Here is a 44482-nt window from a genome sequence, read left to right on the forward strand (position 1 = left end):
GAGCTCGATATCTACTTCTGCGATCCGCACTCGCCATGGCAACGCGGCAGTAACGAGAACACCAACGGGCTGCTGCGTCAATACTTTGCTAAAGGCACCGACCTATCAGTGTTCCCGGCCGACTACCTCGACTACGTTGCCGCCCAACTCAACACCCGACCCCGCAAAACCCTCGGCTGGAAGAAACCCGCTGAAGTCCTCGACGAGCTACTCTCAAACCCGCCAAAACCACCCGCTGTTGCATCCACTGCCTGAAATCGCCCGCAGTCACAGTACGAGTTTGCGTCTGCTCGCGGGTCGGACGCTAGAAGCCGCCGAAGTCCCCACCGAAGTCGCCGCCGCCGAAGTCGCCCCAGCCGCCGCCATCGCCACCACCGTCGAACCAGCCGCCGCCGTCGCCGCCACCCATGTCACCGCCGCCGTCATAGCCGGCGTCTTGGGCGGCGAGACCGTCGGAATAGCCTTCGCCGTAACCACTTTCGAAGCCCTGCGCGTCGTAGCCGACGCCGTGCATGCCGGAGAACATCGCGTCAAACAGCAGCACGGAGCCAAGCCCCCAGGCGCCCGCGACGAGCGCGGGCTTCCACCACGGCTCGGAATACCAGCCCGCAGGAACGGGACGACCGGCGACGCGGCCGCCGGGGTAGTAGTTCGGGGTGCGCTCCGACGGCGTCGGCGACGCCTCGATCTGGCGGCCCTCGAACTCGACGCGCCGGTCCTCGGTGACCGCGCCCGCCGACTTCTGCCCGGGCAGCGATTCGACCTCCGGACCGGGGTCCATGTCCATCGCGATGCGCGCGGCGCGCACATAGTAAAGGCCCTCGAGTGCGCTTTCCTTGGCGAGCATCGCCTGCTTCACCGTCGTCGCCTGCTCGATCTGGGAACCGGCGGCATTGAACCGCTCCGACGCGTCCGCGAGCGCCTGCTTGGCCGCCTCGTTGGTGCCGGTCAGGTTGATCACCTGGCCGCCGAGGCGATCGATGACTCTGCGGGCGTCCGCCTGGGCGTCGGCGAGAGAGGCGGCGTTCCGGCTGCTCGAGGCGCGCGAAGCACCCCAAACCACAAAGCCAACGCACGCGACGACGAGGAGGATGAGGACTAGCAGGACGCCTTCCATGGGTCCAGCCTACTCAGCTGTGAACCCGCTGAAAGGGCCGCGAATCAGTCACCGGTTACGCCGAGAGCGGAGTACACCTCGTTGGACAGCGCGACGCTGCGGGGGTCGGCGTTGCATTTGGTGGCGTCAAAGTTGTTCATCACGTAGGCGTAGCCGATGCGGTGTTCGAGGTCGACGAAGCCGAAGCTGCCGCCGGACCCGCCGTGACCGAAGATCTTGGTGTTGGGTCCGTTCTTGCCGCGCTGGTTCAGCATGTAGCCCAGACCCCAGCCGTGGTCGGCGACGCGCGGGCCGAGGACGAGGTCGGTGTCGAATCCGCCTTGCGGGACACGGCATTTGTCCATGTGCTCGAAGCTGAGCAGTTTGCCCTGGGCGAGCGCGTTGTAGAAAGTCGCCAGGCCGGGCGCGGTGACGTGGGCGTTGGTGGCGGGGAATTCGGCTGCGCGCCAAGCGGTGATGTCGTTGGAACCGAGTTCGTCGTCGGGGATGAAGCCCATCGCGACGGACATAGCGGCCATCGGGTGCTCGTCGAGGCTGGCGGGGTAGCCGGGTGCGCCGCCGGCGTTGAGGACGTCGCGGATGTGGGGCTTGTTGATCATCTCGGCGCAGCGGTGGTGTTCGTTTGTAGGCAGGCCGATGTGGACGTCGATGCCGAGCGGTTCGGCGATTTCTTTGCGGAGGTACTCGCCGAGTGTGCGGCCGGTGATGCGCCGGGCGATCTCGCCGAGGATCAAGCCGAAGGTGACCATGTGGTAGCCCTGCGCGGTGCCGGGCGGCCACCAGGGTTCGGCTTCGGCGATGTAGGAGCAAACGGCGTTCCAGTCTCGGGTTCGGCTGGGGTGGAGGCGTTTTCGCGGCCCGATGACTCCGGAGCGGTGGCTGAGAACTTGAGCGATGGTGATGTGTTGTTTTCCCGCTTGGCCAAATTCGGGCCAGTAGGTGGCGACGGGGTCGTCGAGGCTCAGTTCGCCGCGGTCGGCGAGCAGGTGAATGCAGGTGCTCGTCAACGCCTTTGAGCCGGAGAAAATGCTGGCGAGGGTGTCGTGTTGCCAGGACCTGCCGTCGGTGGTGGCGGTGCCGCCCCAGAGGTTGACGACGAGGTCGCCGTCGACCCACACGGCGACGGCGGCGCCGATTTCGTTGCGGTGGGCGAAGTTATCTTCGAAGGCTGTTCGGACGCGTTCGAAGGTGGGGGAGCAAGAGCCATTGACGGCGACTCGCAATTGCGCGTTCACGAGCCTCCTGACGACGACGGCCGGTGGTGGCCTTGAGTTTCGATCGTAGGGGCGAGTTTCATGTGGGCGGCTGAGAAGGGGTTTCGGTTCGGTTGCGAATTGGCTGCGGCGCGGCTGTGTTTGGCGCAAAGCACTGCGCGTGGCCGACCCTTTCGAGTCGACCACGCGCAGTGGACTGCTACTAGTTAGCCTTCGCCGGGATCATCCTTGGGTGCGGTATCGGCGGGCGCCGAAGTATCGCCACCGCTGGTGGTGTTCTTCTTTCCGTCCAACCGGTCCTTGATCCGGTCCAGCGTCTTGTCGATCGCCTTGCTGATCGGGTTGTTCCGGATGACGTTCTGCAGGTTCTGCCCGGGCTTCTTCTTGCTGCCCGTGGTCGTACCTGTCGTGCCAGCGTTGTTGCCACCGCTGCCGGTCGCCACGATCGCCGCGTTGCCCATATCGTCGGTGTTGACCTGCTCTTCGCCGCCAGCAATGCGGGCCTGATCAATCGCCGGTCCCTGCAAGGTCTGTGTAGGCAGACCCAAATCAGGCAGACCCAAGTCAGGCAAGACACCCGCAGGCAACGAGATCGCTGGTCCGTTGAAGCCGTCGAATCCGTCGAACGTCGTTCCGGGTCCGCCGGGCCCGCCTTGGCCGCCGGTCGCGGAGATGACGCCCACGCCACCGCCGCCGAAGCCGCCGGGGCCGCCGAACTGACCGCCCCCACCAGAACCGGCCGGACCGCCGACCGCATTGAGGATCGAGAATGCCCAGCCGCCGGGTCCGCCGACGCCGCCGAAGAGACCGTTGCCGGCGTCGCCTCCCGGACCACCGGTTCCCTGCAGGGCCCCGAACGCCAAACCGCCGGGTCCGCCCCAGCCGCCGACCAGACCGCCGTCCGCACCCTGGCCGCCCGCGCCGCCTGCCGCAAGGGCGAGCGCCTCCGCCCAGCCGCCGAATCCGCCGAATCCGCCGATCAACTGGCCTTCGCCGCCGTTGCCGGCGTCACCGCCGAACGCCAAGCCCAGCGCCAGAGCATTGCCGCCGAAGCCGCCGAGCCCGCCGATCAGGCCACCGTCACCCGCATCTCCGCCTTGACCACCGACGGACAGGAGTGAGTTCGGCAGGAACGGGAAGCTCGAACCAAGCGAGCCCGCGTTGCCGCCACCGCCGCCAAGGCCGCCGATGAGGCTGCCGAAGCCGCCTTTACCGCCTTGGCCTCCGGTCTCGATCGTTAGATTCGCCGGATCGATGATGCTGCCGAGATCGAAGTCGCCGAACAGACCGCTGAGCGGATTGCCTCCCTCTTCTTCCTCGTCGCCCGCGGGTAGCAGACCGAGGAGACCACCGAGGCTGAAGACGCCCTTGCCGCCAGTGCCTCCAGCGCCGCCGATCAGGCCTGAACCGCCGTCGCCGCCTTTTGCGTCGGCGTCGGTGTTGATGAGCGCCCGAAGGCTGCTGAGGTCACTGAGGTCGATATCTCCGATGTCTTCGATATTTAAGAGGTCGAACGGGTTGGAGTAGAACCGGGTGCCGCCGTTTCCACCGCCGCCGCCGAGCACGTTGCCGTCGCCGCCGTCGCCGCCGTTACCCGCAAAGGCGTGGCCGAGCGGGAGAGCAGGCAGCTGGAACCCTGCAATGTTGTAGGCCGCGGATCCATTGCCACCCGTTGCATCGCCGCCATTGCCTCCGCGGCCGCCAAACAGGGTGATGTTATTGCCGGGGCCGTTGCCGCCGCCTTTGCCGCCATCTCCCGCGTTGCCAGTGAGACTTCCGGTCGCAGCGCCGCCGTCGCCGCCACCGCCGCCGAACAGCCCGCTCCCGCCGATACCCCCAACACCGCCGTTTCCGGTCCCGACGGGAACGGCTGTCGCTTTGATGGGTATCGGGATAAGGCCAAACAGGTTGTAGACCGTGTCGACATTTGCAGTGCCGTCTGCCGTTCCCGCTCCGCCAACTCCGCCTTTGCCGCCGAGGAAGGCGCCGGAGCCGCCGTTGCCCCCACCGCCGCCTGTGCCAATGAGGCTGCCGATGCCTGCACCGCCGGCGCCGCCGCCGCCGCCAAACAGTGCGCCGCCGCCTCCAGCGCCGCCTTCGCCGCCGACCCCCCGACCCGCAGCACCTGTACCGGCGACGGATATTGACGTGGGAAAGCCATCGGGCAGGAAGTCAGCGAGGAATGATGGGAGTGCGATATTGACGCTTGTGGGCCCCTCGGCGCGATTCGTCCCTGTACCACCGCCGCCCCCGGTGCCGCCGAAGCCGAACAGTGTGGCGAAGCCACCACCTTAGCAACGGCTGAGAAAGATAACGGGCAAATCTCAGATTTTTTATAGGTGTGTCATTTGCGTTTGCAAGCATTTGCCGAATGCAACGCGTTACTCGCGGCCCACCGTTACGATTCCGCGCATGCCGGATACCTCGGATGCGGACGATTCCCCGCCCGCGTCGCCTCCCCGCCGCATCAAGACTTCTGTGGATCGGAGTTCGCTAATTCTGATCATCATTGGACTCACCGCGATCACCGCTCTCGCGCTCGCGGGCTGGGTCCTGATGAGGGTGAGTTCGAGCGCCGACAGTGACTACAGCGACCAGCAACGAGCGGAAGCCAAGACGAAGGCATGCTCGGCATTCGAGGTTGTCCGTCGCGGCGTCAAACTCAACACGAGCATCCCGGTACCAGAGGGATCGGACCCCGTGATCGGACAGCTGGCGATGGGCGCGAACGCGCGCCTGTCGGCATACGTCGGAGGCCTTTATCTCCTCGACCAACTGGACCCGGCGACGCCAACCGACCTAGCCGACAAGATGAGCGAATTCGCCGATCTCCTAACGGCTATCGGCGCATACGCCACCGCTGGCGCATCGGACTCCGCACCCGAGCAAGCCGCCCGGTTGAAGTCCGCTGACGAGCTCAACAACCAGCTCGGCGAGCTCTGCGCCAAGTAAGCACAACACACCGGCGCCGGCCGCAGATCGCGACCAACGTCGACGCTCCCGCGGTACGGCGAAGTCAATCGATTGAAACGCTCGGCTGGTGCGCTCGCATGGAGTTCTGTCTTCGGCCCGTCTGACGCAGCCTTGAATGCGGTGACCGAACAACTCACGGTCCGCTGACGCGCTGCTGCGCGCCGCATCGGCGGCCCTTCGGATGTGCTTTGCCAGATGTGTCTACATCGCGTGGACTGTCGAACAACCGGCATGAGGCTTGGCGAGCGTCCGCTCGCCAAGCAACGCCAGACGTTACGAAGCCACGGCGGCGTAGCCGGATCAAGGTCAAAACTTAGCTCGCTCGACCTTGGTCTGTGATCTGGCAAATAAAATTGTGCAGACCGAGCGAGAACATTAGGCCCAAATCTCTCGAACGCCCATTCCGCAACAGCCCGCGGTGCCGTGACTGCGATCCGACTCCCGATCAATAGAAGACCGATGTCGGCGTGCTGGTGCCGTTGTCGCACTCGATCAAGCCGGTCCGCGTCTTGAACAACCGGATCGCCGGGACGAACAAGTCGAACGAGCCGTTCGCCGGCAAGCCGAAGCTCGCCTTGTAGCCCTCCGACGAGTAGGTGCACTGGGACGCGACACCGCTGCGGTCCGTGATATGGAACGTGACACCCGCGAGAGCGGGTTCGGCCGACACCAACGGCCCTTGCTTGGCCTTCTCGGCTTCCGGCGAGGTGCAGTTCAGCGGCTCATTAGACGTCCACGGTCCCGGGTTCCAGAGATTGATCGGCACCGATGGACCCGTCGAGTTGCCCTTCGCGATGCCGTCGTCGCCGACCGCGCCCGTGAAGTGTGCCTGCCCCTTGTTGTCCGACCACGTGATGGTGAAGTCGACGAGCCGACCATTGATGCCGCCTTTGACATCTCCATAGACCGCCGTTTGCGGATTGGCGCGAGCGAGTCCCGTCGGCCCGAGCGTGGAGCCATTGGCACTAATAACGAGGTCGTATCCGTTGTCTTGATGCAGATTGAAATACTGCCCTGTGACAGTGCACGTTGTTTCGGCACTCGCCTCCTTTGCTCCCGCCACGGCTACGAATCCGGCTGCGAACGCAGCAGACGCGAAGATGCTCAATACTTTCTGAGTGTTTGTCGGTGACATGTGCGCCCTTTCTCGAACTGAAGGCTGACGCGGTCTCTGTTTGCCGCGTGCTCTATCCGATTCCTGATACGCATGTCAGACGATCCAGCTGGCAGAAACTCCTTTGCTGACGTCTCCGATGCGATCAATGGTAGGACGAAGGTGGGCGAGCACAACCGTTCCCGCGAAGAAGGCGTCAATTGCGCGGCGGCCCGAAGGGCAAAAGTTGTCTGATGCTCACGCAATTCAGCCTCGAATTACATTTATTGCATATGCAATAAGTGCTTCTCTAGTTTCGGCGAATTGCGCTTTCGGAGCTACGGCAAACCCAGATATAGAAGTGAGGCGCCGCCATGACGACTGAATCGACTCCTGTGTCCTTTCGTGCGCCGAACCCCGGGGCCAGCGGCCGCGCGATGACTACGAGTGACCTACTCGTCGGCAGCAGAGTTGCATCAGAGTTGCATCAGACTCGGATGGCTCTCACGAAGAAAGAAGGTCAGAGGGTGAATGCCCTCTGACCTGCGGAGCGGGCGACGGGAATCGAACCCGCGTCGCTAGTTTGGAAGACTAGGGCTCTACCATTGAGCTACGCCCGCTTGTGCAGCACAACACTGTACCGGCGGCCCATCTTAACCAAATCCGATTAAGGGTTCGGCTTGCCCGGGCCGTAGTATCTGCGGTGGTCCGCGGGGTGTAGCGCAGCTTGGTAGCGCATCCGCTTTGGGAGCGGAAGGCCGCAGGTTCAAATCCTGTCACCCCGACCAGCAGTACGCCCGAGACGTCAACCAGAGCTATAAGGAGCGCGACCGTGAAGAGCACCGTGGAACAGCTGAGCCCGACCCGGGTTCGCATCAATGTGGAGGTGCCCTTCACTGAGCTGGAGCCCGACATCGACCGGGCGTTCAAGCAGCTCGCCCAGCAGGTCCGGCTGCCCGGCTTCCGCCCGGGCAAGGCTCCCCGCAAGCTGCTGGAGGCCCGCATCGGCCGCGGCGCCGTCCTGCAGCAGGTCGTCAACGACGCCCTGCCCAGCCGCTACAGCGAGGCGGTCACCAGCTCCGAGGTCAAGCCGCTCGGCCAGCCCGACATCGAGATCACCAAGCTCGAAGACAACGAAGAACTCGTCTTCACCGCCGAAGTCGACGTCCGCCCCGACATCACCCTGCCCGATCTGGAGAACCTCAAGATCGAGGTCGACCCCATCGAGGTGACCGATGAGGACGTCGAGGCCGAACTGCAGAACCTGCGCGCCCGCTTCGGCACCCTCAAGGGCGTCGAGCGTCCGATCGAGAACGGCGACTTCGTCTCCATCGACCTGTCGGCCTCCGTCGACGGCGAGGAAGTGCCCGACGCCAAGACCGAGGGACTGTCGCATGAAGTCGGTTCCGGCCAGCTGATCGAGGGTCTCGACGAGGCGCTCATCGGGCTCAAGGCGGGGGAGACCAAGGTGTTCACCACCAAGCTCGCCGCGGGCGAACACGCCGGCGAAGAGGCCCAGGTTACCGTCACCGTCAACTCCGTCAAGGAGCGCGAGCTGCCCGAGCCCGACGACGAATTCGCCCAACTGGCAAGCGAATTCGACACCATCGACGAGCTCAAGGCGAGCCTGCGGGAGCAGGTCGAGCGCGTCAAGCGCATCCAGCAGGCCGAGCAGATCCGCGACAAGGCCATCGAGACGCTCCTCGAGCAGACCGAGGTTCCGCTGCCCGAGAAGATCGTGCAGGCCCAGATCGACGACACCCTGCACAACGCCATCCACAACCTCAACCACGACGAGGAGGCCTTCGCCAAGGCGCTGGAGGCCCAGGGCAGCAGCCGCGAAGAGTTCGACAAGGACAACAAGGAGAACTCCGAGCGCGCCGTCAAGACTCAGCTCGTGATGGACGCCATCGCCGACCACCTCGACATCCAGGTCGGCCAGAACGACCTGACCGAGCGCCTGGTGCTGATGTCGCGTCAGTACGGCCTCGAGCCGCAGCAGCTGCTGCAGTACCTGCAGGAGAACAACCAGCTGCCGGTCATGTTCGCCGACGTCCGCCGCGGCCTGGCCGTCGCCGCCGTCGTGCACGGAGCCACCGTCACCGACACCGACGGCAACGTCATCGACACCACCGAGTTCTTCGGCCCGTCGCAGAGCCAGGACCCTGAGGAGGTCGCGGCTCAGATCGCCGCCCAGGTCGCGGCCGCCGAGGCTGAGCAGGCCGACGACGCCGAGGCCGACGAGGCCGGCGACACCGAATCCGACGAAGCCGACGACGAAGCCGACGACGGCGCGAAGTGACGCTCTGAGCGAACGGGCGCCTCTGAGGGAGTGCTCGGCCGCGCCGGTTGGTTAGTGTTCGGTGAGAAGCAATGAAGAAAGCAGGTACCCAGTCGTGAGTGACATGCGTACAAACGCGCAGGGGTTGAACCTAACCGACTCCGTCTATGAGCGCTTGCTTGCCGAGCGCATCATCTTCCTGGGGTCACAGGTCGACGATGACATCGCGAACAAGCTCTGCGCCCAGATCTTGCTGTTGTCCGCCGAGGACCCCACCAAGGACATCCACCTCTACATCAACTCGCCGGGCGGTTCGATCAGCGCCGGCATGGCCGTCTACGACACCATGGTGTTGGCGCCCTGCGACATCGCCACCTACGCCATGGGCATGGCCGCCTCGATGGGCGAGTTCCTCCTGGCCGCGGGCACCAAGGGCAAGCGCTACGCGCTGCCGCACGCCCGCATCCTGATGCACCAGCCGCTGGGCGGTGTGACGGGCAGCGCGGCCGACATCGCGATTCAGGCCGAGCAGTTCGCCGTCATCAAGAAGGAGATGTTCCGCCTCAACGCGGAATTCACCGGCCAGCCGATCGAGCGCATCGAAGCCGACTCCGACCGTGACCGCTGGTTCACCGCGCAGGAAGCCCTCGAATACGGCTTCGTCGACCACATCATCACCAGCGCCTCAGTTAACGGCTCGGGACCAGGAGCAGGACTAGACAAATGACGGACCACACAGACCCCCGACTAAACCCGCAGGCGCGCTACATCCTGCCCTCGTTCATCGAGCACTCCAGCTTCGGTGTCAAGGAATCCAACCCCTACAACAAGCTGTTCGAGGAGCGCATCATCTTCCTCGGCGTGCAGGTGGACGACGCGTCGGCCAACGACGTGATGGCTCAGCTGCTGGTGCTCGAGTCGCTCGATCCCGACCGCGACATCACCATGTACATCAACTCGCCGGGCGGCTCGTTCACCTCGCTGATGGCGATCTACGACACCATGCAGTACGTGCGTGCCGACATCCAGACCGTCTGCCTCGGGCAGGCCGCCTCGGCCGCCGCGGTGCTGCTCGCCGCAGGCACACCCGGTAAGCGCATGGCGCTGCCCAACGCCCGCGTGCTGATCCACCAGCCCGCGCTTGCCGGCGTCATCCAGGGCCAGTTCTCCGATCTGGAGATCCAGGCCAAGGAGATCGAGCGCATGCGCAAGCTGATGGAGGACACCCTGGCCCGCCACACCGGCAAGACCTCCGAGCAGATCCGCAAGGACACCGACCGCGACAAGATCCTCACGGCGCAGGACGCCAAGGAGTACGGCGTCATCGACACCGTGCTGGAGTACCGCAAACTCTCGGCGCAGACGGCGTAATCGTCCGACGTTCGTATGGGCTATGTACGCGTGATGGCTGAAATCCGTACGTAGGCCATACATTCGCGACCAAGGCCGCTAGGTCAAAGTCGCGGCCAGCGCGGCGATGTCGTCCGGGCGCACCCGGCAGCAGCCGCCGACAATGCGCGCGCCCGCGGCCACCCACTGCGGCGCCAGATCCGCCGACCAGCGCGCCTCGCCGACCCACGTCCGTCGCTCGCCGTCCCACTGCTCACCGCTGTTGGGGTAGACGATGACGGGCTTGTCGGCGACGGCGCGGGCGATCTGGATCGCGGGCAGGACGTCGTCGGGCGCGCAGCAATTGACGCCCACCGCGACGATCTCCGGCACATCGGCCGCAAGCGCGAACGCGGCCGCCAGCGGCTGCCCGGCCCGCGTTTTCTCGCCGGCGATCGTGTAGCTCAACCACGCCGGCACCTTGAGTTCGCACACTAGGCCCACCAGCGCCTCGGCCTCGTCGACGTCGGGCACCGTCTCGATCGCCAGCACGTCGGCTCCCGCGTCGGCCAGAACCTCCAGACGCGGCCGATGCCACTGCGCGAGTTGGGCCACAGACAGCCCGTAGCGCCCGACGTACTCCTCGCCGTTGGCCAGCGCGGCGCCATAGGGCCCGACGGACGCGGCCACCCACCGGCCTTCGGCGCCGATCTCCTCGCGCGCCGCGGCCGCCAGTTCGACACTGCGACGCATGAGGCGCTCGGCCTCCGCGGGATCGATTCCCCCGGCGGCGAAACCGTCGAAGGACGCTTGGTAACTCGCTGTCGTCGCGATCACCGCACCGGCCTGATAGAAGGCCATGTGAGCAGCCATGATCTCGTCGGGTGCATCGAACAACAGTCGCGCCGACCACAGGTCGTCGGACAGATCATGGCCTCGCGCTTCCAGTTCCGTCGCAAGGCCCCCGTCGCTGATCAGCACGGTATTGTTGGAGGCTGCAAACGCCACATTGCCACCTTACGATCTGTCGGGGATGCCCTCTCGGTCCGATAACGGCGGCGACACGCCAGGGACACGACGGCGCGTTCATGGGGGTCGTGAGACGCATGAGGCGATATGTTCTGCAAACACAGCTAAATACACAGGCGCGATTCGGCTTTATCGGTCGCGTCGCGTTGGAAACAACGGGTAGCGTCGGGTCTAACACCCGGAGTAACCCACCGGCGACACAGACTTGACATTGGACGTACTACGAACAGGAAGTAGGACCCCACCACCATGGCGCGCATTGGAGACGGCGGTGACCTGCTGAAGTGCTCGTTCTGCGGGAAGAGTCAGAAGCAGGTCAAAAAGCTCATTGCGGGCCCCGGCGTATATATCTGTGACGAGTGCATTGATCTCTGCAACGAGATCATCGAAGAGGAGCTCGCAGACGCCGACGACGTCAAACTCGACGAATTACCCAAACCCGCGGAAATCCGCGAATTTCTTGAGAGCTACGTCATTGGACAGGACAACGCCAAGCGCACGCTCGCTGTCGCCGTGTACAACCACTACAAGCGCATCCAGGCCGGCGAGAAGGCCCGCGACTCGCGCTCCGAGCCCGTCGAGCTGGCCAAGTCCAACATCCTGATGCTCGGCCCGACCGGCTGCGGCAAGACCTACCTGGCGCAGACGCTGGCCAAGATGCTCAACGTTCCGTTTGCCATCGCCGACGCCACCGCGCTGACCGAGGCCGGCTATGTCGGTGAGGACGTCGAGAACATTCTTCTGAAGCTGATCCAGGCCGCCGACTACGACGTCAAGCGCGCCGAGACCGGCATCATCTACATCGACGAGGTCGACAAGATCGCCCGCAAGAGCGAGAACCCGTCGATCACCCGCGACGTCTCCGGGGAGGGCGTGCAGCAGGCCCTGCTCAAGATCCTGGAAGGCACCCAGGCGTCGGTACCCCCGCAGGGCGGCCGCAAGCATCCGCACCAGGAGTTCATCCAGATCGACACCACCAACGTGCTGTTCATCGTTGCGGGCGCGTTCGCCGGCCTGGAGAAGATCGTCTCCGACCGCGTCGGCAAGCGCGGCCTGGGCTTCGGCGCCGAGGTGCACTCCAAGGCCGAGATCGACACCCAGGACCATTTCGCCGAGGTCATGCCCGAAGACCTGATCAAGTTCGGCCTGATACCCGAGTTCATCGGCCGGCTGCCCGTCGTGGCGTCGGTGACCAACCTGGACAAGGACTCGCTGGTGCAGATCCTGTCCAAGCCGAAGAACGCGTTGGTCAAGCAGTACACCCGGCTGTTCGAAATGGACGGCGTCGAGCTGGAGTTCACCGACGAGGCGCTGGAAGCCATCGCCGACCAGGCGATCCACCGCGGCACCGGCGCCCGCGGCCTGCGCGCGATCATGGAGGAAGTCCTGCTGCCGGTGATGTACGACATCCCCAGCCGCGACGACGTCGCCAAGGTCGTGGTGACGAAGGAGACCGTGCTCGACAACGTGCTGCCGACCATCGTGCCGCGCAAGCCCGCTCGCCCCGAGCGCCGCGACAAGAGCGCGTAGTTCTCTAGTTCTTTCTCGCGAGTGGGCGTGTCTGCGGCGACACGCCGTATCGAAACCTGGGTTTGCGCACGCTCGCGGTTCAATGGGGCCGTGGCTGAACAGCTCGTCGTCCGCGTCAAACCCGGCAGCCGTAGGGGTCCGCTGGTGGAGACCGGCGCCGACGGCACTCTCACCGTCTACGTCCGCGAGCGCGCCGTCGACGGCAAGGCCAATGAGGCCGTCGTCCGCGTGCTCGCCGAACACCTTGGGGTGCCGCGCAGTCGCGTGACGCTTGCTGCCGGTGCGACGTCACGGCTCAAGCGGTTTCGCATCGACTCGTAATTGCGACGAGCGTGCGTAAACTCGCGAATCCACCCGGCGTGTCGGCCGCAGACACGCACGCTCGCCGGACAAGGATGAACTCGCCGGACAAGGATGAACTCGCCGGATAAGGATGAACTCGCGCGCAGCTAGACGGGGACGGCGGCCTTTGTCGGGAAAGTCGTTGGCACCGTGGCGATCAGCGCGAGGCACTCCACGAAGAAGTAGATGGCCTTGAAGAACTCCAGCAGGTCGCCGTCCTCGAGCAACAGCTTGCGATACATCACCGTGCGCAGAGCGTCGTACCCCTCGAACAACGCTCGCCAGTCGCGGTAGTCGGCCGCCAGCGTGTAGGTCGCGGCGGCCCCGCCGTCGACGATGCGGCACGCGGTGGCCTGTCCCTGATCCCATTCGACGACGAGATACTGTGTGCCGCCGCCCAATTCAGCGGGTAGATCCCTGGCGCCAAGCGCCCACGACGACGAGTAGCCCGAGCGCACCAGGCGGTAGAAGTCCCAGTACTCTTCCAGCTTGCCCGCGAGTGTTTTCTCGTCCGGGCCGTCGTTGAGGGCGCGGCGAACGTCGTCGGCCCAGTCCTGGGTGAAGAACATCGCCACGGTCAGCCTCCCGCCAACACCGGCTGGATCTGCACCAACAGGTCCTCGAGTTCCTGCGACAGGGTGATGCCGACGTCGTTGCACTTGCGCCGCAACTGCTGGATCAACAACACCCGCACCTCGTCCTCCGTCCAGCCCAGCGGCTCGTAGTAGAGCTTGCGGCTGGAGATCCCGCTGATCGACAGGATCGTGAAGAGGGTCCTGTGAATCTCGTTGAGCATGGTGGGATCTCGCCGCACCGCGTCCTGCAGATAGCGCATGCCGCCTTGCACATGGCGTGACTCGTCGCGGCAGGTCGCGGTGAACCCGGTGTAGTAGGCCGGCAGGAATCCGCGCCACCGCGCATACGACAGCGTCACCTTCATCACCGACAGCGCGAGCACGCCCTCGATCCACAGGAAGTACGTCGTGCCGTAGCGCACCCGCGCGCGTTGGTCGTAGGGGTTTCGGCGCAACTCGTCGGCCTGATACGCCAGCAGCCCGAACGGCCCGACGAACGTCTCCTGCACCCACGGGAACGACTTGTCGAGCACCGCCATGATGTCGTCGCCCTCGATGCCGACGACCTCGCGGTAGAACCGGTCGAAGAACACCGTGTGCCGCGCCTCGTCCTCGATCTGCGCGGCGATGTGCAGCTTCTCCTCCTCGGTGGCGCCGAGCATGAACACCGGCAGCTCGATCTCCACCTGCCGCTCGCCGTGGTGGAAACCCGACGCGATCCCGACGAACGACTCGCGCTCGTCGTCGGTCATCTTCTCGGTCCAGTCGATGCGGTCCTGGGTGAAGTCCAGCTCGTAGACGTCCCACCGCTGTTTGAGGTACTTGCGGTAGAGCGTGACGAAGTCGGGCAGCTTGCGCAGGCCGTGATGGACGTGCTCGATCACGTCGTCGATGTCGACCTGTCTGATCCCGGTGAGATCGCGCTGCTCGATGTCGGCGATCTCCTGCTCGGAGAGGCTGCGCGGCCCCTCATGCAGCACCGCTGTCGGTGTCTTGAGCTCGGTCATGAAACTCCTTCCGACCCCCGCGCCATATGGTGCTACCGGACAGTAGCATTTTTATCGCTTTCGTCAATTTGATGAGCGTTCAGGTCGTCGTCGCTGTCGAGCACCCCGGTCAGGGAGGCGAACAGACACCACAACAGGTAGAGAGTGACCGCGACGAGCTGCAGGTGGCTGACCATGAATCCACCCTTTCTGGGCTTGTTCGGTGCGGTCACGAGTAGTCGACTACTCGAATCGGGCCCGGGGCCCCGTCGCCCGGAACTCCTCGCGAGACGGAACCTACGCAGGCCCTCACTCGCAGTTTTGCTGCGAGGATTCCGTTTCGCGGGGGGGGGGCTCAGCTCGTCTCGCCCGCGCTCTCAAAACGTGATGCCGGTGGTCTGGAAGAACCACAGCGCCGATGTCAGCCACACGTAGACCAGGCCGAAGAACACCAACCCGCCCACGATCGGCAAAACCCATGGCCGCAACCCTCGGCGGGTGAGCAGCAGCATCTTCGTCACGAACGCGCCGTAGAAGAAGCAGCCGAACAGCGAATGGAACAACACCCTGCGGTCCGGGGCTGCTGAGCCTCGTTGACGGCCCACATTCCGGCGCCGACGGCAACGACGGCGCCAAGCGTGGCGAGTGGAGCGCGAATCTTCATGATTACCTCCTGATTTCGCGGGTTGCGGGGCCAGGGGCGGTGGACGATTGAACGGGTCGGCGCAACTCATGGCGACACCGCTGCGCGCTCGGCGACCACTTCGTCGATGAGTGCGGCGATTTCGGCGATGCCGCAGCGCTGCGCGTAGGCGACCTCCAACTTGCGGGCCCGGCGCTGGTATCGGCCGTCGCCGAGCACTTCCCGCACGGCGGTTCTGACGGCCCTCGCTGTGGGGTTCCCGGTCTTGAGGTCGATGCCGGCACCCGACCACGCCACCCGCGCGGCGACCTCCGGCTTGTCCTCGGTACTGCCCGCCACCACCAGCGGAACACCGGCCGCCAGCGCGCGCTGCACGCAGCCGTACCCGCCGTTGGTCACCACCACGTCGACCTTCGGCAGCAGAAGGTCGTGCGGAATATGCTCGGCCACACAGGCATTCGAGGGAACGTCGAACCCCAGCCTGGTTTGGCGGCCCGTCGTGGCTACCACCGTCACGTTCTCATCGGCCAGCGCCTCGATCGTCGGGCGCAGCAGCCGGTCGAAGTCCTCGTTGTCGACGGAGCCCTGGGTGACGTGTATGACTGGCCGATCGCTGTCCAGCTTCGACCACCACGTCGGAAAACGGAACTCCCGCGTCGGGATCGGGTGCACCGCCCCGACGTAGCGCACGTTGGCGGGCAGGTCGCTGCGCGGATAGTCGAAGTCCGGCACCGTCGGCGCGATGAGCCGATCGGCGAGCACACCCGCGTCGAACAGGAACGTCGGCAGTTGGCGGCAATTCAGCTGGTGCAGTTGATAATTCGCGGCCTTCTGGCATGCCCTCAGCAGCACCCGCTGAGCCAGCAGGTTCAGGGCGCGATTGCGCAGCCGACCCAGCGCGGTCGACGACGGCGGCAGGCCCATCCCGGCGGGGGCGACGTCGCAACTGCTGAGCAGCAGCGGCGTTGTCGAGAACAGCAGTACCGGCGGGCGCGCGGATGGATGGCCCAACAGGAGCGGCAGCACGCCTGTGAAGCCGAAATCGGCGACGATCGCGTCATACCGTCGCTGCGCCAAGAGCTTGGCCAGTTCCGCTGCCTGGTGCGGCATGGGCGCGACGAACAGCCGCACGATGTCGAAATTGAGCCGCTTGATGCCGTCGAGCTGACCGCGCCCGCTGTTGTCGCCCAGCGACGCCAGGTCGAGGTCGGCCCGCTTCGGCAGCACCGCCGCCGTCGCGCCGATCGTCTCAATCTCGTCGACGCGTCCCTCGCCGCTGAGCACCGTGACGCGGTCGCCGCGGTCCACAAGGCCGCGCGCGACATTGAGCAGCGGGGCGAAATGCCCAACCGGCGACAACGCCACGACCAACACCTCGGCCATCGGTTGAGCTCCCTTCGATCGCTGATCCCGATGGGAACCGATCGTCGGCGCTGCGGGGGGTTCGAGCTTGGAGGTTGTGTGGAGATTACGGGGAGATCGCAGGTAGAGACCTTTCCCTCAGCCGCCAGCGCTCATCCTTGTACAGATTTCGGCGCAATTTCTGTACCAGAGTGCGCGCTCGCGGAGAGGGGCTGTGGAAGTGCTCAGCGCTTGATACGGTCCGGGCGGGTGTAGACGTTCATCGACTCGCCGCGCAGGAACGCCACGAGCGTCACCCCGGACTGGCTGGCCAGGTCCACCGCCAGCGACGACGGCGCCGACACCGCGGCCAGCACCGGAATGCCCGCCATCACCGCCTTCTGCGCCAACTCGAACGACGCGCGGCCGCTGACCAGCAGCACGGTGCCGGTCAGCGGGACCCTGTCCTGCTCGACGGCCCAACCGATGACCTTGTCGACGGCGTTGTGGCGGCCCACATCCTCGCGGACGGCCAGCACGGCTCCCTCGGCGTCGAACAGAGCGGCGCCGTGCAGCCCGCCGGTGCTGGCGAACACCTTCTGCTCGGCCCGCAACTGCTCGGGCATCGCCGAAAGTGTGTCGGCCTTCACCGTCGAGGCGTCATCGCCGGGGGAGTAGCGGCTGATGGTGCGGACCGCCTCCAGCGATGCCTTGCCACACACCCCGCACGACGACGTCGTGTAGAAGTTGCGGGTGATGTCGGTCTCCGGCATCGCCACACCGGGCGCCAGCGTGGCGTCGAGCACGTTGTAGGTGTTGAGGTTGTCGGGTCCGGCGCCTTTGCAGTAGCGCACGGTCAGCAGGTCGTCGCGATGCCCTATGACACCTTCGGTCAGCAAAAACCCTTGCGCCAGTTCAACATCGGAGCCCGGCGTCCGCATCGTCACCGTCAGCGGTTTGCCGTTGACGCGGATCTCCAACGGCTCCTCGACGACCAGCGTCTCTGGGCGGGTTACCGCATCCTCGGGCGTGACATGGCTGACTCGACGCCGCGCGGTGACCCGTCCCATGCCCCCAATCTACGTCTGCGTGTCGACGATCTGCACGACGCCGCCGGTCGCGCCGGCGATGAACAGCCTGCCGGTGGTCGCGTCCACGCCGATCGTGTACGGGTTCTGCACCGTCGGCAGCCGCCGCACCTGACGCGGCGTCGGTTGGCTCATGTCGTAGCCGACGACCTCGTTGGTGCCCGACGACGCCACCCACAGCAGATCGCGCGTCGGGTCGTAGGCGATGCCGTACGGGCCGCCGGGCTGCGCAACGGCGCCGACCTGGTGCGGCGTGGGCAACGGCTCGAAGACCCGCACCATGTTGCCGCGGGTGTCGGTGGCGATCAGCCGGCCGTGCTTGTCGGCGACCAGATGCGTGGGGCCGTCGCCTGCGGGCGTCGACCCGACGATGTTGAGGCTTTCGACGTCGTAGACGGTCAGGTCGTTCTTGCGGACGTCGATCAGCCCCATCGAGGAGCCCACCGACGCCAGTCCCGCGGGCTGCACGCTGTCGGCGAAGACCCTCAGGAACTCTTGGCCGCGCAGCACCGTCACCGTGCCGCCGTGTTCGTTGGCGACGAACACCGTCCCGTTGGCGGCCTGCGCCGCATCGTGCGGCGCTGTGCCGGTCAGCAGTTGCGGCAGCGTCCGCCCGCTCGGCAGCTCGACCCGCAGCAGCGAATTGGCGCTTTCCACCGGCACCAGCACGGGTCCGCCGCGGTTGGCGAGCTGCAGGTGCCGGACGACGCCGGGCAGCGGCACGCGGTTGACGATCTGGCCGGTGTCGGCGTTGAGGAGCAGTAGTTCATTCGGATCGCGTTTGGCGACGGCAACCAAGCGCGTTGCCGCGTCGACGACGACGCCCTCGGGTGCCGCGCCGACGGTGACGATGCGTCCCGGTGTCGGACCGGTTTGCGGCGTCGCGGACAACGGCTCGGCGGGCGGTGGCAGACCCTCGGCCGGTGGGCGATTGCCGACCGTCGGCACGTTGCTCGGTATCGACATGAACTGCTCGGGCGGGGCGGTTTGCGGCGCGCCTGGATCGGCCGGCGGTTCGTTCGCGTTCGCGCACCCGCCGACGAGGAACATCGCTGCAACCAGTGCAGCCAGCCGCCGCATTTGCCCACGTTACGTGCGGCGGCTGTGAGGTTGCTGCGAATCTACTTGTTTTGCGGGAAGCCCAATTCGATGCCGCCGTGGCTGGGATCGAGCCAGCGGCTGGTGACGGCCTTGCCGCGGGTGAAGAAGTGCACGCCTTCGGTGCCGTGGGCATGGGTGTCGCCGAACAGCGAGGCCTTCCAGCCGCCGAAGCTGTAGTAGGCCATCGGCACCGGGATCGGCACGTTGATGCCGACCATGCCGACCTCGACCTCGTTCTGGAAGCGCCGCGCGGCGCCGCCGTCATTGGTGAAGATCGCGGTGCCGTTGCCATAGGGGTTGGAATTCACCAATTCCAGTGCCTCGTCGTAGGACTCGACGCGCAGCACCGACAGCACGGGCCCGAAGATCTCGTCGGTGTAGATGCTCATCTCGGGCTTGACGTGGTCGATCAGCGTGGGCCCCAACCAGAATCCGTCGGATGCACCCTCGGCCTGCACGTTGCGCCCGTCGACGACGATCTTGGCGCCGTCGGCCTCGCCCGCGTCGATGTAGGAGGCGACCTTGTCGCGGTGCGCCTTGGTCACCAGCGGGCCCATGTCGGCGTCCTTGGTGCCGTCGCCGGTCTTGATGGTGCGGGCCCGTTCGGCGATCTTGGCGACCAGGTCGTCGGCGATCGGGCCGACGGCCACGCACGCGCTGATCGCCATGCAGCGTTCGCCCGCCGAGCCGAAGCCGGCGTTGACCATCGCGTCGGCGGCCAGGTCGAGGTCGGCGTCGGGCAGGATGACCGCGTGGTTCTTCGCGCCTCCGAGTGCCTGGACCCGCTTACCGTTGGCGGTGCCGGTGCGGTAGACGTATTCGGCGATCGGGGTGGAGCCGACGAAGGACACCGACTTGATCGCCTTGTTGGTCAGCAGTTCGTCGACGGCGGTCTTGTCGCCCTGCAGGACATTGAAAACCCCTGGTGGCAAACCGGCTTCGGCCCACAGCTGCGCCAGCCACAGCGACGCCGACGGGTCCTTCTCCGATGGTTTCAGCACAACCGTGTTGCCGGTGGCGATCGCGATGGGGAAGAACCACATCGGCACCATGGCCGGGAAGTTGAACGGGCTGATGACGCCGACCGGGCCCAGCGGCTGGCGGATCGAGTAGACGTCGACCTTCGTCGAGGCGTTCTCGGTGAACCCGCCCTTGAGCAGATGCGGGATGCCGCAGGCGAATTCGACGACCTCCTGCCCGCGAGTCACCTCGCCGAGCGCGTCGGAGAGCACCTTGCCGTGCTCGCTGGTGATGATCTCGGCAAGTTCCTTCTTGCGCGCGTTGAGCAGTTCGCGGAAGTTGAACAGGATCGCGGTGCGCTTGGCCAGCGACGTGTCGCGCCACGCGGGAAACGCCTTGACCGCCGCGTCGATCACCGTGCGGGCGTCCTCCACGCTGGCCAGCGCCACCTGACCGGTCACCTCACCGGTCGCGGGGTTCGTCACCGGCGCGGTCGTGCTGCTGTTGCCCGCAAACGCCTTGTTGTCGAGCCAATGGGTGATGGTCTTACTCATCGTTTTCTCGTTTCTCTTGTGCACTATCTACGGGCGTTGGGCGAGCTGCACCGCCACCCGCTGCCCGGTCTCGAGTGACTCGACGCCAGCCGCGCACACGGCGGCGGCCGCGTAGCCGTCCCACGCGGTCGGCCCGTCGATATTACGTCCGGACCGCACGGCATCCACCCAGCGCTGCAGTTCGATGTCGTAGGCCAGCCCGAAGCGCTCCCGAAATCCCGGCGAGATCTTGCCGCCCCATCGTCCTGTGCTGGTCTTGGTGATGACGCTGACATCGAGACCGATTGTGGCGCTGCCTTTTTCGCCGACGACCTCGGTGCGCACCTCGTAGGCCACGCCGGTGGTGACGAACACCTCGGCGTCGACGTGGCGACCGCTGACGGTTTCGAAAAGCGCGATCTGCGGGTCCTGCAGCCCGGCGGGCGCGCTGGGATTGGGGGTCGGGCGCAGGATCTGCACCGAGGCGATCTCCTCGCCCAACAGGAACCGCGTCACGTCCACCTCGTGTACCAGTGAGTCCTTGACCACCATCGCCGAGTCGAAGCCCGGATAGACGTTGGGGTTGCGGTGCACCAAATGCATGAGCAGCGGCTGCCCGAGGTCGCCGCCGTCGAGCAGCGCCTTCAACTGCTGATACTCGGGATCAAACCGGCGCATGAAGCCCACCTGGATCAGCGGCGTGCCGAGTTCGGCCTCGCGGCGCACCACCTCCAGCGAGGTCGCCACCTCGGTGGTCAGCGGCTTCTCGCAGAGCACCGGCTTGCGATTCTCCAAGCAGGCCAGCAGTTGTTTCTCGTGCACCGGACCCGGCGTCGCGAGCAGCACCGCGTCGACGTCGTCGGCGGCGATCGCGTCGAACGGATCGCCGACCACCCGCGCTCCCGGCACCGACGCCGCCACCTGCTCGGCCTTCTCGGACAGGTAGTCGTTGACGACGGCGACGCGAGCGTTGCTGATGCGGCCCGCGATGCGCGCGACGTGGTCGGCGCCCATCGCGCCGACGCCCAGCACAGCGATGCGGAGATCAGACATCACGGCCCTAGGCGAATCGCACCGACGGGACGCCGCACGAGCCGAGGTACTGGCGCGTGCGCTTGGCGATCGGCAGCGGCGCGTCGGGGTCACACGGGTACATGTCCTGCTCGACGATCGCGAACACGTCGACACCGAGCTTGTCGATGGCGGCCAGCAGCGGCGGCATCTCCGGAATGCCGTGCGGCGGTTCGATCATCGCGCCGAGCTTGACGGCCTCGCCGAACGGCAGATCCTCGGCCTCGACCTTGGCTCGCACCTCGGGGTCGACCTGCTTGAGGTGCAGATAGCCGATCCGTTCGGGGGCGCGCTGGATGATGGCGAGGTTGTCGCCACCGCAGTAGCTGATGTGGCCGGTGTCCAGGCACAGGTTGACGTGCTGGCCGTCGGTGCCGTCGAGGAACCGGTAGACGTTCTCCTCTGTGTCGACGTGGCTGTCGGCGTGCGGATGGTATTGCGCTCGCACACCGTAGGTTTCATACATCGCTTTGCCGAGTTCGTTCATGCCGTCGGTTTTCTTGCGCCACTGCTCGGGGGTCAGTGTGCGGTCTTCGAGCACGGCGCCGGTCTGCGCGTCGCGCCACATCTCGGGGATGACGACGACGTGCTTGCCGCCGACGGCTGCGGTCAGCTTCGCGACATCCTCGATCTGCTTCCATACCGCGTGCCACGAATTGTCTTGGTGCAGACGCTCGAACACCGTGCCCGCCGACAACTTCAGGCCGCGGCTGGCAAGTTCGTCGGCCAGTTTGTTCGGATCGATCGGCAGATAGCCGTACGGGCCCAGCTCGATCCACTGGTATCCCGCGGCGGCGACCTCGTCGAGGAACCGGTGATAGGGCGTCTGCTGCGGGTCGTCGGCGAACCAGACACCCCACGAATCGGGTGCTGAGCCAACGAGAATGGTGCTCACGGGTCAGTCCTTCGCGTCGTAGGGCTTCACGAGTGGACGCTGGACCTTCTTCCACTCGGTGTAGGCCTCGTAGGCCTTCTGCGTGGATTCCAGCTGTGAGGTCTGGCTGACCGGTACGTCCCACCAGGACTGGCTGTCGGGCGCATAGATCAGCGGATCGGTCTCGACGTGGATCACCGTGGTGTGTTCGTTGGCCTTGGCCACCTTGACCGCGTCGGTGAACTCCGCGGCCGTCGTCACCTTGATCACCTCGGCGCCCAGGCTGGCCGCGTTGGCCGCCAGATCGACGGGAAGTTTGTCGCCGGCCAGCCGACCCTGGTCGTCGCGATAACGGTAGGCGGTGCCGAACCGCTGGGAGCCCAACGACTCCGACAGCGAACCGATGGAGGCGAAGCCGTGGTTCTGCACCAGCACGACGATGATCTTGACGCCCTCCTGGACCGCCGTGGCCAGCTCGGTGGCCATCATCAGGTAGGAGCCGTCGCCGACGAGGACGAACACGTCGCGGTCGGGGGCGGCCATCTTGACGCCGATGCCGCCTGCCACCTCGTAGCCCATGCACGAGTAGCCGTATTCGACGTGGTAGCCCTTGCGGTCGCGGGTGCGCCACAGCTTGTGCAGGTCGCCGGGCATCGAACCGGCCGCGCACACCACCACGTCGCGCGGGTCGGACAGCGTGTTGGCCAACCCGATCACCTGGCTCTGGCTCAGGCTGCCGCCGTCGTCCCCGACGCGGTAGGCCGCCGACACCGTGTCGTCCCACTCCTTGGCGAGTTCGGCTGTGCGGGCGCGGTATTCGTTGGCGACCGAGTATCCACTCAGCGCGTCGGTCAAGGCCTCGAGTGCTTCGCGCGCGTCGGCGACCACCGACAGCCCGCCCTGCTTGACGGCGTCGAACGAGGCGACGTTGATGTTGACGAACCGGACGTCCGGGTTGTTGAACGCGGTGCGCGACGCGCTGGTGAAATCGCTGTAGCGGGTGCCGATTCCGATGACGACGTCGGCGTCGGCAGCCAGCGCGTTGGCGGCGGTGGTGCCGGTGGAACCGACCGCGCCGACCGACTGCGGATGGTCGTAGGGCAGTGACCCTTTGCCCGCCTGCGTCTCCGACACCGGGACGCCGGTGTGTTCGGCGAAGGCCCTCAACGCATCGGTGGCGCCGGAGTAGATGACCCCGCCGCCCGCCACGATCAGCGGGCGCTGGGCCGACCGGATGATTTCGGCGGCCTTCGCGACCACGGAGCGTTCTGGCAGCGGGCGCGCGATGTGCCAAGTGCGTTCGGCGAACAGCGATTCCGGCCAGTCGAACGCCTCGGCCTGCACGTCCTGCGGCAGCGCGATGGTGGCCGTGCCCGTCTTCGCCGGATCGGTGAGCACCCGCATCGCGCCGATCAACGCCGCGGGCAGCTGTTCGGGTCGCCACACCCGGTCGAAGAACCGCGACAGCGGCTTGAACGCGTCGTTGACGGTGAGCTCGTTGTCGTGCGGCTGCTCGAGGTCCTGCAGCACCGGTGCGCTGACCCTGGTGGCGAACGTGTCCGACGGCAGCAGCAGCACCGGCAGCCGGTTGATGGTGGCCAGCGCGGCGCCGGTGAGCATGTTCGTCGAACCGGGGCCGATGCTCGCGGTCACCGCCCAGGTCTGCAGCCGGTCCTTCTGGCGGGCGTATCCGACGGCGGTGTGCACCGCGGCTTGCTCGTTGCGGCCCAACACATATGGCATCGCCGACGGTGTGCCGGCCTTGTCGGCTTCGACCTGGGCCTGCAGCAGCGCCTGGCCGATGCCTGCGACGTTGCCGTGGCCGAAGATGCCGAGGCAGCCCGCGAAGAACCTGCTGCGCTCACCGTCGCGCTCGACGTACTGGTTGGCCAGGAAGCGAATCGTCGCCTGCGCCACGGTGAGCCGCACGGTGGGCTCGTTGTGCGGCGGCTTGAATGCGGATGCTTTGGAGACCACTCGTCACCCTCCTTGTGTGTGCAGGGGCAGCCGCGGGTCGACGGCCTGGTCCTCCCAAGTGCCTCGCAGCCACGCGTGCTCGGGGTCGTCGACGATTTTCCAGGCGCGTTCCTCGCCGGGCCCGGCCATCACGTTGAGGTAGTACATGTGATAGCCCGGCGCCGCGACCGAGGGGCCGTGATAGCCGTGCGGCACCAGCACGACGTCGCCGGTGCGCACCTCCTCGAGCACCTCGATCGGGCGGCTCGGTGTGCCGTACACGCGGTGATAGCCGAAGCCGCGGGAACCGTCCGGCCCAGGGGCGATTTCGAAGTAGTAGATCTCCTCGAGCGCCGACTCGACCGGTGTTTCCTCGTCGTGCTTGTGCGCCGGATAGCTCGACCAGTTGCCGCCGGGCGTGATGACCTCGCAGGCGATCAACGAGTCAGCCTCGAAAACACCTGCGGTGCCGAAGTTGTGCACCTGCCTGCTGCAGTTGCCGGCGCCGCGCAGTTCGATGGGGACGTCGGCGGCGGCCATCTTGCGGTTGGGCAGCTGCCGTTTGGCGCGGGCGCCGCAGATCGCGAGCCTGCCCTCGCCGCGCAGCGTGTAGTTGTGCCCGGTGCCGATGTAGACCATGTCGGCGGGCCCGTCGAAAACCGATGCGCGACGCCGCAGTTCGAATGCCTCGTGCTCGCATTCGACGACACCGCTGCCCGCCAGCGGCAGGATCATCACCTCGATGCCGACGGTGCTCAGCGACAGCTCCTGCATCGACTGCAACTCGACCACCCACAGGCTGGCCTCGGACCAGCCGGCGGATTCGGGAGTGACGTCGACGGTGTAGGGCAGCGTCGCGCTGCGCGCCGGAATGTAGTACTTGCTGTGCATGCTCAGCCCCTTCCCGCCGCTGCACCGGTCCCGGACCGGACCATGGACACCGCGGTGGCGACCGCCGCGCTGACGTCGTCGTCGGCGGGATACAGCAGCGACCGGCCGACGACCAGGCCGCGGACCGCGGGCAGCGCCAACGCCTTCTCCCAGCTGGCGAATGCCTCCTCCGCATCGGCGGGGTCACCGCCGAGCAGCAGCGTCGGCAGCGTCGTCGCCTCCATGACACGGTCCATCTCGTCGACGACCGGAAGCTTCAACCACGTGTAGGCGGACGTGGAGCCCAGGCCTTGGGCGATGTGGATCGACTTGATCACGGCATCGGGGCTCAGGTCGTTGCGCACCTTGCCGTTGACCCGTGTCGACCAGAACGGCTCGACCATCGCGATCAGGCCGTGGGCGGCCAGCTCGTCGATGGCGCGCGCACACGTCTCCATCGTCGACACCGTGCCGGGATCATCGATACCGATGCGGCACAACATCTTTCCGCCGTTCATCCGCGCCGCCGCGGTGGCTGCCGCGGTCGCCGCCGTCATCCGGTCGTCCAGTTCGAAGCACGCGCCCGCCAAGCCGCCGCGGTTCATGGAGGAGAACACCACCTTGTCCTCCAGCGCGCCGAGCAGCAGCAGGTCGTCGAGGATGTCGGCGGTGGCAAGGACGCCGTCGACGCCGGGATCGGCCAGGGCGGCCCGCAGCCGGTCCAGTAGATCGGTGCGGCTGTTCATCGCGGTCGGTCGGTCACCGACGGCAAGGGCGCCGCGGGCGGGGTGGTCGGCGGCGACGATCATCAGCCGGCCGTTGCCGCGGACGGTGGGCCGCGTCGTACGCGCCTGCCACGCGCGGTCGATGGCCTGCGGGTCGCACGCACGCACCCCGGTGATCTCGGCGTAGTCGCGACACACGGCGTCAGACATTGACCGCCTCCACCGCGGTCTGCTCGGCGAGCTCGGCCACCTCTTTCGCCGTCGGCATCGCCGTCGAGCACTCCAGCCGCGTCGCGACGATGGCTCCTGCGGCGTTGGCGTACCGCAGCGTCTTCTCCAGCGGCCAGTCGTGCAGCAACCCGTGACACAGGCTGCCGCCGAAGGCATCTCCGGCGCCGAGACCGTTGACGACGTCGACGTCGATGGGCGCGACGCTGACACGCTCGTGCCTGGTCTTGCCCAGCACGCCGCGTGGGCCCTGCTTGACGATGGCCAGTTCGACGCCGAGGTCGAGAAGTGCGTCGGCGGCGCGCTGCGGGTTGGTTTCGCCGACGGCGATCTCACACTCCTCGCGGTTGCCGACCGCGACGGTGACGTGCCGCAGCGCCCGCTGCACCTGTTCGGTCGCGGCGGCGGGGGACTCCCAGAACATCGGCCGGTAGTCGAGGTCCAGCACGGTGTGGCGGGCCCGGCTGCGCGCCTCCCAGGCGGCGAAATGCGCGCTGCGGCTTGGCTCTTCGGACAGCCCTGTGACCGTCGACCAGTACAGCCTGGCCGAGCGGATGGCGTCGAGGTCGAGTTCGTCGGGCCGGATCTGCAGGTCCGGGGCGCTGGGGCGGCGGTAGAAGTACAGCGGGAAATTGTCGGGCGGGAAGATCTCGCAGAACGTCACCGGCGTCGGGTACTCGTCGTGGGTGGTGACGAAGCGGTTGTCTACGCCCAGGCCGGCGAGTTCGTTGCGGACGAATCTGCCGAACGGGTCGTCGCCCACGCCGGAGATCAACGCGGCGCGGTTGCCGAGCTTGGCGGCGGCCACTGCGACGTTGGCGGCGCTGCCGCCCAGGAACTTTCCGAACGACTCGACGTGTTCGAGTCCGACGCCGGTCTGCAGGGGATAGATGTCGACGCCGCTGCGCCCGATGGCGAGCACGTCGTAGGGCTGATTTGTCACAATCGCTCTCCGGCGGTCAGTGGTGGCTTGGCTACGACTGTGCACGCCACGCTCCGGCATGTCAATAGTTTGTCCTGACATTCTAACTTTCAATCATGCGGTGCTAAGATTCAGCTACCGTTATCTGGTCAGACCCGAGATCGGAGACAACGTGCCCCTGGCAGTGGAGCTCGACAGGTCAAGTCCTGTCCCTCTCTACTATCAACTGGCCCAGGCCATCGAAGCAGCGATCCGCGACGGCGAACTGGCACCCGGGGATCGCTTCGAAAACGAACTGGCGCTGGCGAAAAGGCTTACGCTGTCGCGTCCGACGACCCGGCGCGCGATCCAGGAACTGGTCGACAAGGGCTTGCTGGTGCGCAAGCGCGGCGTCGGCACGCAGGTGGTGCAAAACCCGGTGCACCGCCGCGTCGAGCTAACGAGCCTGTATGACGATCTCACCCGCGCGGGTAAGGAGCCGACGACTCAGCTGCTCGACTATCACGTCGGGCCGCCCGACGACGAGGTCGCGCGCGAGCTCAGCCTGAAGGACGACCGCGACGTGGTGTCCATCCACCGGCTGCGGTGCGCGAACGGCGAGCCGCTGGCGGTGATGACCAATCACCTGCCGGTCGACATCGCGCCGGACGCTGAGGAACTCGAGAGCAGCGGGTTGTATCAGTCGCTGCGGGCCCGCGGCGTGCACATCCGATTGGCGCGGCAGCGCATCGGCGCGCGTGGGGCGACGCGGGCGGAGGCCAAGCTGCTCGACGAGAAGCCCGGCTCACCGCTGCTGACCATGTCGCGCACGGCGTTCGACGACTCCGGCGCGGCGGTGGAGTTCGGCACGCACGTCTATCGCGCGTCGCGCTACTACTTCGAAACCACGCTCGTCGACCGCTAGCTGTCCCTCCCCGCGAGGCGGAATCTACGCAGCCGTCCTCTCGCAGTTTTGCTGCGAGGATTCCGTTTCGCGGTCGAGGGGAGCCGTCGCGGCGGTTTCGACGTCTATACGGCGTGGGGGAAATACACGTCGGCACCGAGGCGATAGCGAACGGCATCGTCACTCGCTATGAGCTGGCTCGCTGGTATCGCGCTTTCTACCCGAATGTGCATGCGCCGCGGGGGCAGCTATTGACGCTGCACGACCGCGCGATGGGGGCCTGGCTGTGGTCGAAGCGGCGGGCGATCGTCGCCGGCGTCGCGGCGTCAGCGCTTCACGGCGCCGAGTGGGTCGATGCGGACAGCCCGATCGAGCTGATCTACCAGCACACCCACTCGCGGCCGCCACCCGGCATCGTGGCACGCAACGAGCGCATCGCCGACGACGAAATCACCTGCGTCGGCGGCTTACCCGTAACGACACTCGCGCGCACGGCCTTCGACCTCGGTCGCCACCAGCGCAGGGGCGCCGCAATCGCACGACTCGACGCGCTCATGCGAGCCGCGCCCTTCACGCCGGAGGAGGTGCTGGTGCTTGCGAAGCGCTATCGCGGAGCGCGTGGCGTCAAACGGCTCGCGGCCGCGCTACCTCTCGTCGACGGCGGCGCGGCGTCACCCCGCGAGACATGGCTGCGACTCATCTACGTCGACGGCGAACTACCGAAACCCACAACACAAATCCCGATTTACGACACCGACGGCACGCTGTTGCGGACGGTCGATATGGGGTGGGAAGAATTCAAGGTGGTCTCCGAATACGACGGCGATCAGCACCGCACCGACCGTCCGCAATACGTCAAGGATCTACGGGTGATCCCGAAGATCGAGCGGCTCGGCTACATCGTCGAGCGCGTCATCAAGGAAGACCGGCGCTACGACATCTTGCGCCGGGCCAGGGAGTCGCTGGTGTCGCGGGGCTGGCGCCCCTAACTTCGCCCGCGAGACGGATACGTCGCAGGCCCTCACTCGCACTTTTGGTGCGAGGATTCCGTTTCGCGGGGAGCGCGCGGGGGAGCGCGCGGGGGAGCGCGCGGGAAGCGCGCTTAGGGGAGCGCGCTTAAGAGAATGCGCGGCGGAAGGCTTCCAGCGCCGCTTCGCTACCGGCGACGCCCTCGCCCGACGCCCAGGCCTCCAGGCCGACGGTGCCGCCGAACCCCATGCCGCGCAGCGCCTCCGCGATCGCGGGGTAGTTGATCTCGCCGGTGCCGGGCTCGCAGCGGCCGGGCACATCGGCGACCTGAATCTCGCCGATGGCGTCGCCGCAGCGCCGAATCAATTCAATGAGATTGCCCTCGCCGATCTGCGCGTGATACAGGTCCAGCATCATCCGCACGTTGGGGTGTCCGACGCCCTCGACGAGGGCCAGCGTGTCCTTCGCCCGTGCCAGCGGCACACCGGGATGGTCGACGATGGTGTTGAGATTCTCGACGCAGAACGTGACGCCTGCGGCCGCCCCGAGTTCGCCGATCCGCTCGAGCGCGCGGGCCGCCGTCAACCACATCTGGCCCGTGGCACGCTGACGGGGCCGCGCCGCCTTGCCGTCGACGAGCTCGGCGGTGTGCAGGTTGAGCCGCGGAACGCCTAGTGTCTCAGCGGCTTTGAGACTCAGCTCCGCGGTCCGCACCACCTCGTCGGCGCTGTCCGAGTCAATCAGGTCGCCGTGCAGATAGCCCGTCATCGACGAGAACCGCGCCCCCGTCGCGGCCAGCGCGTCGAGATCCTTGTCGTGCCAACTCCAGATTTCGACGGCGAAACCGAGCTCGTCGATGCGCCGAACCCGGTCGACGAAAGGCAGTTCCGTGTACACCATCTCGGCGCACACGGCCAGCCCGATGTCAGCCATCGAATGTCACCCGTTTACGCTCGACCAGCACCGATGCACCCTAACATTTGATATGCAGTCCTAATGTCCGAACAAAGTCTTGACTTTCGCTTGTGAGGCGTATTACATCACCTTGAGACGCGCGGCGTCGCACTCGATACAAGGAGAAACAATGAGGTTCAGTCGGCTCGCGGCGATCGCCGGGACAGGCCTGCTCGTTCTTGGAATCGCGTCGTGTTCATCGACCGGAGGCAAGCCGCGCGAAAGCGAAGGCGGTGGCGGCGGGGGCACCGTCGACACACCCCGCGTGACCATCGCGATGGTCACCCACGAAGTGCCCGGCGACTCGTTCTGGGACCTGATCCGCAAGGGCGCTGAGGCCGCCGCGAAGAAGGACAACATCGAGTTGCGCTACTCCAACGACCCCGAAGCGCCCAACCAGGCCAACCTCGTGCAGACCGCCGTCGACAGCGGCGTGGCGGGCATCGCGGTGACGTTGGCCAAACCCGACGCGATGCGCGCCGCCGTGCAGAACGCCGAGAAGAAGGGCATCCCGGTGGTGGCCTTCAACGCCGGTCAGGACGCCTGGAAGGAGATGGGCGTCAAGGAGTACTTCGGCCAGGACGGCTACATCGCCGGTCAGAGCGCCGGCGAGCGGCTGCGCAGCGAAGGCGCCCGCAAGGCCATCTGCGTGATCCAGGAGCAGGGCCACGTCGACCTGGAAGCCCGTTGCGCCGGCGTGAAGAACACCTTCCCGGCCACCGAGAACCTCAACGTCAACGGCAAGGACATGCCGTCGGTCGAATCGACGATTACGGCCAAGCTGCAACAGGATCCGTCGATCGACTACATCGTGGCGCTCGGCGCTCCGTTCGCGTTGACCGCCACCCAGTCGGTGAAGAACGCAGGCAGCTCGGCCAAGGTCGGCACCTTCGACACCAACGCAGCCCTCGTCGACGCGATCAAGAACGGTGACGTGCAGTGGGCCGTCGACCAGCAGCCGTACCTGCAGGGCTATCTGGCGGTCGACTCGCTGTGGCTGTATCTGAACAACGGCAACGTGATCGGCGGCGGCCAGCCGGTGCTGACCGGGCCGTCGTTCATCGACAAGTCGAACATCGACGCCATCGCCGAGTATGCGAAAGGCGGAACCCGCTAATGAGTACCAGCACCCCGGTGGATCTATCCGAACGCAAAGTCGTCCACGACGAACGCGTCAAGGAACGAAACAAGCTGCAGCGGTTGGTGATCCGCCCGGAAATGGGTGCGCTGATCGGCGCGGTGGTCATCTTCATCTTCTTCCTGGTCGTCGCGCCGCCGTTCCGCGGTCCCGACGCCCTGGCCACCGTGCTGTACGGCAGCTCGACGATCGGCATCATGGCCTGCGCGGTCGCGCTGCTGATGATCGGCGGCGAGTTCGACCTGTCGGCCGGCGTCGCGGTGACCACCAGTTCGCTGGCGGGCTCGATGCTGGCGTGGAACTTCCACCTGAACCTGTGGGCCGGAGCCGCGCTGGCGCTGGTGTTGTCGCTGGCGATCGGCTTCTTCAACGGGTATCTGGTGATGCGGACCAAGATCCCCAGCTTCCTGATCACGCTGGGCACGCTGTTGATGCTGTCGGGTGCGAACATCGCTGTGACCAAACTGGTTTCGGGCCAGGTCGCCACCCCCAGCGTCAGCGACATGCAGGGCTGGGACTCGGCCCGCCTCGTGTTCGCGTCGACGCTGCCGATCTTCGGCGTGCAGGTCCGCATCACGGTGCTGTGGTGGCTGCTGTTCACCGCGGTGGCGACATACGTGTTGTTCAAGACCCGGGTCGGTAACTGGATCTTTGCCGTCGGCGGCGATCAGGAAAGCGCCCGCGCGGTCGGCGTTCCGGTGACGAGGGTCAAGATCGGGCTGTTCATGTACGTCGGCTTCTCTGCCTGGTTCCTGGGCATGCACCTGCTGTTCTCGTACAACACCGTGCAATCCGGGCAGGGCATTGGCCAAGAGTTCATCTACATCATCGCCGCGGTGATCGGCGGCTGCCTGCTCACCGGCGGTTACGGCACCGCGATCGGCGCCGCGATCGGTGCGTTCATCTTCGGCATGGTGCAGCAGGGCATCGTCTACGCCGGATGGGAGCCCGACTGGTTCAAGTTCTTCATGGGCGTGATGCTGCTGTTCGCGGTGATCGCCAACAACGCATTCCGCAACTACGCCGCCAAGAGGTGACCGATGACTGCAACAGTTGACCGTCCCGTGGACGAGGCTCCGTCCGGCGGCAAGGTGCCGCTGGTCGAACTGCGCAATGTCAGCAAGACCTACGGCCACATCACTGCGCTGAAGGACATCTCGCTTCGGGTGCACGCGGGCGAGGTGACGGGCATCCTCGGCGACAACGGCGCGGGCAAGTCGACGCTGATCAAGATCATCGCCGGCTATCACCCGCAGACCGACGGCGAACTGCTCGTCGACGGCGAGCCGTTGAAGTTCTCCTCCCCGAAGGAAGCCTTGGCCAAGGGCATCGCGACGGTTTACCAGAATCTGGCCGTCGTGCCGCTGATGCCGGTGTGGCGAAACTTCTTCCTCGGCCAGGAGATCCGGCAGAAGCGGTTCCCGTGGTCGTTGGACACCAACGCGATGCGGGCCACCACGCTCAACGAGCTGTCGAAGATGGGCATCGACCTGCCCGACGTCGACGTGCCGATCGGCTCGCTGTCCGGCGGCCAGCGTCAGTGCGTCGCGATCGCCAGGGCGGTGTTCTTCGGCGCGCGCGTGCTGATTCTCGACGAGCCCACTGCGGCGTTGGGCGTCAAGCAGTCCGGTGTGGTGCTGAAGTACATCACCGCCGCGAAGGAGGCCGGGTTCGGCGTCGTGTTCATCACCCACAACCCGCACCACGCGCACCTGGTCGGCGACCACTTCGTGCTGCTCAACCGCGGTCAGCAGAAGCTCGACTGCAGCTATGAGGACATCACCCTAGAACACCTCACCCAGGAGATGGCCGGCGGCGACGAACTCGAGGCGCTGTCACACGAGTTGCGCGGCAAGGGCTGACGCCAATTACTCGAACCGCAGGTGGCCCCACATCCAGCCCTGGCCACCGGGCACGGCGACGCCGCGGATCAGACACCAGTCGTCCGGCTTGCAGTCGGCATTGGCTTGCACGCCTTTGTCTTTGGCAATGGTGCCGATGACATTTCCGGTGCCGCCGGGCGTGTCGTACACGTCGACCTCGTCGTACTCCGGCGGAGTCGTCACGAACGCGGTCTTCGACGGCGCACCGGGATTCGCGGGTGGCACGACTTCTGCGCAACTGATGGGGAAGACGGTTCGCCAGAAGACATTGTTGGCCGTCTTGCCTGCCAACTTGTTGTTGTCGTTCGTATCGACATCGCCGATATAGCGTTGGGTCTCACCGTTGTCATACCGCACGGTGAGATCAACGTGGCTCCCCGTGAAACCGCCCGAGATGTTGCCCGACTTGCTCTGACCGCTTTCATGGCTCGCGGTGGCCCTGCCGCTGGCGGTGTGTCCCGTCGACGAGAACGCCACGTTCCAGCCGGTGCCTCCTTCCCGGATGAGCACGTCGCCGGGAAACGCCCACGCGTTGCAAGCCGGGGCGAGTGGAAACAGCGGTATCGCCTGCGCGGGGGCCGCCACTGCGACGAGGCCCATCGTGGAACACGTAGTTGTCGCTGCAATCAGCGTGGCCTGCCACGTGCTGTTCTTCTTGGACATGACATCTGACCCCTTCCGATGCGCTGTCCTCTCTATATCGCCGATTTTCGTATGGCGGACAGCGGGTTAATTCACTTTGACGAAATTCTGGCCCGAATCGATGCCGGCGTAGACCCAGCCCTGGCCTCCGGGCACCTCCTGGTCAGGAATGACCAGATGGCACCAGTCGTCGGAGCACGGTTCGACCAGATCGAGTTTGCGGCCCGGCAGCAGGAAGTAGGTGTCGGGGCCGACTCGCGCGCCTTCCTTGGCGTCGTACACGTCTGAGTTCTGCAGCACCGTCACCGAAGGCTTCGCCGGCGTGGCCGGTGCGCCTTGACCCGGATTCGGTTTCGGCTGTTCCGCCGGAGCCGTATTGCATTTCGCCTTGGTCTCAGAGGTGAACCCGTTGCTGACGTTCTGGCTGTTGGTCGTGGTGCCGAATACGGTGCCGTCGTCGGCGATCGTGGCGCGGTAGTAATTGGACAATCCGGCGCCTGGACCCTCGCCCCAATTGGCGTTGATCTCAACCACGTTGCCGTTGATGTGGCCGCTCACCGAACCCGTGGTCTTGACGTTGTTACTCCAGTACTGCGCATAGGCCGGCTTGCCACTGGGCAGTGCGGTGATCGACTTTCCGGTCCACCCGTAGATGTCCACCTCGATGCCGTTGTCCTGGTGCAGGATCAGGTTCGCCGGACCCAACACCCAGTCGTTGCATGCGGCGCTTGCGACCGGGGCGACCGTAACGGGCATCCAGACCACACTCGTCGCGACAATGGCTACCATCAGCTTAGAGAGGCTTGCAAACATTGTCGGTCCTTTGAGCGCACGGTGGCCTGACCGACCAACGCTAGGCCCCGACCGGCGGCAAAGGTATCCGGTGTTTCCCTATATTTTTTGGCCGCCGGCAGTGGCAATGTGCCATCGGTCGGTGGCAACGCAGAAAATCAGCGCGGAGCCATGCCGGCTGCGCGGTAGGCGGTGTCGACATATGCCATGTTCTCGACCGCGTCGGCGGCGTCGATCGGCAGCGGCGCCCCCTCCAGCACGTGGGCGGCGAACGCCTCGAGCTGGTAGCTGTATGACGACCTGGTGCCGTGGCGCTCGACGCGGGCGCCCTGCGGCGTCCGGATGGTCAGGCGGTCGTCCTCGTGCGGCCTGATGAAGTTGTGCGCGAAGACGTCCCCCTTGGTGCCGACGATGCGCAGCGTGAACGAGAAGCCGGTGGCGGCCATCGTGTTGGCACTGAGCCCAGTGGCGCCGTGGGGAAAGCGAACCTCGACGTCGCACCATTCGTCGACGCCTGCGCCGCGCTCGTTCGCGTGCGCGCTGATGATCGACGGGCGGCCGAGCCTGCGCATGACGTGCAGGCCGTAACAGCCGAGATCCATCAGGGACCCGCCCGCCATCTCCAATGACCATCGGGGGTCGTCGGGTTCGGGCGGCGGCATCGCCATCCGCACCTCGACGTGGCGCATGTCGCCGATGGTGCCGTCGGTCGCGAGTTCCAACGCCCGCTGCGTAACCGGATGGAACAGATAGTGAAAGCCCTCCATGACCGTGACACCCGCGGCCTGCGCGGCGTCGGCCACCTGCGCGGCCTCGGCCCGGTTGCGTGCGAACGGCTTTTCGGACAACACCGGCTTACCTGCCGCGATCGCCGCCAGATTCCACGGGGCGTGAAGCGAATTCGCCAACGGGTTGTAGACCACGTCCACCTCGGGGTCGGCGACGACATCGGCGTAGCTGTCCAAAACCCGCTCAACGCCGTGCTTTTCGGCGAACGCCTCGGCGCGGCCACGATCGCGGGCGGCCACGGCGACCAGCCGGTGACCCAGCTGGTGCGCGGGTCCGACGATCGCGAGGTCGGCGATGCGGGATGCGCCGAGCATCCCAATCCGCAACGTCATACCGGGATGCTGCGGCAGGTGTCCTGCATGAACGCGACGCTGGTGCGCACGTCTCGCAGGGGTCCTTCGTCGGCGGGTTCGGCGTCGAGGATGGTGTCCTGTTCCATCACGAACCAGCCGTCGTATCCGTTGCCCAACAACGCGGTCACGATGCCCGCGATGTCCACATCGCCGTGGCCGAGTGGCGTGTAGATGCCGCGCCGGACGGCTTCGGTGTAGGCCAGCTTGCCCGCCTGCACGTCGGCGGCAAGCCCGGCGTCGACGTCCTTGAGGTGGGCGTGCGCGATGCGGCCGGGCACCTCGCGCGCCAATTGCAGCGGATCGGTGCCGCCGATCAGCAGGTGGCCGGTGTCGAGGCACAGACGGATCGTCGAGCCGTCGAGTACGCGGTCGACCTCTGCGCGGGTCTCCACCATCGTGCCGACGTGCGGGTGCAGCACCGCGAGCACGCCGCGCTCGGCCGCCGCGGCGGCCAGCCGGTCGAGGTTGCCCAGCAGCGTCGCCCACTGTCCGTCATCGAGCGTCGGGCGGGCGTCGTAGCCGTCGGCACCTGTGGCCGCGGCGAGCACCAGCACCGAGCCGCCGGAGGCCACCAGCGAGTCCAGTGATCCGGCGATGTCGGGCACCGGGTCGTGATCGGCGTCGTGGCACACCACCGGGGCGAACTGGCCGACGCAGCCGAGGCCGTATGACTCGAGCAACGCGGTCAGCTGCGCGGGGTTGGACGGCAGAAACCCTTCGGGGCCAAGCTCTGTCGCCGACACCCCGACGTCGCGCATCTCGGTCAGCACCCGCTGCGGCGAAAGCTGATGGCCCCAGCCGGGCACCTCGCACACTCCCCAGGAGATCGGTGCGCCTGCCAGTTTCACAGCGGTCATACTGACCGCACCTCCTCGATTCGTACGGGCATACCGCGTTTCAGCGATTCGGTGGCCGCCTCGGCCAACCACGCCACCTCGACGGCGTCGGCGACAGTGCACGCAGGCGCCGCGTTGCCGGTCGCGACGTCCACGAAGGCCGCGAGCTCGGCGCGGAACGCGTCGGTGAAGCGGTCCATGAAGAAGTGATGCGGCGGGCCTTCCGGAAAGGTGTTAACCGGGTCCACGTTTCGCACCGGGGCGCCCTGGTCCCAGCCTGCGACGACCGTGTCGTGGAAGCCGTGCACTTCGAGCCTGCAGTCGTAGCCGCGGCCGTTGTACCTGGCGGCCGACACGACGCCGAGGGTGCCGGACTCGAACCGCACCACCACCGCGGCGGTGTCGACGTCGCCGAACTCGGCGAACTTCGGGTCGCCCTGCACGCTGCCCGTGGCGTACACCTCGACGGCCTGTTGTCCGGTGATCCAACGCAATACGTCGAAGTCGTGCACGGCGCAGTCGCGGAAAATGCCGCCGGAGCCTGCGATGTATTCCATCGGCGGCGGCGCGGGATCCATCGTCGTGCTGCGCACCGTGTGCAGCGGCCCCACCGAGCCGTCGTCGACGGCACGTTTGACGGCGGCGAATGCGGCGTCGAAGCGGCGCTGATAGCCGACCTGCACAGGCACCCCGGAGCGGGCGATAGCGTCGGCGACCCTGGCGCTTTCCGCCGCGGTGGCCGCGATCGGCTTCTCGCAGAACGTCGGGATGCCGCGTTCGACGGCGGCCAGCGTCAATTCCGCGTGGGCCGGGGTCGCCGCGGCCACCACGACACCGTCGATGCCCGCCGAGAGCAACTGCTCGACCGAATCCGCCGGTTTGGCACCGTGTTTGGCCGCGACGGCCGCGACCAGCTCCGGTCGCTCATCGGTGATGACCAGACCGTCCACACTGTCCAGCGCGCTCAGGGTGTCGGTGTGGAAGGCGCCGATACGGCCCAATCCGATCACGCCGAGTGTGGTCATGGCCTTCTCCGATCGTCCTTGTCGCGCAGCGCGACTTCGAGTTGTTCAACGGTGAGGTCGTCGCCCAGCGCGGCCAGCACGGTGTCGACCTGGCTCGGCGGCGCGAGGCTGCCGATCGGTTGGTCGCTGTCGAGGTTGGTGGGGAAGGGGTAGCCCTCCGCGGTCGCGACCACGACGTTGAGCAGCTCCCGCTGGCTGCGGCCTGCGGCCTTCATCGCCAGCAGCGCCGGATAGACGGCCACCACCATCGCCGTGCGGTCCAGCGCCTCCATCGCCCTGCCGAACGGCGACGAGATCTGCAGCAGGTTGGCGATGCGCCGAACGTCGGAGGAGACGTTGGTGCCCGCGCCGTGATACAGCGCGGGGTTGAAGAAGATCGCATCGCCCTTGCGCAGCGGCATCTGGATGTGCTGTTCGGCGAAGAACTCGATGAATTCGGGCCGGTGAAACGCGATGTAGCCGGCGGCGAACCGCTGCGAGTAGGGCAGCAGCATCGTCGGACCGGTTTCGACCGGCATGTCGCAATGCGCCACCGCGCCTTGCAGAGTCAGCACCGGCGACATGCGGTGCAGGTGCGCCGGGTAGTCGGCCAAGTCGTCAGGGGCGACGAAGCCGAGGTGATAGTCGCGGTGCGGAACTTGTTGTTGGCCACCGGGATTGACGACGTTGACCTGAGAGGTCATCTGGTAGCGCGGACCCAGCCAGGCCTGCGACACGACGGCGAGCGTGTCGTTGGCGTAGTACTCGGCGTACACCTCGGGGGCGTGCATCGCCAACTTCTGCGCCGCGTTCCAGATGCGGTCGTTGGCACCGGGCTTGCCGAAGTGATCCCCCGCCGCCGAGCCCTGCGCGCGTTGCTGGTCGATGATCGCGAAGAACGCGTCGCTGGCGGCGTCGACCACATCGGCGGCGAAGGCGTTCTCGAACACGACGACGCCGGGCCCGTCGCTCAGCGCGCGGATCAACTCGGCCTGCAACGCGCGCCGGTCATCGGGTGTCTCGGGAGCCGAAGCGGGGTAGATCAGCACGTTCTCGCGGACGTCGACCGCGTGCGGATAGTCGGCGAGATCGGTGCGCTGGGAGACCTCGGCGCGGAAGTCCTCGATCCCGCAATCCGACTCTTCGATCCACGGCCGGTATGCAGTGGTCAGCGGCGATGCCATGGCAGCTAGTCTGGTAGTCGCCGACACGTTGATCAACACCAAAAATCCATCAAAAAACCCTCAAACACGACAAGGATGGCCGTCCGTTGGCGCACCGTTTCAAGGTCCGCGAGATCGCCCAGCAGTCCGGCCTCAGCGAGGCCACCGTGGACCGGGTGCTCAACAAGCGGCCCGGCGTCCGCGAGACCACCCGCGCCGAGGTCATGCAGGCGATCGCCGACCTTGAAAAGCAGCGCGCGCAACTGCGGCTGAACGGCAGGCGCTACCTCATCGACGTCGTCATGCAGACGCCGCAGCGGTTCTCCGACGCCTTCCGCGCCGCCGTCGAGGCCGAACTGCCCGTCTTCGCGCCTGCCATGCTGCGCGCCCGGTTCCACCTGTGGGAGACCGGTTCGACCGCACAGATGGTCGACGCGCTCGGCCGCCTGCGCGGCAGCCACGGCGTGATCCTCAAGGCGCAGGACGATCCGGCCGTAGCGGAGGCGATCGACCGACTCGTCGACAGCGGGGTGCCGGTGGTCACCTACGCCACCGACGTGCCCGCCAGCGCGCGCTGCTCCTATGTGGGCATCGACAATCACGGCGCCGGTGTGACCGCGGCCTACCTGATGGGGCAGTGGCTTGGCGATGCCCCGTCGGATGTGTTGATCACGTTGAGCCGCAACGTGTTCCGCGGCGAGGGGGAGCGCGAGGTCGGATTCCGGTCGGCGCTGCGCAATTCGGGACGACAGATCGTGGAGGTCAGCGACAGCGACGGCATCGACGCCACCAACGAGCGGCTGGTGCTCGAGGCGCTCGAGGCTAATCCGTCCGTCGAGGCCGTCTACTCCGTCGGCGGTGGCAACGCCGCGACCGTCGCCGCGTTCGACCGGCTCGGCCGCAGGTGCCGCGTCTTCATCGCCCACGACCTCGACGCCGACAACCGGCGGCTGCTGCGCGACGGCCGGATCTCGGTGGTGCTGCACAACGACCTGCGCGCCGACGCGAGGCTGGCGATGCGGCTGATCCTGCAGGAACACAGGGCGCTGCCGCCCGAGCCGGTGCGTCCGGCCCCGATCCAGGTGGTGACCCCGTTCAACCTGCCCCTGTGACTGCACGAATCGTCGATTCGTGAACCCGGCGACTACTATTCGCCGCACGCGGCGATCGGCGTCGTGGGTGACGTGAGGATCGTGGGGGTGAAGATGCACGGCCGTCTGATCGCGGGGGTGACCGTCATGGGAAACCTCGCGATCGACGTCATCGACGGGGCCCCGCCGACCCCCGGCGGATGCGCGTCGTTCGCTGGCGTCGCGCTGACTTCCGTCGACGTCCCCGGCCGGCTGGTGGCGATGGGCGCCGAGCGCGATCACGCCCTGTTCGACGACCTCGCCGAACAGCTCGGACCGATGCTGCACATCCTGCCGTCCGACCGCACCAGCTCGTTCCGGCTCGACTACACCGACGTCGACCACCGCCGGATGTACGTCGACGCCATCGGCCCGGTGTGGGGCGCCGCCGAGATCGAAGCCGCCGACCCGTCCACCACCTGGCTGCATCTGGCCCCGCTGCTGCGCACCGACTTCCCCGCGGAGACCCTGGCCCTGCTGGACGCCCGCGGCCATCGCATCGTCTACGACGGCCAGGGCCTCGTGCGCGCCGACCGGGTGGGGCCGATGGTCGTGGACCGGCACTTCTCGCCCGAGCTGCTGCGGCACATCAGCGTGCTCAAACTCGCCGAGGACGAGGCCATCGTCGTCGCCGACGGCCCGTTCGACGGGTCGACCGCCGACCGGCTGGGCGTGCCGGAGATCCTGGTGACCTACGGGTCGGAGGGCTGCGACATCTACGCCGACGGCACCGTGGTGCGCGTCCCCGCGGCCTGGCGTGTCGAAGGCGTTCAGACGACGGGCGCGGGCGACATGTTCACCGCCTGCTACACCGCGCACCGCGCCGCGGGCGAGGATTGTCGGCGCGCCGTCGAACTGGCCAGCGAGCTCGTCGCCCGTCAGCTCGAGCAGCGCCTGCGCACCGGGTCGGTACGTCCCGTACTACCGGGCTGAACAAGGCGTGCTTGCCGGACTTCGACACGTGCTAGCAGGCAGCTACCAATCGGTAACTTTTTCCTTAGAAAGGCGTGTCGCAAAACGTGACGAACGACACACTGGTGTCTCATTGAGTTGTGGCGCATGCCGTGTGAGCAGGGGGTTAAGCCGCTAACGGGTCGCCGATACATTACGGGCACTGTGAAAGCCCGCCTTAGAGAAGTGGTTTAATCGGTACTGAGAGTGACAGCAATTTTATGCACGTTTTCCCCTTTGGCGCGACAAGCCTGCGACTGAGGGGCCGCGGACACGAAAGGCAGGGGTCGTGAGCCCGAACGGCAACGGGGCGCCAGAGACTCGCCAGAAACTCGAGAAGGTTGTCATTCGATTCGCCGGAGATTCAGGCGACGGCATGCAGCTCACCGGGGACCGGTTCACCTCCGAAGCCGCGTTGTTCGGCAATGACCTTGCCACTCAACCGAATTACCCCGCCGAGATCCGCGCACCAGCAGGCACTCTTCCCGGTGTCTCGTCGTTCCAGATCCAGATCGCCGACTACGACATCCTGACCGCTGGCGACCGTCCCGACGTCCTCGTCGCGATGAACCCGGCCGCGCTGAAGGCCAACATCTCCGATCTGCCGCGCGGCGGCCTGGTGATCGCCAATTCCGACGAATTCACCAAGCGCAATCTCGCCAAGGTCGGCTACGAGGCCAATCCTCTCGAAACCGACGAGCTGTCCGACTACGTCGTGCAGGCCGTTCCGATGACCACGCTGACGCTGGGTGCAGTGGAGTCCATCGGCGCGTCGAAGAAAGACGGCCAGCGCGCCAAGAACATGTTCGCGCTGGGCCTGCTGTCGTGGATGTACGGCCGCGAACTCGACCACAGCGAGGCGTTCATCCGCGAGAAGTTCGCCCGCAAGCCCGACATCGCCGAGGCCAACGTATTGGCCTTGAAGGCGGGCTGGAACTACGGCGAAACCACTGAAGCCTTCGCCAGCACCTACGAGGTGGCACCCGCGAAGCTGAAATCCGGTGAGTACCGCCAGATTTCGGGCAACACCGCGCTGGCGTACGGGCTGATCACCGCCGGCCAGCTCGCCGGTGTGCAGGTGGTGCTCGGCTCGTATCCGATCACGCCGGCCTCCGACATCCTCCACGAGTTGTCCAAGCACAAGAACTTCAGCGTGCTGACCTTCCAGGCCGAGGACGAGATCGCCGGCATCGGCGCGGCGATCGGCGCGTCCTACGGCGGCGCGCTCGGCGTCACCAGCACCTCGGGCCCCGGCATCTCGTTGAAGTCGGAGGCCATCGGCCTCGCCGTGATGACCGAGCTACCGCTGATCGTCATCGACGTGCAGCGCGGCGGACCCTCGACAGGTCTGCCGACCAAGACCGAGCAGGCCGACCTGCTGCAGGCGATGTTCGGGCGCAACGGTGAGTCGCCCGTCGCGGTCATCGCGCCACGGTCACCGTCCGATTGCTTCGAGGTGGCCATCGAGGCGGCGCGCATGGCGATCACCTACCACACTCCGGTGATGATCCTTTCCGACGGCGCGATCGCGAATGGCTCTGAGCCGTGGCGGATTCCGGACGTCAGCACGTACCCGGCGATCGAGCACAGGTTCGCCAAGCCGGACGAGCCGTTCCAGCCGTACGCGCGCGATCCGGAGACCTTGGCGCGCCAGTTCGCCATCCCGGGCACGCCGGGGCTCGAGCACCGCATCGGCGGTCTCGAGGCGGCCAACGGTTCGGGCAACATCTCTTACGAGCCGAAGAACCACGATCTGATGGTGCGGCTGCGCAAGGCCAAGGTCGACGGCATCGCCGTGCCGGATCTCGAGGTCGACGACCCGACCGGCGACGCGGAATTGTTGATGCTGGGCTGGGGCAGTTCCTACGGGCCGATCGGCGAGGCGTGCAGGCGTGCGCGTCGCAAGGGCCTCAAAGTCGCCCACGCCCAACTCCGTAACCTCAACCCGTTCCCGGCCAACCTCGGCGAGGTGCTGCGGCGCTACCCCAAAGTGGTGTGCCCGGAGATGAACCTCGGCCAGTTGGCGCTGCTGCTGCGCGGCAAGTACTTGGTGGACGTGCAGTCGGTGACCAAGGTGGAGGGCATGGCGTTTTTGGCCGACGAGGTCGAAGCCATCATCGACTCCGCCCTGGACGGAACTCTCAGCGAAAAGGAAAATGACAAGGCCAAGTTCGCGCGGTTGGCGGCGGCCACCATCGAAACCGAGGCGACTGGCGTGGGAGCTAACGCATGACTGACCTGATCGGAACCGATCTCGGGCTCAGCCCGGGACTCGGTGGGGTACCCACGACCGATGAACCGCAGAAGGCCAAGGACTTCACCAGCGACCAAGAGGTCCGCTGGTGCCCCGGCTGCGGTGACTACGTCATCCTCAACACGATCCGCAACTTCTTGCCCGAGTTGGGTCTGCGGCGCGAGAACATCGCGTTTGTCAGCGGCATCGGCTGCTCGAGCCGCTTCCCGTATTACCTGCAGACCTACGGGTTCCACTCCATTCACGGCCGCGCGCCGACCATCGCCACCGGCCTGGCGCTGGCCCGGTCGGATCTCTCGGTGTGGGTCGTCACCGGCGACGGCGACGCGCTGTCCATCGGCGGCAACCACCTGATCCACGCGCTGCGCCGCAACGTCAACATCACGATCCTGCTGTTCAACAACCGGATCTACGGGCTGACCAAGGGTCAGTATTCGCCGACCTCGGAGGTCGGCAAGGTCACCAAGTCGACGCCGATGGGCTCGCTGGACTACCCGTTCAACCCGGTGTCGCTGGCGCTGGGCGCCGATGCCACGTTCGTGGGCCGCGCGCTGGACTCCGACCGCAAGGGGCTGTCCGAGGTGCTGCGCGCCGCCGCCGCACACCGCGGGGCCGCGCTGGTCGAGATCCTGCAGGACTGCCCGATCTTCAACGACGGCTCGTTCGACGCGCTGCGCAAGGAAGGCGCCGAGGAGCGGCTGATCAGCGTGCGCCATGGTGAGCCGATCACCTTCGGCGCCGACGGCGAGTACTGCGTGGTCAAGTCGGGCTACGGGCTCGAGGTCGCCAAGACCGCCGACGTCTCGGCCGACGAGATCGTGGTGCACAACGCCCAGGTCGAGGACCCGGCGTACGCGTTCGCGCTGTCGCGGTTGTCCGAGCAGAACCTCGAGCACATGGTGATGGGCATCTTCCGTCAGGTCAGCAGGCCGACCTACGACGACGCGGCCCGACAGCAGGTGGCGACAGCGCGCGAGGCCAAGGCGCACGACACGGCCGCACTGCAAGAACTACTCCGCGGCAAAGACACCTGGATCGTCGACTAACCTCAGTGGACGTGACATCGCCTGTGCCGCTTGCTGGAGTCGTATTGGCGGGCGGTGCATCTCGCCGCATGGGACGCGACAAGGCCACCGTGTCGTATCAGGGCACCACGCTTGTCGAGCTTGTCGTCTCTGCGCTGAGTGCCCGCTGCTCGCCGGTCTTTGTCATCGCCGCCCCCGGGCAGAAGCTGCCCGAGTTGCAGGCCGAGATCCTGCGCGACGAGGCGCGCGGCGTGGGACCTCTGCTGGCGACTGGGCGTGGGTTGCGCGCGGCCAAAGAGGCCGGCTGCGAGTTGGCCTTCGTGTGCGCGGTCGACATGCCGTTCATGTCCACCGACCTGGTCGACCAACTCGCCGAGCGGGCCGCCCGCCTCGGAGCCGACGTGACCCTGCCCTGGGATGGACGCGACCACTACCTGGCCGGTGTCTATCGCACCGGGCTGGCCGACAAGGTCGATGAGCTGGTGGCGGCGGGGGAGCGCAGCATGCGCGCACTGGTCGACAGGGTCGACACGCAGCGCATCGTGATGCCCCAGCAGCGGGCCTTGACCAACATCAACACCGAGGCAGACCTGAAGTCGTTAGCGTAGGTAATTGTCGCAGCAAATTGCAAGCGATAATTAGCACCCCTCGACATTCGATTTCTCTGCCACCTTCGGCGAATTTACGCGCGCTAATTCCCGCCGACCTCTTCATTTCCAATTCAAGCGTTGCCGATCGCGGATTCCGAGATGCCCTGTGTCGTGGTGGATTTCGGCGTCGTCGTACTTCGTTGCCTACCTGGCGGCTTCGCGTGGGCCGACAGCGGCCGGGAAGAAAAGGCCTGGATTCGATCACTAACCTGAACGTTTCGTGAGATGGGCCGTTGACACGGCTTGTAATGCACGGAAGTGCCTGTCCTGCTTGAGAACATTGGC

At 66.3% G+C, this 44482-nt stretch carries 43 protein-coding genes, 2 tRNA genes and 1 pseudogene; 19 read left to right on the forward strand and 27 right to left on the reverse strand.

The window, feature by feature from the left end:
• Window positions 1–255: IS30 family transposase (locus CQY20_RS22195; RefSeq protein WP_109789712.1), on the forward strand; the 255-nt coding region annotated here is incomplete at its 5' end.
• Window positions 256–304: 49 nt separating this feature from the next.
• Here the strand turns inward: CQY20_RS22195 and CQY20_RS22200 are convergent.
• The 3 genes from CQY20_RS22200 to CQY20_RS35980 form a co-directional block, all read right to left on the reverse strand.
• Window positions 305–1117 (reverse strand): hypothetical protein, encoded by an 813-nt coding sequence (locus tag CQY20_RS22200; protein ID WP_097942245.1) that lies wholly within the window; start codon window positions 1115–1117, stop codon window positions 305–307.
• 44 nt (window positions 1118–1161) lie between these two features.
• Window positions 1162–2352: a serine hydrolase domain-containing protein gene (locus CQY20_RS22205; RefSeq protein WP_097942246.1), complete on the reverse strand. Its 1191-nt coding sequence runs from the start codon at window positions 2350–2352 to the stop codon at window positions 1162–1164.
• Between the two features lie 185 nt (window positions 2353–2537).
• Window positions 2538–3896: a hypothetical protein gene (locus CQY20_RS35980; RefSeq protein WP_163700644.1), complete on the reverse strand. Its 1359-nt coding sequence runs from the start codon at window positions 3894–3896 to the stop codon at window positions 2538–2540.
• 39 nt (window positions 3897–3935) lie between these two features.
• Here CQY20_RS35980 and CQY20_RS34540 point away from each other — a divergent pair, with 39 nt between their 5' ends.
• A complete protein-coding gene (locus CQY20_RS34540) occupies window positions 3936–4478 on the forward strand; it encodes a hypothetical protein (protein WP_163700641.1) in 543 nt (180 codons plus the stop codon).
• Window positions 4479–4743: 265 nt separating this feature from the next.
• Window positions 4744–5283 carry a hypothetical protein gene (locus CQY20_RS22220; RefSeq protein ID WP_234816359.1) on the forward strand — a complete coding sequence of 180 codons (540 nt, stop codon included), beginning with the start codon at window positions 4744–4746 and terminating at the stop codon, window positions 5281–5283.
• A 466-nt stretch (window positions 5284–5749) separates the two neighbouring features.
• Here the strand turns inward: CQY20_RS22220 and CQY20_RS22225 are convergent, their stop codons facing one another.
• Window positions 5750–6412 carry a hypothetical protein gene (locus CQY20_RS22225; protein WP_097942247.1) on the reverse strand — a complete coding sequence of 221 codons (663 nt, stop codon included), beginning with the start codon at window positions 6410–6412 and terminating at the stop codon, window positions 5750–5752.
• Between the two features lie 534 nt (window positions 6413–6946).
• Window positions 6947–7017 (reverse strand) — tRNA-Gly (locus tag CQY20_RS22230).
• A 91-nt stretch (window positions 7018–7108) separates the two neighbouring features.
• Here CQY20_RS22230 and CQY20_RS22235 point away from each other — a divergent pair.
• The 4 genes from CQY20_RS22235 (at window position 7109) to CQY20_RS22250 (ending at window position 10049) form a co-directional block, all read left to right on the forward strand.
• Window positions 7109–7185 (forward strand) — tRNA-Pro (locus CQY20_RS22235).
• A 44-nt stretch (window positions 7186–7229) separates the two neighbouring features.
• Window positions 7230–8699, forward strand: coding sequence for a trigger factor (tig, locus tag CQY20_RS22240; RefSeq protein WP_097942248.1), 1470 nt, complete (start codon window positions 7230–7232; stop codon window positions 8697–8699).
• Window positions 8700–8760: 61 nt separating this feature from the next.
• Window positions 8761–9405 carry an ATP-dependent Clp protease proteolytic subunit gene (locus CQY20_RS22245; RefSeq protein WP_097942249.1) on the forward strand — a complete coding sequence of 215 codons (645 nt, stop codon included), beginning with the start codon at window positions 8761–8763 and terminating at the stop codon, window positions 9403–9405.
• Window positions 9402–10049, forward strand: coding sequence for an ATP-dependent Clp protease proteolytic subunit (locus tag CQY20_RS22250; protein ID WP_097942250.1), 648 nt, complete (start codon window positions 9402–9404; stop codon window positions 10047–10049). Before CQY20_RS22245 ends, CQY20_RS22250 begins: the two co-directional genes overlap by 4 nt.
• A 78-nt stretch (window positions 10050–10127) precedes the next feature.
• On the opposite strand, the gene mmuM is transcribed toward CQY20_RS22250, so the two are convergent.
• Window positions 10128–11015, reverse strand: coding sequence for a homocysteine S-methyltransferase (gene mmuM / locus CQY20_RS22255; RefSeq protein WP_097942251.1), 888 nt, complete (start codon window positions 11013–11015; stop codon window positions 10128–10130).
• A 270-nt stretch (window positions 11016–11285) separates the two neighbouring features.
• Between mmuM and clpX the strand changes: the two genes are divergently transcribed.
• Window positions 11286–12566, forward strand: a complete 1281-nt coding sequence (gene clpX, locus CQY20_RS22260) for an ATP-dependent Clp protease ATP-binding subunit ClpX (protein WP_097942252.1) — start codon at window positions 11286–11288, stop codon at window positions 12564–12566.
• A gap of 90 nt (window positions 12567–12656) precedes the next feature.
• Window positions 12657–12887 carry a DUF167 domain-containing protein gene (locus tag CQY20_RS22265; protein ID WP_097942253.1) on the forward strand — a complete coding sequence of 77 codons (231 nt, stop codon included), beginning with the start codon at window positions 12657–12659 and terminating at the stop codon, window positions 12885–12887.
• A 128-nt stretch (window positions 12888–13015) separates the two neighbouring features.
• Here CQY20_RS22265 and CQY20_RS22270 read toward each other — a convergent pair whose 3' ends face one another.
• From CQY20_RS22270 to iolC, 14 genes and pseudogenes are all read right to left on the reverse strand, one after another.
• Window positions 13016–13483 carry a hypothetical protein gene (locus CQY20_RS22270; protein WP_097942254.1) on the reverse strand — a complete coding sequence of 156 codons (468 nt, stop codon included), beginning with the start codon at window positions 13481–13483 and terminating at the stop codon, window positions 13016–13018.
• A gap of 2 nt (window positions 13484–13485) precedes the next feature.
• Window positions 13486–14490, reverse strand: a complete 1005-nt coding sequence (locus CQY20_RS22275; RefSeq protein WP_207767310.1) for a ferritin family protein — start codon at window positions 14488–14490, stop codon at window positions 13486–13488.
• A gap of 32 nt (window positions 14491–14522) precedes the next feature.
• Window positions 14523–14702 (reverse strand): hypothetical protein, encoded by a 180-nt coding sequence (locus CQY20_RS34545; protein ID WP_133119110.1) that lies wholly within the window; start codon window positions 14700–14702, stop codon window positions 14523–14525.
• A 144-nt stretch (window positions 14703–14846) separates the two neighbouring features.
• Window positions 14847–15059 (reverse strand): annotated as a pseudogene (locus tag CQY20_RS22280) (DUF6529 family protein); the annotation flags it as partial.
• A gap of 140 nt (window positions 15060–15199) precedes the next feature.
• A complete protein-coding gene (locus tag CQY20_RS22285; protein WP_097942255.1) occupies window positions 15200–16495 on the reverse strand; it encodes a nucleotide disphospho-sugar-binding domain-containing protein in 1296 nt (431 codons plus the stop codon).
• Window positions 16496–16698: 203 nt separating this feature from the next.
• Window positions 16699–17523: a formate dehydrogenase accessory sulfurtransferase FdhD gene (gene fdhD, locus CQY20_RS22290; RefSeq protein ID WP_097942256.1), complete on the reverse strand. Its 825-nt coding sequence runs from the start codon at window positions 17521–17523 to the stop codon at window positions 16699–16701.
• Window positions 17524–17532: 9 nt separating this feature from the next.
• Window positions 17533–18621, reverse strand: a complete 1089-nt coding sequence (locus CQY20_RS22295) for a hypothetical protein (RefSeq protein WP_097942257.1) — start codon at window positions 18619–18621, stop codon at window positions 17533–17535.
• Window positions 18622–18662: 41 nt separating this feature from the next.
• Window positions 18663–20156: a CoA-acylating methylmalonate-semialdehyde dehydrogenase gene (locus CQY20_RS22300; protein ID WP_097942258.1), complete on the reverse strand. Its 1494-nt coding sequence runs from the start codon at window positions 20154–20156 to the stop codon at window positions 18663–18665.
• Window positions 20157–20183: 27 nt separating this feature from the next.
• Window positions 20184–21188 (reverse strand): Gfo/Idh/MocA family protein, encoded by a 1005-nt coding sequence (locus CQY20_RS22305; RefSeq protein WP_097942259.1) that lies wholly within the window; start codon window positions 21186–21188, stop codon window positions 20184–20186.
• Between the two features lie 7 nt (window positions 21189–21195).
• The gene (locus tag CQY20_RS22310; RefSeq protein ID WP_097942260.1) at window positions 21196–22101 is read right to left on the reverse strand and encodes a sugar phosphate isomerase/epimerase family protein; all 906 of its coding nucleotides are present in this window, start codon (window positions 22099–22101) and stop codon (window positions 21196–21198) included.
• A gap of 3 nt (window positions 22102–22104) precedes the next feature.
• A complete protein-coding gene (gene iolD, locus CQY20_RS22315) occupies window positions 22105–24057 on the reverse strand; it encodes a 3D-(3,5/4)-trihydroxycyclohexane-1,2-dione acylhydrolase (decyclizing) (protein ID WP_097942261.1) in 1953 nt (650 codons plus the stop codon).
• A 3-nt stretch (window positions 24058–24060) separates the two neighbouring features.
• Entirely contained in the window at window positions 24061–24927 is an 867-nt protein-coding gene (iolB, locus tag CQY20_RS22320) for a 5-deoxy-glucuronate isomerase (protein ID WP_097942262.1), read from the reverse strand.
• A gap of 2 nt (window positions 24928–24929) precedes the next feature.
• Window positions 24930–25841: a Cgl0159 family (beta/alpha)8-fold protein gene (locus CQY20_RS22325; RefSeq protein WP_097942263.1), complete on the reverse strand. Its 912-nt coding sequence runs from the start codon at window positions 25839–25841 to the stop codon at window positions 24930–24932.
• A complete protein-coding gene (gene iolC / locus CQY20_RS22330; protein ID WP_163700638.1) occupies window positions 25834–26802 on the reverse strand; it encodes a 5-dehydro-2-deoxygluconokinase in 969 nt (322 codons plus the stop codon). Before iolC ends, CQY20_RS22325 begins: the two co-directional genes overlap by 8 nt.
• A 151-nt stretch (window positions 26803–26953) precedes the next feature.
• Here iolC and CQY20_RS22335 point away from each other — a divergent pair, with 151 nt between their 5' ends.
• Together CQY20_RS22335 and CQY20_RS22340 are read left to right on the forward strand one after the other, a co-directional pair.
• Window positions 26954–27685, forward strand: a complete 732-nt coding sequence (locus CQY20_RS22335; protein WP_097942281.1) for a GntR family transcriptional regulator — start codon at window positions 26954–26956, stop codon at window positions 27683–27685.
• A gap of 113 nt (window positions 27686–27798) precedes the next feature.
• Window positions 27799–28653, forward strand: coding sequence for a type IV toxin-antitoxin system AbiEi family antitoxin (locus CQY20_RS22340; RefSeq protein ID WP_097942265.1), 855 nt, complete (start codon window positions 27799–27801; stop codon window positions 28651–28653).
• A 127-nt stretch (window positions 28654–28780) separates the two neighbouring features.
• Here CQY20_RS22340 and CQY20_RS22345 read toward each other — a convergent pair whose 3' ends face one another.
• A complete protein-coding gene (locus CQY20_RS22345; protein ID WP_097942266.1) occupies window positions 28781–29566 on the reverse strand; it encodes a TIM barrel protein in 786 nt (261 codons plus the stop codon).
• Window positions 29567–29717: 151 nt separating this feature from the next.
• On the opposite strand from CQY20_RS22345, the gene CQY20_RS22350 reads away from it, so the two are divergent.
• Genes CQY20_RS22350 through CQY20_RS22360 form a run of 3 tightly spaced genes read left to right on the forward strand, consistent with a single transcriptional unit; the run spans window position 29718 to window position 32587 of the window.
• On the forward strand, window positions 29718–30704 hold the full coding sequence (locus tag CQY20_RS22350; RefSeq protein ID WP_097942267.1) for a substrate-binding domain-containing protein: 987 nt from the start codon (window positions 29718–29720) through the stop codon (window positions 30702–30704).
• The gene (locus CQY20_RS22355; RefSeq protein WP_097942268.1) at window positions 30704–31762 is read left to right on the forward strand and encodes an ABC transporter permease; all 1059 of its coding nucleotides are present in this window, start codon (window positions 30704–30706) and stop codon (window positions 31760–31762) included. Before CQY20_RS22350 ends, CQY20_RS22355 begins: the two co-directional genes overlap by 1 nt.
• A gap of 3 nt (window positions 31763–31765) precedes the next feature.
• Entirely contained in the window at window positions 31766–32587 is an 822-nt protein-coding gene (locus CQY20_RS22360; RefSeq protein WP_097942269.1) for an ATP-binding cassette domain-containing protein, read from the forward strand.
• Window positions 32588–32593: 6 nt separating this feature from the next.
• Here CQY20_RS22360 and CQY20_RS22365 read toward each other — a convergent pair whose 3' ends face one another.
• The 6 genes from CQY20_RS22365 to CQY20_RS22390 all read right to left on the reverse strand — a co-directional run bounded on the left by CQY20_RS22365 (window position 32594) and on the right by CQY20_RS22390 (window position 38208).
• On the reverse strand, window positions 32594–33271 hold the full coding sequence (locus CQY20_RS22365; protein ID WP_133119111.1) for a hypothetical protein: 678 nt from the start codon (window positions 33269–33271) through the stop codon (window positions 32594–32596).
• Window positions 33272–33337: 66 nt separating this feature from the next.
• Window positions 33338–34006, reverse strand: coding sequence for a hypothetical protein (locus CQY20_RS22370; protein ID WP_133119112.1), 669 nt, complete (start codon window positions 34004–34006; stop codon window positions 33338–33340).
• A 194-nt stretch (window positions 34007–34200) separates the two neighbouring features.
• Window positions 34201–35163, reverse strand: a complete 963-nt coding sequence (locus CQY20_RS22375) for a Gfo/Idh/MocA family protein (protein WP_097942272.1) — start codon at window positions 35161–35163, stop codon at window positions 34201–34203.
• Window positions 35160–36041, reverse strand: coding sequence for a sugar phosphate isomerase/epimerase family protein (locus tag CQY20_RS22380; protein WP_097942273.1), 882 nt, complete (start codon window positions 36039–36041; stop codon window positions 35160–35162). Before CQY20_RS22380 ends, CQY20_RS22375 begins: the two co-directional genes overlap by 4 nt.
• A complete protein-coding gene (locus CQY20_RS22385) occupies window positions 36038–37045 on the reverse strand; it encodes a Gfo/Idh/MocA family protein (RefSeq protein WP_097942274.1) in 1008 nt (335 codons plus the stop codon). Before CQY20_RS22385 ends, CQY20_RS22380 begins: the two co-directional genes overlap by 4 nt.
• Window positions 37042–38208: a phytanoyl-CoA dioxygenase family protein gene (locus CQY20_RS22390; protein ID WP_097942275.1), complete on the reverse strand. Its 1167-nt coding sequence runs from the start codon at window positions 38206–38208 to the stop codon at window positions 37042–37044. Before CQY20_RS22390 ends, CQY20_RS22385 begins: the two co-directional genes overlap by 4 nt.
• Before the next feature lie 86 nt (window positions 38209–38294).
• Between CQY20_RS22390 and CQY20_RS22395 the strand changes: the two genes are divergently transcribed.
• The 5 genes from CQY20_RS22395 to mobA all read left to right on the forward strand — a co-directional run bounded on the left by CQY20_RS22395 (window position 38295) and on the right by mobA (window position 44155).
• Window positions 38295–39299 (forward strand): LacI family DNA-binding transcriptional regulator, encoded by a 1005-nt coding sequence (locus CQY20_RS22395; RefSeq protein WP_097942276.1) that lies wholly within the window; start codon window positions 38295–38297, stop codon window positions 39297–39299.
• 117 nt (window positions 39300–39416) lie between these two features.
• Entirely contained in the window at window positions 39417–40250 is an 834-nt protein-coding gene (locus tag CQY20_RS22400) for a PfkB family carbohydrate kinase (RefSeq protein WP_097942282.1), read from the forward strand.
• Window positions 40251–40557: 307 nt separating this feature from the next.
• A complete protein-coding gene (locus CQY20_RS22405; protein ID WP_097942277.1) occupies window positions 40558–42501 on the forward strand; it encodes a 2-oxoacid:acceptor oxidoreductase subunit alpha in 1944 nt (647 codons plus the stop codon).
• A complete protein-coding gene (locus CQY20_RS22410; RefSeq protein ID WP_097942278.1) occupies window positions 42498–43568 on the forward strand; it encodes a 2-oxoacid:ferredoxin oxidoreductase subunit beta in 1071 nt (356 codons plus the stop codon). The genes CQY20_RS22405 and CQY20_RS22410 overlap by 4 nt, the downstream gene beginning before the upstream one ends.
• An 11-nt stretch (window positions 43569–43579) precedes the next feature.
• Window positions 43580–44155, forward strand: a complete 576-nt coding sequence (gene mobA / locus CQY20_RS22415) for a molybdenum cofactor guanylyltransferase (protein ID WP_097942283.1) — start codon at window positions 43580–43582, stop codon at window positions 44153–44155.
• Window positions 44156–44482: the final 327 nt, after the last annotated feature.

Origin of the sequence: Mycolicibacterium agri (assembly GCF_002553505.1) — a bacterium.
GTDB lineage: Bacteria > Actinomycetota > Actinomycetes > Mycobacteriales > Mycobacteriaceae > Mycobacterium > Mycobacterium agri.

Coding starts and splice junctions, on each gene's coding strand:
- fdhD (WP_097942256.1), bottom strand. CDS start 17,523: ATGGGACGGGTCACCGCGCGGCGTCGAGTCAGCCATGTCACGCCCGAG.
- CQY20_RS22325 (WP_097942263.1), bottom strand. CDS start 25,841: ATGTCTGACGCCGTGTGTCGCGACTACGCCGAGATCACCGGGGTGCGT.
- CQY20_RS22275 (WP_207767310.1), bottom strand. CDS start 14,490: ATGACCGAGCTCAAGACACCGACAGCGGTGCTGCATGAGGGGCCGCGC.
- CQY20_RS22200 (WP_097942245.1), bottom strand. CDS start 1,117: ATGGAAGGCGTCCTGCTAGTCCTCATCCTCCTCGTCGTCGCGTGCGTT.
- CQY20_RS22385 (WP_097942274.1), bottom strand. CDS start 37,045: ATGACCACACTCGGCGTGATCGGATTGGGCCGTATCGGCGCCTTCCAC.
- clpX (WP_097942252.1), top strand. CDS start 11,286: ATGGCGCGCATTGGAGACGGCGGTGACCTGCTGAAGTGCTCGTTCTGC.
- CQY20_RS22370 (WP_133119112.1), bottom strand. CDS start 34,006: ATGCCCGTTACGGTCGCCCCGGTCGCAAGCGCCGCATGCAACGACTGG.
- CQY20_RS22285 (WP_097942255.1), bottom strand. CDS start 16,495: ATGGCCGAGGTGTTGGTCGTGGCGTTGTCGCCGGTTGGGCATTTCGCC.
- CQY20_RS22300 (WP_097942258.1), bottom strand. CDS start 20,156: ATGAGTAAGACCATCACCCATTGGCTCGACAACAAGGCGTTTGCGGGC.
- CQY20_RS22365 (WP_133119111.1), bottom strand. CDS start 33,271: ATGTCCAAGAAGAACAGCACGTGGCAGGCCACGCTGATTGCAGCGACA.
- CQY20_RS22345 (WP_097942266.1), bottom strand. CDS start 29,566: ATGGCTGACATCGGGCTGGCCGTGTGCGCCGAGATGGTGTACACGGAA.
- CQY20_RS22360 (WP_097942269.1), top strand. CDS start 31,766: ATGACTGCAACAGTTGACCGTCCCGTGGACGAGGCTCCGTCCGGCGGC.
- iolB (WP_097942262.1), bottom strand. CDS start 24,927: ATGCACAGCAAGTACTACATTCCGGCGCGCAGCGCGACGCTGCCCTAC.
- CQY20_RS22375 (WP_097942272.1), bottom strand. CDS start 35,163: ATGACGTTGCGGATTGGGATGCTCGGCGCATCCCGCATCGCCGACCTC.
- CQY20_RS22355 (WP_097942268.1), top strand. CDS start 30,704: ATGAGTACCAGCACCCCGGTGGATCTATCCGAACGCAAAGTCGTCCAC.
- CQY20_RS22220 (WP_234816359.1), top strand. CDS start 4,744: ATGCCGGATACCTCGGATGCGGACGATTCCCCGCCCGCGTCGCCTCCC.
- CQY20_RS22250 (WP_097942250.1), top strand. CDS start 9,402: ATGACGGACCACACAGACCCCCGACTAAACCCGCAGGCGCGCTACATC.
- CQY20_RS22390 (WP_097942275.1), bottom strand. CDS start 38,208: ATGGCATCGCCGCTGACCACTGCATACCGGCCGTGGATCGAAGAGTCG.
- CQY20_RS22380 (WP_097942273.1), bottom strand. CDS start 36,041: ATGACCGCTGTGAAACTGGCAGGCGCACCGATCTCCTGGGGAGTGTGC.
- CQY20_RS22295 (WP_097942257.1), bottom strand. CDS start 18,621: ATGCGGCGGCTGGCTGCACTGGTTGCAGCGATGTTCCTCGTCGGCGGG.
- CQY20_RS22410 (WP_097942278.1), top strand. CDS start 42,498: ATGACTGACCTGATCGGAACCGATCTCGGGCTCAGCCCGGGACTCGGT.
- CQY20_RS22350 (WP_097942267.1), top strand. CDS start 29,718: ATGAGGTTCAGTCGGCTCGCGGCGATCGCCGGGACAGGCCTGCTCGTT.
- CQY20_RS22305 (WP_097942259.1), bottom strand. CDS start 21,188: ATGTCTGATCTCCGCATCGCTGTGCTGGGCGTCGGCGCGATGGGCGCC.